The organism is Enterobacter cloacae complex sp. 2022EL-00788, from assembly GCF_026627565.1.
Lineage (GTDB): Bacteria > Pseudomonadota > Gammaproteobacteria > Enterobacterales > Enterobacteriaceae > Enterobacter > Enterobacter pasteurii.
The window spans coordinates 1-57,671 of the sequence record NZ_JAPNMC010000001.1; the positions used below are offsets into that span (position 1 = coordinate 1).

Annotated in this window: 48 protein-coding genes and 1 pseudogene (1 of these 49 running past the window's edge); 22 read left to right on the forward strand and 27 right to left on the reverse strand. The window is 58.1% G+C overall.

The features are described 5' to 3' along the window. Nucleotides 1–209 (forward strand): annotated as a pseudogene (locus tag OWK27_RS00005) (IS4 family transposase); the annotation flags it as partial. 193 nt (nucleotides 210–402) lie between these two features. On the opposite strand, the gene OWK27_RS00010 reads toward OWK27_RS00005, so the two are convergent. After that, complete coding sequence (locus OWK27_RS00010) at nucleotides 403–996, reverse strand: YhgN family NAAT transporter (RefSeq protein WP_119937578.1); 594 nt, start codon at nucleotides 994–996, stop codon at nucleotides 403–405. Nucleotides 997–1,175: 179 nt separating this feature from the next. Here OWK27_RS00010 and asd point away from each other — a divergent pair, with 179 nt between their 5' ends. The 6 genes from asd to glgP all read left to right on the forward strand — a co-directional run bounded on the left by asd (nucleotide 1,176) and on the right by glgP (nucleotide 11,888). Further along, entirely contained in the window at nucleotides 1,176–2,279 is a 1,104-nt protein-coding gene (gene asd / locus OWK27_RS00015; RefSeq protein WP_193356545.1) for an aspartate-semialdehyde dehydrogenase, read from the forward strand. Between the two features lie 240 nt (nucleotides 2,280–2,519). Then, nucleotides 2,520–4,706, forward strand: coding sequence for a 1,4-alpha-glucan branching enzyme (gene glgB / locus OWK27_RS00020; protein ID WP_148420568.1), 2,187 nt, complete (start codon nucleotides 2,520–2,522; stop codon nucleotides 4,704–4,706). Continuing rightward, nucleotides 4,703–6,676, forward strand: a complete 1,974-nt coding sequence (glgX, locus tag OWK27_RS00025; RefSeq protein WP_252005011.1) for a glycogen debranching protein GlgX — start codon at nucleotides 4,703–4,705, stop codon at nucleotides 6,674–6,676. The genes glgB and glgX overlap by 4 nt, the downstream gene beginning before the upstream one ends. A 17-nt stretch (nucleotides 6,677–6,693) precedes the next feature. Continuing rightward, nucleotides 6,694–7,989, forward strand: coding sequence for a glucose-1-phosphate adenylyltransferase (gene glgC, locus OWK27_RS00030; protein ID WP_148420570.1), 1,296 nt, complete (start codon nucleotides 6,694–6,696; stop codon nucleotides 7,987–7,989). Continuing rightward, the gene (gene glgA / locus OWK27_RS00035) at nucleotides 7,989–9,422 is read left to right on the forward strand and encodes a glycogen synthase GlgA (RefSeq protein WP_148420608.1); all 1,434 of its coding nucleotides are present in this window, start codon (nucleotides 7,989–7,991) and stop codon (nucleotides 9,420–9,422) included. The genes glgC and glgA overlap by 1 nt, the downstream gene beginning before the upstream one ends. Before the next feature lie 18 nt (nucleotides 9,423–9,440). Further along, a complete protein-coding gene (gene glgP, locus OWK27_RS00040) occupies nucleotides 9,441–11,888 on the forward strand; it encodes a glycogen phosphorylase (protein ID WP_148420571.1) in 2,448 nt (815 codons plus the stop codon). Between the two features lie 97 nt (nucleotides 11,889–11,985). Here the strand turns inward: glgP and glpD are convergent, their stop codons facing one another. Continuing rightward, a complete protein-coding gene (gene glpD, locus OWK27_RS00045; protein ID WP_148420572.1) occupies nucleotides 11,986–13,494 on the reverse strand; it encodes a glycerol-3-phosphate dehydrogenase in 1,509 nt (502 codons plus the stop codon). 250 nt (nucleotides 13,495–13,744) lie between these two features. Between glpD and glpE the strand changes: the two genes are divergently transcribed. Genes glpE through OWK27_RS00060 form a run of 3 tightly spaced genes read left to right on the forward strand, consistent with a single transcriptional unit; the run spans nucleotide 13,745 to nucleotide 15,730 of the window. Beyond that, the gene (gene glpE / locus OWK27_RS00050; protein WP_114979336.1) at nucleotides 13,745–14,077 is read left to right on the forward strand and encodes a thiosulfate sulfurtransferase GlpE; all 333 of its coding nucleotides are present in this window, start codon (nucleotides 13,745–13,747) and stop codon (nucleotides 14,075–14,077) included. A gap of 47 nt (nucleotides 14,078–14,124) precedes the next feature. Further along, the gene (gene glpG / locus OWK27_RS00055; protein WP_148420573.1) at nucleotides 14,125–14,955 is read left to right on the forward strand and encodes a rhomboid family intramembrane serine protease GlpG; all 831 of its coding nucleotides are present in this window, start codon (nucleotides 14,125–14,127) and stop codon (nucleotides 14,953–14,955) included. Between the two features lie 16 nt (nucleotides 14,956–14,971). Then, entirely contained in the window at nucleotides 14,972–15,730 is a 759-nt protein-coding gene (locus OWK27_RS00060; protein ID WP_148420574.1) for a DeoR/GlpR family transcriptional regulator, read from the forward strand. 46 nt (nucleotides 15,731–15,776) lie between these two features. Here the strand turns inward: OWK27_RS00060 and malT are convergent, their stop codons facing one another. Next, on the reverse strand, nucleotides 15,777–18,482 hold the full coding sequence (gene malT / locus OWK27_RS00065; RefSeq protein WP_267589474.1) for an HTH-type transcriptional regulator MalT: 2,706 nt from the start codon (nucleotides 18,480–18,482) through the stop codon (nucleotides 15,777–15,779). 574 nt (nucleotides 18,483–19,056) lie between these two features. Between malT and malP the strand changes: the two genes are divergently transcribed. Beyond that, complete coding sequence (gene malP, locus OWK27_RS00070; RefSeq protein WP_267589475.1) at nucleotides 19,057–21,450, forward strand: maltodextrin phosphorylase; 2,394 nt, start codon at nucleotides 19,057–19,059, stop codon at nucleotides 21,448–21,450. Between the two features lie 9 nt (nucleotides 21,451–21,459). Next, nucleotides 21,460–23,541, forward strand: a complete 2,082-nt coding sequence (gene malQ / locus OWK27_RS00075; protein WP_267589476.1) for a 4-alpha-glucanotransferase — start codon at nucleotides 21,460–21,462, stop codon at nucleotides 23,539–23,541. 52 nt (nucleotides 23,542–23,593) lie between these two features. Here the strand turns inward: malQ and OWK27_RS00080 are convergent, their stop codons facing one another. The 3 genes from OWK27_RS00080 to OWK27_RS00090 are packed head-to-tail and all read right to left on the reverse strand — an operon-like array spanning nucleotide 23,594 to nucleotide 26,745. Next, nucleotides 23,594–25,381: a phospholipase effector Tle1 domain-containing protein gene (locus OWK27_RS00080; protein ID WP_267589477.1), complete on the reverse strand. Its 1,788-nt coding sequence runs from the start codon at nucleotides 25,379–25,381 to the stop codon at nucleotides 23,594–23,596. Next, complete coding sequence (locus OWK27_RS00085) at nucleotides 25,381–25,902, reverse strand: DUF3304 domain-containing protein (RefSeq protein ID WP_267589478.1); 522 nt, start codon at nucleotides 25,900–25,902, stop codon at nucleotides 25,381–25,383. Before OWK27_RS00085 ends, OWK27_RS00080 begins: the two co-directional genes overlap by 1 nt. 3 nt (nucleotides 25,903–25,905) lie before the next feature. Continuing rightward, on the reverse strand, nucleotides 25,906–26,745 hold the full coding sequence (locus tag OWK27_RS00090) for a DUF4123 domain-containing protein (RefSeq protein WP_267589479.1): 840 nt from the start codon (nucleotides 26,743–26,745) through the stop codon (nucleotides 25,906–25,908). A gap of 57 nt (nucleotides 26,746–26,802) precedes the next feature. Between OWK27_RS00090 and OWK27_RS00095 the strand changes: the two genes are divergently transcribed. After that, entirely contained in the window at nucleotides 26,803–27,012 is a 210-nt protein-coding gene (locus OWK27_RS00095; RefSeq protein ID WP_267589480.1) for a hypothetical protein, read from the forward strand. A gap of 142 nt (nucleotides 27,013–27,154) precedes the next feature. On the opposite strand, the gene gntT is transcribed toward OWK27_RS00095, so the two are convergent. From gntT to gntX, 3 genes are all read right to left on the reverse strand, one after another. Then, a complete protein-coding gene (gene gntT, locus OWK27_RS00100; protein ID WP_148420578.1) occupies nucleotides 27,155–28,471 on the reverse strand; it encodes a gluconate transporter in 1,317 nt (438 codons plus the stop codon). A 307-nt stretch (nucleotides 28,472–28,778) separates the two neighbouring features. Next, on the reverse strand, nucleotides 28,779–29,354 hold the full coding sequence (nfuA, locus tag OWK27_RS00105) for a Fe-S biogenesis protein NfuA (RefSeq protein ID WP_003861601.1): 576 nt from the start codon (nucleotides 29,352–29,354) through the stop codon (nucleotides 28,779–28,781). 61 nt (nucleotides 29,355–29,415) lie between these two features. Beyond that, nucleotides 29,416–30,096 (reverse strand): DNA utilization protein GntX, encoded by a 681-nt coding sequence (gntX, locus tag OWK27_RS00110; protein WP_267589481.1) that lies wholly within the window; start codon nucleotides 30,094–30,096, stop codon nucleotides 29,416–29,418. A gap of 36 nt (nucleotides 30,097–30,132) precedes the next feature. Here gntX and bioH point away from each other — a divergent pair, with 36 nt between their 5' ends. Further along, a complete protein-coding gene (bioH, locus tag OWK27_RS00115; RefSeq protein WP_267589482.1) occupies nucleotides 30,133–30,915 on the forward strand; it encodes a pimeloyl-ACP methyl ester esterase BioH in 783 nt (260 codons plus the stop codon). Here bioH and feoC read toward each other — a convergent pair. From feoC to greB, 5 genes are all read right to left on the reverse strand, one after another. After that, complete coding sequence (gene feoC / locus OWK27_RS00120) at nucleotides 30,887–31,126, reverse strand: [Fe-S]-dependent transcriptional repressor FeoC (RefSeq protein WP_267589483.1); 240 nt, start codon at nucleotides 31,124–31,126, stop codon at nucleotides 30,887–30,889. The genes bioH and feoC overlap by 29 nt on opposite strands. A gap of 11 nt (nucleotides 31,127–31,137) precedes the next feature. After that, nucleotides 31,138–33,456 carry a Fe(2+) transporter permease subunit FeoB gene (feoB, locus tag OWK27_RS00125; protein WP_267589484.1) on the reverse strand — a complete coding sequence of 773 codons (2,319 nt, stop codon included), beginning with the start codon at nucleotides 33,454–33,456 and terminating at the stop codon, nucleotides 31,138–31,140. A gap of 30 nt (nucleotides 33,457–33,486) precedes the next feature. Beyond that, entirely contained in the window at nucleotides 33,487–33,714 is a 228-nt protein-coding gene (feoA, locus tag OWK27_RS00130; RefSeq protein ID WP_003861611.1) for a ferrous iron transporter A, read from the reverse strand. A gap of 331 nt (nucleotides 33,715–34,045) precedes the next feature. Beyond that, nucleotides 34,046–36,376 carry a Tex family protein gene (locus OWK27_RS00135; RefSeq protein ID WP_176611162.1) on the reverse strand — a complete coding sequence of 777 codons (2,331 nt, stop codon included), beginning with the start codon at nucleotides 36,374–36,376 and terminating at the stop codon, nucleotides 34,046–34,048. Between the two features lie 87 nt (nucleotides 36,377–36,463). Next, the gene (greB, locus tag OWK27_RS00140) at nucleotides 36,464–36,937 is read right to left on the reverse strand and encodes a transcription elongation factor GreB (RefSeq protein ID WP_148420583.1); all 474 of its coding nucleotides are present in this window, start codon (nucleotides 36,935–36,937) and stop codon (nucleotides 36,464–36,466) included. A 227-nt stretch (nucleotides 36,938–37,164) separates the two neighbouring features. On the opposite strand from greB, the gene ompR reads away from it, so the two are divergent. Then, on the forward strand, nucleotides 37,165–37,884 hold the full coding sequence (ompR, locus tag OWK27_RS00145) for a two-component system response regulator OmpR (protein ID WP_001157751.1): 720 nt from the start codon (nucleotides 37,165–37,167) through the stop codon (nucleotides 37,882–37,884). Further along, entirely contained in the window at nucleotides 37,881–39,227 is a 1,347-nt protein-coding gene (gene envZ, locus OWK27_RS00150; RefSeq protein WP_148420584.1) for a two-component system sensor histidine kinase EnvZ, read from the forward strand. The genes ompR and envZ overlap by 4 nt, the downstream gene beginning before the upstream one ends. A 161-nt stretch (nucleotides 39,228–39,388) precedes the next feature. Here the strand turns inward: envZ and OWK27_RS00155 are convergent, their stop codons facing one another. The 6 genes from OWK27_RS00155 to OWK27_RS00180 form a co-directional block, all read right to left on the reverse strand. Further along, nucleotides 39,389–40,531 carry an IS481 family transposase gene (locus tag OWK27_RS00155; RefSeq protein ID WP_420712923.1) on the reverse strand — a complete coding sequence of 381 codons (1,143 nt, stop codon included), beginning with the start codon at nucleotides 40,529–40,531 and terminating at the stop codon, nucleotides 39,389–39,391. Nucleotides 40,532–40,700: 169 nt separating this feature from the next. Then, the gene (locus OWK27_RS00160) at nucleotides 40,701–42,398 is read right to left on the reverse strand and encodes an NAD-dependent malic enzyme (protein WP_148419806.1); all 1,698 of its coding nucleotides are present in this window, start codon (nucleotides 42,396–42,398) and stop codon (nucleotides 40,701–40,703) included. A gap of 176 nt (nucleotides 42,399–42,574) precedes the next feature. After that, nucleotides 42,575–42,712: a stationary-phase-induced ribosome-associated protein gene (gene sra / locus OWK27_RS00165; protein ID WP_148419807.1), complete on the reverse strand. Its 138-nt coding sequence runs from the start codon at nucleotides 42,710–42,712 to the stop codon at nucleotides 42,575–42,577. 95 nt (nucleotides 42,713–42,807) lie between these two features. Further along, complete coding sequence (gene bdm / locus OWK27_RS00170; protein ID WP_148419808.1) at nucleotides 42,808–43,023, reverse strand: biofilm-dependent modulation protein; 216 nt, start codon at nucleotides 43,021–43,023, stop codon at nucleotides 42,808–42,810. 141 nt (nucleotides 43,024–43,164) lie between these two features. Continuing rightward, nucleotides 43,165–43,686 (reverse strand): VOC family protein, encoded by a 522-nt coding sequence (locus OWK27_RS00175; RefSeq protein WP_267589485.1) that lies wholly within the window; start codon nucleotides 43,684–43,686, stop codon nucleotides 43,165–43,167. Between the two features lie 50 nt (nucleotides 43,687–43,736). Continuing rightward, nucleotides 43,737–44,588, reverse strand: coding sequence for a Vmh family MBL fold metallo-hydrolase (locus tag OWK27_RS00180; RefSeq protein WP_176610280.1), 852 nt, complete (start codon nucleotides 44,586–44,588; stop codon nucleotides 43,737–43,739). A gap of 111 nt (nucleotides 44,589–44,699) precedes the next feature. Between OWK27_RS00180 and OWK27_RS00185 the strand changes: the two genes are divergently transcribed. Beyond that, entirely contained in the window at nucleotides 44,700–45,587 is an 888-nt protein-coding gene (locus OWK27_RS00185) for a LysR family transcriptional regulator (protein ID WP_242172704.1), read from the forward strand. 69 nt (nucleotides 45,588–45,656) lie between these two features. After that, nucleotides 45,657–46,085: an OsmC family protein gene (locus OWK27_RS00190; protein ID WP_063866672.1), complete on the forward strand. Its 429-nt coding sequence runs from the start codon at nucleotides 45,657–45,659 to the stop codon at nucleotides 46,083–46,085. A gap of 28 nt (nucleotides 46,086–46,113) precedes the next feature. On the opposite strand, the gene OWK27_RS00195 is transcribed toward OWK27_RS00190, so the two are convergent. Genes OWK27_RS00195 through OWK27_RS00225 form a run of 7 tightly spaced genes read right to left on the reverse strand, consistent with a single transcriptional unit; the run spans nucleotide 46,114 to nucleotide 52,942 of the window. Beyond that, entirely contained in the window at nucleotides 46,114–47,040 is a 927-nt protein-coding gene (locus OWK27_RS00195) for an oligopeptide/dipeptide ABC transporter ATP-binding protein (protein ID WP_267589486.1), read from the reverse strand. Beyond that, entirely contained in the window at nucleotides 47,033–48,019 is a 987-nt protein-coding gene (locus OWK27_RS00200) for an ABC transporter ATP-binding protein (protein WP_267589487.1), read from the reverse strand. The genes OWK27_RS00195 and OWK27_RS00200 overlap by 8 nt, the downstream gene beginning before the upstream one ends. Continuing rightward, on the reverse strand, nucleotides 48,016–48,912 hold the full coding sequence (gene ddpC / locus OWK27_RS00205) for a D,D-dipeptide ABC transporter permease (protein ID WP_267589488.1): 897 nt from the start codon (nucleotides 48,910–48,912) through the stop codon (nucleotides 48,016–48,018). The genes OWK27_RS00200 and ddpC overlap by 4 nt, the downstream gene beginning before the upstream one ends. Further along, nucleotides 48,909–49,931: an ABC transporter permease gene (locus tag OWK27_RS00210; protein ID WP_148419815.1), complete on the reverse strand. Its 1,023-nt coding sequence runs from the start codon at nucleotides 49,929–49,931 to the stop codon at nucleotides 48,909–48,911. The genes ddpC and OWK27_RS00210 overlap by 4 nt, the downstream gene beginning before the upstream one ends. Nucleotides 49,932–49,954: 23 nt before the next feature. Then, nucleotides 49,955–51,487 carry an ABC transporter substrate-binding protein gene (locus tag OWK27_RS00215; protein WP_267589489.1) on the reverse strand — a complete coding sequence of 511 codons (1,533 nt, stop codon included), beginning with the start codon at nucleotides 51,485–51,487 and terminating at the stop codon, nucleotides 49,955–49,957. 15 nt (nucleotides 51,488–51,502) lie between these two features. Then, entirely contained in the window at nucleotides 51,503–52,075 is a 573-nt protein-coding gene (ddpX, locus tag OWK27_RS00220; protein ID WP_148419817.1) for a D-alanyl-D-alanine dipeptidase, read from the reverse strand. A gap of 12 nt (nucleotides 52,076–52,087) precedes the next feature. Further along, complete coding sequence (locus OWK27_RS00225) at nucleotides 52,088–52,942, reverse strand: MurR/RpiR family transcriptional regulator (RefSeq protein ID WP_148419818.1); 855 nt, start codon at nucleotides 52,940–52,942, stop codon at nucleotides 52,088–52,090. A 267-nt stretch (nucleotides 52,943–53,209) separates the two neighbouring features. Here OWK27_RS00225 and OWK27_RS00230 point away from each other — a divergent pair, with 267 nt between their 5' ends. The 4 genes from OWK27_RS00230 to OWK27_RS00245 all read left to right on the forward strand — a co-directional run. Next, the gene (locus OWK27_RS00230) at nucleotides 53,210–54,682 is read left to right on the forward strand and encodes an alpha/beta hydrolase (RefSeq protein ID WP_267589490.1); all 1,473 of its coding nucleotides are present in this window, start codon (nucleotides 53,210–53,212) and stop codon (nucleotides 54,680–54,682) included. A 90-nt stretch (nucleotides 54,683–54,772) separates the two neighbouring features. Then, nucleotides 54,773–55,984, forward strand: coding sequence for a diguanylate phosphodiesterase (locus tag OWK27_RS00235; RefSeq protein WP_267589491.1), 1,212 nt, complete (start codon nucleotides 54,773–54,775; stop codon nucleotides 55,982–55,984). Between the two features lie 88 nt (nucleotides 55,985–56,072). Continuing rightward, nucleotides 56,073–56,969, forward strand: coding sequence for an aminoimidazole riboside kinase (locus OWK27_RS00240; RefSeq protein WP_267589492.1), 897 nt, complete (start codon nucleotides 56,073–56,075; stop codon nucleotides 56,967–56,969). Nucleotides 56,970–57,139: 170 nt separating this feature from the next. Further along, nucleotides 57,140–57,671, forward strand: partial view of a carbohydrate porin gene (locus OWK27_RS00245; protein ID WP_267589493.1) — the 5' portion only. The gene runs 986 nt beyond the window's last position; the window shows 532 of its 1,518 coding nt (coding positions 1–532); it begins with the start codon at nucleotides 57,140–57,142; its stop codon lies beyond the right edge, outside the window.

Sequence of the window (57,671 nt, forward strand, 5' to 3'; positions counted from 1 at the left end):
TGATGTGGCTGGCAGGTTACAGGGCAGAAAGGCAGTGTTTACACTGGCACTATCAGGCAAGCAGCATCAGGCACAGACGGGTTCTGTCATACCTGAGTCTGGCAGAAGAAGTCATCCGGCATGAGCCCGGGAAAGTAAGACGCCTGAATATAGTTAACGAGATGAAAAAGCTGGGAAAAGAGTACAGTAATATGGTCATGGTGGTATGACCATATTACTGGGGATCCCTCAGCCCTGTGGGAGAGGGGTGGGGGTGAGGGCAACAGGCCGCAGAGATCTTATTTTGTCGGGTGGCGGCTTCGCCTTACCCGACCTAAAAGTCACTCCGGTTTTCTCCCTCTCCCACGGGGAGAGGGAGCAACCACTAAAAACGGCAATCGAAGATTGCCGTTTTGCTTTTACCTAGCCCTTCATCCACGCCCGTATCCCGTCCAGGAACATCTGCGTCGCCATCATCACCAGAATCAGCCCCATCAGACGCTCCAGCGCGTTCACCCCTTTTTCGCCCAGCAGGCGCAGGAACAGCGACGACTGCAGCAGAATAATGAACGTTCCGCCCCAGGCGATCAGCAGGGCAATGACCAGGTGGCTCATCTGATTCGGGTACTGATGCGACAGCAGCATCAATGTGGCCAGAATCGTCGGCCCGGCAACCAGGGGAATCGCCAGCGGCACGATAAACGGCTCTTCACCCGCAGGCAGGCCGCTGCTGCTGCCTTCCGCGCTCGGGAAAATCATCTTAATGGCAATCAGGAACAGAATAATCCCGCCGGAAATCGAAACCGTTTCAGCGCGCAAGTTCAGGAACGCGAGGATTTTTTCACCGGCGAACAGGAAGATGAACATCACCACCAGGGCGATGAGCAGCTCGCGGATCATGATCGCCCGGCGGCGCTTCGGCTCGGTGTGTTTCAGCACCGACATGAAGATCGGCAGGTTTCCGAGTGGATCCATAATCAGGATCAATAAAACCGCGGCGGAAATGATTTCACTCATCTTTAAATTATCCCTGAGTCTTAGTAGTGTTATTCCGATGATTAGCACTTTTTCTGATAGCCGGGCAATCATCGATTAATTTCGCTTGCGACTTTGGCAGCATTTTGTAATGTGAAGCATATCCCAGTTCAATACTGGCTTGCACAATCAGCACACACCCCTTGCAGGAAAAAAATGCTATGAAAAACGTTGGTTTTATCGGCTGGCGCGGTATGGTCGGCTCTGTACTCATGCAACGCATGGTTGAAGAGCGCGATTTCGACGCCATCCGCCCGGTCTTCTTCTCTACTTCACAGCTCGGCCAGGCTGCACCGTCCTTTGGTGGTACCACAGGCACGTTGCAGGATGCTTACGATCTGGAAGCGCTGAAGGCACTCGACATTATTGTGACCTGCCAGGGCGGCGATTATACCAACGATATTTATCCGAAGCTGCGCGAAAGCGGCTGGCAGGGCTACTGGATTGACGCGGCCTCTTCGCTTCGCATGAAAGACGATGCCATCATCATTCTCGACCCGGTTAACCAGGACGTCATCACCGACGGCCTGAATAACGGCGTGAAAACCTTTGTCGGCGGTAACTGCACCGTCAGCCTGATGCTGATGTCCCTCGGCGGCCTGTTCGCCCAGGATCTGGTGGAGTGGGTTTCCGTGGCGACCTACCAGGCGGCATCCGGCGGCGGCGCGCGCCATATGCGCGAGCTGCTGACGCAGATGGGCCAGCTGCACCAGAGCGTCGCGACCGAGCTGGCCGACCCGGCTTCCGCGATTCTGGACATCGAGCGCAAAGTCACCCAGCTGACCCGCAGCGGCGAGCTGCCGGTCGATAACTTTGGCGTACCGCTGGCCGGCGGTCTGATCCCGTGGATCGACAAACAGCTGGATAACGGCCAGACCCGCGAAGAGTGGAAGGGCCAGGCTGAGACCAACAAAATCCTCGCTACCGCGAACACCATTCCGGTTGACGGCCTGTGCGTGCGTATCGGCGCGCTGCGCTGCCACAGCCAGGCCTTCACCATTAAACTGAAAAAAGATGTGTCTATTCCGACCGTGGAAGAGCTGCTCGCCGCACACAACCCGTGGGCGAAAGTGGTGCCAAACGATCGTGATATCACCATGCGCGAGCTGACTCCGGCAGCCGTCACCGGCACGCTGACCACGCCGGTTGGCCGTCTGCGTAAGCTGAACATGGGCCCGGAGTACCTCTCCGCGTTCACCGTTGGCGACCAGCTGCTGTGGGGTGCCGCCGAGCCGCTGCGCCGCATGCTGCGCCAGCTGGCGTAATACTTTGTTAAACATGGGGGGTGATTATCGCCCCCCTTTTTGTGCGTACTACATGGAGTAAAACGCAGATGTCTTATTTTTTATCAGGAGGAACCTCGTCGTTGGCTATGCTTTAAGGAAGATTTATTTCTCACCTGAGGGTAGGACGGAGCAGAGAGGATGAGCTGCACCGTTTAGGTCACATTAAAAGTCGTCCCGGAGCGAGTAAAAAGGGCGACATAAAAAAACAGGATGAATACCATGTCCGATCGTATTTCGAGAGACGTGATTAATGCGCTTATTGCGGGTCATTTTGCCGACCCCTTTTCTGTGCTAGGGATGCACCGTACAGAGGCCGGGCTGGAAGTTCGCGCGCTGTTACCGGATGCAACAGAAGTATGGGTTATCGAACCCAAAACCGGCCGCAAGGTGGGTAATCTGGAATGCCTCGACTCGCGTGGCTTCTTCTCAGGCGTCATGCCTCGTCGTAAAAACCCCTTTCGTTATCAGCTTGCCGTCATCTGGCACGGTCAGCAGAACCTGATTGACGACCCCTATAGCTTTGGTCCGCTCTTAAAAGAGATGGATGCCTGGCTGCTGTCCGAAGGCACCCATCTGCGGCCTTATGAAACGCTGGGTGCCCATGCGGATACCATGGATGGTATTACCGGCACGCGGTTTGCCGTATGGGCGCCAAACGCCCGGCGCGTCTCCGTCGTCGGGCAGTTCAACTACTGGGACGGCCGCCGCCACCCCATGCGCCTGCGCCGGGAAACCGGCATCTGGGAGCTGTTTATCCCCGGGGCGCATAACGGTCAGCTCTACAAGTTTGAGATGATCGATGCCAACGGCAAGCTGCGTATTAAATCTGACCCGTACGCCTTTGAAGCGGAGCTGCGCCCGAATACCGCCTCTCTTATTTGCGGCCTGCCGGAGAAGGTGGTCCAGACGGAGGAGCGCAAGCAGGCTAACCGCTTCGACGCGCCAATCTCCGTTTATGAGGTGCATCTCGGCTCCTGGCGCCGCCACACCGATGACAACTTCTGGCTGAGCTATCGCGAGCTGGCTGACCAGCTGGTACCGTACGCCAAATGGATGGGCTTTACCCATCTGGAGCTGCTGCCGATCAACGAACACCCCTTCGACGGGAGCTGGGGCTATCAGCCCACCGGAATGTACGCGCCTACCCGCCGCTTCGGCACGCGCGATGACTTCCGCTATTTCGTTGATGCCGCGCACGCCGCTGGCCTGAACGTCATTCTCGACTGGGTGCCGGGCCACTTCCCGTCGGATGATTTTGCGCTGGCCGAGTTCGACGGCACGAAGCTGTACGAGCACAGCGACCCGCGCGAAGGCTATCACCAGGACTGGAATACGCTGATCTACAACTACGGGCGGCGTGAGGTAGCGAACTACCTGGTCGGGAACGCGCTCTACTGGATCGAGCGCTTCGGCATTGATGCCCTGCGCGTGGATGCGGTGGCGTCGATGATCTATCGCGACTATAGCCGCAAAGAGGGCGAGTGGATCCCGAACGAGTATGGCGGTCGCGAGAACCTGGAAGCGATTGAGTTTCTGCGCAACACCAACCGCATTATCGGCGAGCAGGTCGACGGTGCCGTGACCATGGCGGAAGAGTCCACCGACTTCCCGGGCGTTTCGCGTCCGCCGTCAACGGGCGGCCTGGGCTTCTGGTACAAGTGGAACCTTGGCTGGATGCACGACACGCTCGACTACATGAAGCTCGACCCGGTTTATCGTCAGTATCATCACGACAAGCTCACCTTCGGGCTGCTCTACAACTACACCGAAAACTTCATGCTGCCGCTGTCGCACGATGAAGTGGTGCACGGCAAAAAATCCATTCTCGACCGCATGCCGGGCGACGCGTGGCAGAAGTTTGCCAACCTGCGCGCCTACTACGGCTGGATGTTTGCCTTCCCGGGCAAAAAGCTGCTGTTTATGGGCAACGAGTTTGCCCAGGGGCGCGAGTGGAACCACGACTCCAGCCTCGACTGGCATCTGCTGGAAGGCGCTGACAACTGGCACCACGGCGTGCAGCGTCTGGTCCGCGATCTGAACCTGACCTACCGGCATCACAAAGCGCTGCACGAGCTGGACTTCGATCCGTATGGCTTTGAGTGGCTGGTGGTGGACGACCACGCGCGCTCGGTGTTCGTCTTTGTGCGTCGTGACAAAGCGGGTAACGAGATCGTCGTTGCCAGCAACTTCACGCCGGTGCCGCGTGAGCACTACCGCTTCGGCATTAACCAGCCGGGCAAATGGCGCGAAATTCTCAATACCGACTCCATGCACTACCACGGCAGCAACGCCGGTAACGGTGGCCTGGTGCAGAGCGACGCCATCGAAAGCCACGGTCGTCCGAACTCCCTCAGCCTGACGCTGCCGCCGCTTAGCACCATCTGGCTGGTGCGGGAGGGAGAATGACGCAGCTTACGGCAGGTAAACCCGAACCGCTCGGGGCGAGTTTTGACGGAAAGGGGGTGAACTTCACGCTCTTTTCTGCTCACGCGGAGCGGGTGGAACTCTGTGTGTTTGACGGGGAAGGTAACGAGCATCGTTACGATTTACCGGCGCGCACGGGAGATACCTGGCATGGCTACCTGGCCGGAGGACGGCCGGGGATGCACTACGGTTTTCGCGTTCACGGCCCCTGGGCGCCTTCTCAGGGGCACTGGTTTAACCCGGCGAAGCTGCTGATTGACCCGTGTGCCCACCGCGTGGACGGCGAGTTTAAAGACGACCCGCTGTTCCACGTCGGCTACGGTGAACCCGACCACCGCGACAGCGCGTCCGTCGCGCCCAAAAGCGTGGTGGTGCACGATCTCTACGACTGGGAAGACGATGCCCCACCGCACACGCCGTGGGGCAATACCGTCATTTATGAAGCTCACGTCAAAGGGCTGACGTATCTGCACCCGTCGATCCCGAAAGAGATGCGCGGCACCTATAAGGCGCTTGGGCATCCGACGATGGTCGCCTACCTGAAGCAGCTGGGCATTACCGCGCTGGAGCTGCTGCCGGTGGCGCATTTCGCCAGCGAGCCGCGCCTTCAGCGTCTTGGGTTAAGCAACTACTGGGGCTACAACCCGCTGGCGATGTTCGCCCTTGACCCGCGCTACGCGGTGCATCCGGAGAAGGCGCGGGATGAGTTTCGCGACGCGGTGAAGGCGCTTCACGCGGCGGGAATTGAGGTCATTCTCGACGTGGTGTTAAACCACAGCGCGGAAAGCGATCTGGACGGCCCGACGCTCTCACAGCGCGGAATCGATAACCGTAGCTATTATTGGATCAGGGAAGACGGCGACTACGAGAACTGGACCGGCTGTGGTAACACCCTCAACCTTAGCCATCCGGCAGTCACGCATTACGCGTACGAGTGCCTGAAGTACTGGGTTGAGACGTTCCACGTGGACGGCTTTCGTTTTGACCTGGCGCCGGTGATGGGGCGAACTCCGGCATTCAGCCAGCAGGCGCCGCTGTTTGAGGCGATAAAAAACTGCCCGGTACTTTCACAGGTGAAGCTCATCGCGGAGCCGTGGGATATCGGCGAGGGCGGTTACCAGGTGGGGAACTTCCCGCCGCTGTTTGCCGAGTGGAACGACCACTTCCGCGACGCCGTCCGCCGCTTCTGGCTGGCGCGCGATCTGTCGCTGGGAGAGTTCGCCAGCCGCTTTGCCGGCTCCAGCGATCTCTTTAAGCGTGACGGAAAACGTCCGTCGGCCACCGTCAATCTGGTGACGGCGCACGACGGTTTCACGCTGCGCGACTGCGTTTGTTTCAATCAGAAACACAATGAGGCAAACGGCGAGGAGAATCGCGATGGCACTAACAATAACCATAGCTTCAATCATGGTATAGAAGGGTTAGGCGGAAGTCTGGACGTGATCGAGCGGCGACGCGCCAGCGTTCATGCGCTGCTGACGACGCTTTTGCTGTCGCAGGGCACGCCGATGCTGCTGGCGGGCGATGAGCACGGCCATAGCCAGCACGGCAACAACAACGCCTATTGCCAGGACAATACCCTGACCTGGCTCGACTGGGGAGAAGCGAACAGCGGGTTGATCCATTTCACCGCGGCGCTGATCCATCTTCGCCAGCACATTCCCGCGCTTACCGCCGATCGCTGGTGGGAAGAAGGCGACGGCAACGTTCGCTGGCTGAATCAAGACGCGCAACCGTTAAGCGCGCAAGAGTGGCAACACGGCGTACCGCGCCTGCAGATCCTGCTTTCGGATCGCTGGCTGGTCACGCTCAACGCGACGGATGACGTCGCAGAGATTGTTTTACCTGACGGGGAATGGCGAGCCGTTCCTCCCTTTGCCGGAGCGGATAATCCGGTAGTTATGGCTGTCTGGCACGGGCCTGCGCACGGAGTGTGCGTATTCCAAAGATGATAAAAAAGGAGTTAGTCATGGTTAGATTAGAGAAGAACGATCCGTTAATGTTGGCACGCCAGCTACCATTAAAAACAGTTGCCCTGATACTCGCGGGCGGGCGCGGTACCCGTCTGAAAGATTTGACCATCAAGCGCGCCAAGCCGGCGGTTCACTTTGGTGGTAAGTTTCGTATTATCGATTTTGCACTCTCCAACTGCCTGAACTCAGGCATTCGCCGCATTGGCGTCATTACGCAGTATCAGTCGCACACGCTGGTGCAACACATTCAGCGCGGCTGGTCATTCTTCAGCGAAGAGATGAACGAGTTTGTCGATCTGCTTCCCGCTCAGCAGCGCGTTCACGGGGAAAACTGGTACCGCGGCACGGCGGATGCCGTAACCCAAAACCTCGACATCATTCGCCGCTACAACGCGGAATACATCGTGATCCTCGCGGGTGACCACATCTACAAGCAGGATTACTCCCACATGCTGATCGACCATGTGGAAAAAGGGGCGCGATGCACCGTGGCGTGTTTGCCCGTGCCCGTTGCTGAAGCAACCGCCTTTGGCGTGATGCACGTGGATGCGGACGACAAGATTATCGACTTTGTCGAAAAGCCGTCGAACCCGCCAACCATGCCGGGGGACGACACCAAATCGCTCGCCAGCATGGGGATCTATGTCTTTGATGCAGATTATCTTTATGAGCTGCTGGAAGAAGACGACAAAGACGAAAACTCAAGCCACGATTTCGGCAAAGACATTATTCCGAAAATCACCAAAGCTGGCATGGCGTATGCACACCCTTTCCCGCTGTCCTGCGTGCAGTCCGATCCTAATGCGGAACCTTACTGGCGCGACGTGGGAACCCTGGAAGCGTACTGGAAAGCCAACCTCGATCTGGCGTCCGTAACGCCCGAGCTGGACATGTACGACCAGAACTGGCCGATTCGCACCCATATGGAATCGCTGCCGCCCGCGAAGTTCGTGCAGGACCGTTCCGGCAGCCACGGCATGACGCTGAACTCGCTGGTTTCTGGCGGGTGCATTATTTCCGGTTCGGTGGTGGTGCAGTCCGTGCTGTTCCCGCGCGTGCGTATAAACTCATTCTGTAATATCGATTCGGCCGTTCTGCTGCCGGATGTCTGGGTAGGGCGCTCGTGTCGTCTGCGTCGTTGCGTAATCGACCGTGCCTGCGTCATTCCTGAAGGGATGGTGATTGGCGAAAACGCGGAAGAAGATGCGCGTCGTTTCTACCGTTCGGAAGAGGGGATCGTGTTAGTAACACGGGAAATGTTGCGGAAGCTGCAAATCAAACAGGAGCGATGATGCAGGTTTTACACGTATGTTCTGAGATGTTCCCGTTGTTAAAAACGGGCGGACTGGCGGATGTTCTTGGGGCACTACCGGCGGCGCAAATTGCCGGAGGGGTAGATACCCGCGTGTTGTTGCCCGCTTTTCCGGATATCCGACGCGGTATTCCTGATGCAAAGGTTGTTAGCCGCCGTGAAACCTTCGCGGGACGTATCACCCTGCTGTTTGGACACTACAATGGCGTAGGGATTTACCTGATTGATGCGCCGCATTTATACAACCGACCGGGCAGCCCGTATCACGATACCAACCTGTTCGCCTATACCGACAACGTGCTGCGCTTTGCGCTGCTCGGCTGGGTGGGCGCAGAGATGGCGGTCGGGCTGGATCCGTTCTGGCGTCCTGACGTGGTACACGCGCACGACTGGCATGCCGGGCTTGCGCCCGCGTATCTGGCGGCGAAAGGCCATCCGGCCAGGTCGGTGTTTACGGTGCACAACCTGGCGTATCAGGGCATGTATTACGCCCATCATATGAATGACATCGATCTGCCATGGTCGTTCTTTAACATGCACGGGCTGGAGTTTAACGGGCAGATTTCGTTCCTGAAGGCGGGGCTGTACTACGCCGACCACATTACGGCGGTAAGCCCCACCTATGCGCGAGAAATCACCCAGCCGGAGTTTGGCTACGGCATGGAAGGCCTGCTGCAGCAGCGCCATCGTGAAGGTCGCCTGTCGGGGATCCTGAACGGCGTGGATGAGCAGATCTGGAATCCGGAAACCGATCTTCTGCTGGCGGCGCGCTACGGGCGCGACTCGGTGGAAGATAAAGCGGAAAACAAGCGTCAGCTACAGATTGCGATGGGGCTGAAGGTCAACGACAAGGTGCCGCTGTTTGCGGTGGTCAGCCGCCTGACCAGCCAGAAAGGGCTGGATCTGGTGCTGGAGGCGCTGCCGGGGCTACTTGAGCAGGGCGGCCAGCTGGCGCTGCTCGGCGCGGGCGACCCGGTGTTGCAGGAAGGCTTCCTGGCGGCCGCGGCGGAACATCCGGGGCAGGTGGGCGTACAGATTGGCTATCACGAAGCGTTTTCCCACCGCATCATGGGCGGCGCGGACGTCATTCTGGTACCGAGCCGATTCGAACCCTGCGGCCTGACGCAGCTCTATGGCCTGAAATACGGCACGCTGCCGCTGGTGCGGCGCACGGGCGGGCTGGCGGATACGGTGTCGGATAGTTCTCTGGAGAACCTGGCGGACGGTATCGCCAGCGGGTTCGTCTTTGAGGACAGTAATGCCTGGTCGCTGCTTCGCGCGATCCGGCGCGCTTTCGTCTTGTGGTCCCGTCCATCTCTCTGGCGTTACGTGCAGCGTCAGGCGATGTCCATGGACTTTGGCTGGCACGTTGCGGCGCAGTCCTACCGCGACCTTTATCAACGCTTGATGTAACGAGGCGAAGTTACTGATATGAATGCTCCATTTAGCTACTCTTCACCCACGCTCAGCGTTGAGGCGTTAAAGCACTCCATCGCCTATAAGCTGATGTTTACCATCGGAAAAGATCCCGTTATTGCCAACAAGCACGAATGGCTGAACGCCACGCTGTTTGCGGTGCGGGACCGTATGGTCGAACGCTGGCTGCGCTCCAACCGCGCCCAGCTGTCGCAGGAGACGCGACAGGTGTACTACCTGTCGATGGAATTTCTGATTGGCCGCACCCTCTCCAACGCGCTGCTGTCGCTCGGTATTTACGACGACGTTAAAAACGCGCTGGAAGAGATGGGGCTGGATTTAGAAGAGCTGATTGACGAAGAGAACGACCCGGGGCTGGGTAACGGCGGTCTCGGGCGTCTTGCCGCCTGCTTCCTTGATTCGCTGGCGACGCTGGCGCTGCCGGGACGCGGGTACGGTATTCGCTACGACTACGGCATGTTCAAGCAGAACATCGTTGATGGCCGTCAGAAAGAGTCGCCGGACTACTGGCTGGAATACGGTAACCCGTGGGAGTTCAAGCGCCACAATACGCGCTATAAGGTGCGTTTTGGCGGGCGCATACAGCAGGAAGGGAAAAAATCCCGCTGGGTGGAAACCGAAGAGATCCTCGCCGTTGCCTATGACCAGATCATCCCCGGCTACGACACCGACGCGACCAATACGCTGCGTCTGTGGAACGCGCAGGCCAGTAGCGAGATCAACCTGGGTAAATTTAACCAGGGCGATTACTTCGCGGCGGTGGAAGATAAAAACCACTCCGAGAACGTCTCCCGCGTGCTCTACCCGGATGACTCGACCTATTCGGGCCGCGAGCTGCGCCTGCGTCAGGAGTATTTCCTCGTCTCGGCAACGATTCAGGATATCCTCAGCCGTCACTATCAGCTGCACAAAACCTACGCGAATCTGGCAGAGAAAACCGCTATTCACCTCAACGACACCCATCCGGTGCTGTCGATCCCCGAGCTGATGCGCCTGCTGATTGACGAGCATAAGTTCAGCTGGGATGACGCGTTTGAAGTGACCTGTCAGGTGTTCTCGTACACCAACCACACGCTGATGAGCGAAGCGCTGGAGACGTGGCCGGTGGACATGCTCGGCAAAATTCTGCCGCGCCACCTGCAGATCATCTTCGAGATCAACGACTACTTCCTCAAGACCCTGCAGGAGCAGTATCCGAACGATACCGGCTTGCTGAGCCGCGCCTCGATCATTGATGAATCCAACGGCCGTCGCGTACGCATGGCCTGGCTGGCGGTGGTGATCAGCCACAAGGTGAACGGGGTGTCAGAGCTGCACTCGAACCTGATGGTGCAGTCGCTGTTCGCGGACTTCGCGAAGATCTTCCCGACGCGTTTCTGCAACGTGACCAACGGCGTTACGCCGCGCCGCTGGCTGGCGCTGGCGAACCAGCCGCTCTCCGACGTGCTGGATGAGAACATTGGCCGCACCTGGCGCACCGATTTGAGCCAGCTGAGCGAGCTTGAGCAGCACATTGATTTCCCGACGGTGAACAAAGCCGTGCGGGAAGCCAAGCTGCTGAACAAAAAGCGTCTGGCAGTCTGGCTGGCGATGCACCTCAACGTGGTCGCCAATCCGAAAGCGCTGTTCGACGTGCAGATCAAGCGTATCCACGAGTACAAGCGTCAGCTGATGAACGTGCTGCACGTTATTACCCACTACAACCGCATCAAGGCCGATCCGACGGCGGAGTGGGTGCCGCGCGTGAAAATCTTTGCCGGCAAGGCGGCGTCCGCCTACTACATGGCGAAGCACATCATTCACCTCATCAACGATGTGGCGAAGGTCGTCAACCACGATCCGGACATCGGCGACAGGCTGAAGGTGGTGTTTATCCCGAACTACAGCGTGAGTCTGGCGCAGCTGATTATTCCGGCGGCGGATCTCTCTGAGCAGATTTCCACGGCGGGAACGGAAGCGTCCGGCACCAGCAACATGAAGTTTGCCCTGAACGGCGCGCTGACCATCGGCACGCTGGACGGCGCCAACGTTGAGATGCTGGACCACGTGGGGGCGGAGAATATCTTTATCTTCGGCAATACGGCGGAAGAGGTGGAGGCGCTTCGCAAGAAGGGCTACTCGCCGCGCGAGTATTACGAAGAGGATGAGGAGTTACGCCAGGTGCTGACGCAAATCGCTACCGGGGTATTTAATCCTGAGGAGCCCGGCCGCTACCGTGACCTGGTGGATTCGCTGATTAACTTTGGCGACCACTATCAGGTGCTGGCGGATTACCGCAGCTACGTGGATTGTCAGGATAAGGTGGACGAGCTGTACCGTCATCAGGAGAAGTGGACCAGCGCCGCGATGCATAACATCGCCAACATGGGTTACTTCTCGTCGGACAGAACCATCAAGGAGTATGCCGAGAATATCTGGCATATCGATCCGGTGCGGCTATAAAAGCAAAGCGGCAACCCTGGTTGCCGATTTAAGCGTTTGTTACCTCTCCCCGAAGGGGAGAGGGTTAGGGTGAGGGGGACAGCCCGCACCGATCGCATCAAGACGCCAACGACAGCTCACGCTTTCCCGCATGCTGCGCCAGCCACTGCGCCACGCGAGACTGCTGCTCGGCGTTGAGCCACATCCCTTCTTTCGTACGGCGCCAGATGGCATCTTCCAGGCGGCGAACCCACTCGTGTTCAACCAGGTAGCGCAGCTCCGCTTCGTACAGCTCGTGGCCGAAATGCTCGCCCAGATCGGCAAGCGCTTTCGCGTCGCCCAGGAACAGCTCGGTATTGCTGCCGTAGGTGCGGGCATAGTGGCGCGCCATACCTTCGGTGATGAAAGGGTAGCGACGGCGCAGCTTCGCGGCGTAATCGTCGCGGTTTCCGCCGATATCACCGCCAGGCAGCACCGCCTCTTTGGTCCACGCCGGGCCAATGCCTTTATAGTACGGCGCCAGTTTTTCCAGCGCGTGCTCGGCCAGCTTGCGGTAAGTGGTAAGTTTGCCGCCAAAGACTGACAGCAGCGGCGCCTGACCGCCTTCGTCGTGGATATCGAGCGTGTAGTCGCGGGTGATCGCCTGCGGTGAATCAGACTCGTCATCGCACAGCGGACGCACGCCGGAGTAAGTCCAGACCACGTCATCGCGCGCAAGCTGCTTTTTAAAGTGCGCGTTATACACCTTCAGCAGGTAGCTGACCTCGCTCTCGTCGATCTCCACGTTTTTCGGATCGCCCTTGTACTCCACGTCGGTGGTGCCGATGATGGAGAACTCGTCCATCCACGGGATCACAAACACGATGCGCTTGTCTTCGTTTTGCAGAATGTAGGCCTGCTTCTGGGTATGCACGCGCGGCACCACGATGTGGCTGCCCTTAATCAGGCGGATGCCGTACGGTGAAGGCAGGTGCATGCCGTCGTCGAAGAACTGTTTCACCCACGGGCCGGTGGCGTTCACCAGGCCGCGCGCTTTCCAGCTGAACTTCTCGCCGGTATCCACGTCTTCCGCTTCCACGATCCACAGGCCGTTTTCACGACGCGCGGCGGTCGCGCGGGTGCGGGTTTTCACCTCGCCGCCTTTCTTCTCAACCATCTGCGCGTTAGCCAGAACCAGACGCGCATCGTCAACCCAGCAGTCGGAATATTCGAAACCGCGCACGATTTCAGGCTTAAGGACCGATTCTGAGCCAAAACGCAAACCGTTCGAACCCGGCAGGCTGGTGCGTTTGCCGAGATGATCGTACATAAACAGGCCAATGCGGATCATCCACGCCGGACGCAGGTGCGGGCGGTGGGGCAGGCGGAAGCGCATCGGGATTGCCAGATGCGGCGCCATCTTCAGCAGCACTTCGCGTTCGGCCAGCGCTTCGCTGACCAGGCGGAATTCGTAGTGTTCCAGGTAGCGCAGGCCACCGTGGATCAGCTTGGAGCTGGCGGACGACGTCGCGCAGGCGAGATCGTTAGCTTCCAGCATCAGCACGGATAAACCGCGTCCTGCGGCGTCGACCGCAATACCGGCACCGTTGATGCCACCGCCTATCACAATCAGATCTTTGGTTTCCATAACACCCTCATGCACTTTCGTTAAAGCTCAAAAATGTTCGATATCGCTCATAATAGCAAAGGAACGCGCTTTTGGTAACATCAAAAAAACAATTTAGAGTGATATGGATAACATAATGGCGTTTACCCGCCGCCAGGACGTACACTACGGGGTAAAATAGTGCGACTAACTTTTCTCCCTCTCCCCGTGGGAGAGGGCTGGGGTGAGGGCATCAGAGCGCACCCAACCTGAACAACAGAAAGAGAACACCATGGATCAGTTTGAATGTATTAACGTAGAAGAAGCCCATCAGAAGATGCATCAGGGAACAGCGGTGCTGGTGGATATCCGCGATCCGCAGAGCTTTGCGATGGGCCACACCCCGGGCGCGTTCCATCTGACCAACGACACGCTGGGGGCGTTTATGCGCGATAACGACTTCGAAACCCCGGTGATGGTCATGTGCTACCACGGCAACAGCAGTAAAGGCGCGGCCCAGTATCTGATCCAGCAGGGCTACGATGCGGTATACAGCGTCGACGGCGGCTTCGACGCCTGGCATCGTCATTTCCCGGCAGAAGTTGAATACGCGTTCGAGCGCTGATCCCGCTATACTGTCCCCTTTTGTGTGGAAATAAGCGACCGCTGCCCATGTTGATGATCACCTCTTTTAGCAACCCGCGCGTCGCCCAGGCGTTTGTCGACTATATGGCGACGCAGGGCATTATCCTGACTATTCAGCAGCATACGCAAACGGACGTCTGGCTGGCGGATGAAAGCCAGGCCGATCGCGTTAACGCCGAGCTGGCGCGCTTCCTGGAAAATCCTGGCGACCCTCGCTATCTGGCGGCAAGCTGGCAGTCCGGCCATACCGGCAGCGGACTGCATTATCAGCGTTTTCCGTTCCTTGCCACGATCCGCGAGCGCGCAGGCCCGTTTACCCTGCTGCTGATGGCGGCCTGTATCCTCGTTTTCATTATTATGAACGTGGTGGGCGACCAGAGCGTGATGCTGGCCCTGGCGTGGCCGTACGATCCCTCCCTCGAGTTTGACGTCTGGCGCTACGTCTCCCATGCGCTGATGCACTTCTCGGTAATGCATATTCTCTTTAACCTGCTGTGGTGGTGGTATCTCGGCGGCGCGGTGGAGAAGCGGCTCGGCAGCGGCAAGCTGATTGTAATCACCATCATTAGCGCCCTGCTGAGCGGCTACGTGCAGCACAAATTCAGCGGCCCGTGGTTTGGCGGGTTATCCGGCGTGGTGTACGCCCTGATGGGTTACGCCTGGCTCAGAGGCGAGCGCGACCCGGATAGCGGCATCTATTTACAACGCGGCTTAATAACCTTTGCGTTAATATGGCTTATTGCCGGATGGTTCGATCTGTTTGGTATGTCTATCGCCAACGGTGCGCACGTTACCGGGCTGGCGGTCGGGCTGGCGATGGCGCTTGCCGACACGCTCCATGCGCGAAAACGAACATAATTCCCAGGGATATTTCATGAAACAAACACAACGTCATGACGCCATTATCGAACTGGTAAAAAAACAGGGATACGTCAGTACCGAAGAGCTGGTGGAGCAGTTTGCCGTCAGCCCGCAAACCATCCGTCGTGACCTGAACGACCTTGCCGATCAGAACCGTATCCTGCGACACCACGGCGGCGCCGCGCTGCCGTCCAGCTCGGTGAATACCTCGTGGCACGACCGTAAGGCCACGCAAACGGCAGAGAAAGAGCGTATCGCCCGCAAAGTGGCGAGCCAGATCCCGAACGGCGCAACGCTGTTTATTGATATTGGCACCACGCCGGAAGCGGTCGCCCACGCGCTGCTCAGTCACGAGAACCTGCGCGTGGTCACCAACAACCTGAACGTGGCCAACACCCTGATGCAGAAAGATGATTTCCGCATCATTCTCGCGGGGGGCGAACTGCGCAGCCGCGACGGTGGCATTATCGGCGAGGCGACCCTCGATTTTATTTCTCAGTTTCGTCTCGATTTCGGTATTCTGGGGATCAGCGGCATCGACACCGACGGCTCGCTGCTGGAGTTCGATTATCACGAGGTGCGCACCAAGCGCGCGATTATAGAAAACTCGCGCCACGTGATGCTGGTGGTGGACCATTCCAAGTTTGGCCGTAACGCGATGGTGAACATGGGCAGCATCAGCATGGTCAACGCGGTTTACACCGACGTGATGCCGCCGGCGGGGGTGCTGCAGGTGATTAAGGATAATAATGTGCAGTTAGAGTTATGTTGAGAAGCCATTCTCCCTCTCCCTGTGGGAGAGGGCCGGGGTGAGGGCATCAGACCCCGTACCCCATCATCTTCAGCAGCTGCTGCGCATGCTGCACGGCGTCCTGACGGTGCGCCACGCCCAGCTTCTGATACAGATTGCGAATGTGCGTTTTGATGGTGGTCGCCGCCACCGCCAGCTCGCCGGCAATCTGCTCGTTGCTGTAGCCGGAATAGATTAGCCCCAGCACCTGCCATTCACGCTGGGTGAGCGGGCTGGTGCGGATAAGCTCCGGCACTTCCGGATGTTTCAGCAGTCGTTCAACAAAGTTCTCATCGAAATGCGCAAACTTGTGGCGGTGGTGCTGGTTGATCTCGCGCAGAATGCGCTGGGCGCGATGCTGGTCGAGTTCCGGCAGCGTGTTGAGCTGAATCAGCTGGCGCAGCTGCTGCGCCATCACTTCACCCTCAATCACAAAGTGGCTGATAAACCCGGTGCGGTTCGCCAGCTGCAACGCTTCCAGCAGCACGCGCTGGGCGTCGCTTTTACGTCCCGCCTGCCAGTAAAGCTGGTTTAACAGCAGCAGGTTACGGTTCAAATCGCTCATCAGGCGCAGGCTGCGGGCGTTTTCGTTTAACTCTTCCAGCACGATCTCGGCAGGCTCGAAGTCGCCCAGCAGGATCTGCACGCGGGCGATATTGCGCCACTGGCTTTGCAGGAAGTGGTTATTGGCAAACGCCGGTTTTGGCGTCTGACGCAGCCAGTTGGCGGCGGATTTTTTATCGCCGGTCATCTGCCAGTAAATCACCCGGACCTTATCGGCGTTGGATACCCAATCGCTATGGTACTGACCGTTGCCGAGCAGGTTTTCAAGGCGGTTAAGATGGTTACGGGCATTATCCAGATCGCCGCGCGCCAGCGAGCACTGCACCAGCAGGGCCAGGCACTGCAATTGCTGCTGCGGCTGGAAGCTGGAAAGCACGTTCACACCCTGACGGGCGCAGCTTTCTGCTTCATCCAGCCGCGACCACGCCCACAGCAGCTGGGCGCGAATGCGCAGCAGGAACTCATGCATCGGCAGCTGCTCAAGATGCTGGTCGCGGATTAGCTGGAACGCTTTTTCCTGGTTTTCCCAGGCGGCCTGCAGGAACCCCTGAGCAAACAAAATCTCGCTCTGCTGGATCAGGCTCCACAGCGCGTAGTGCCAGACATCGTGGCGGCGCGCCATCTGTTCGGTTTGCTGCATCAGTGAAAGCGAACGCGTGAGGTCGCCTTTGCAGTGCAGGACTTCGCCGTGCACCGAGGTGGCCACAATGCGGCTGTAGAAGTTCGCCAGCGGCAGCTCATCCAGGGCGACCATGGCCAGCCGTTCAGCTTCGTCCGGATCGCCGTCATTAATCGCCACCTGCGCACGCAGGGCGTTAAATTCGCCGTGCAGGGTGGCATCCATCTCGCTTTCCATCTCCTGCTCGGCGCGCGCCAGCAGGGTGTTCACTTCGCTGTAGCGATGCTGGCTCTGCATCAGCCAGGCCTGGAGCAGCACCAGGCGCGGGTTTTCCAGCAGGCTCTCCCACGGCAGCGCTTTTAGCGACTCTTCCAGCAGCGTCAGCTCGCTGTGGTTGAACAGCCCCCACGCGTGGTTGAGCAGAATATCGCGCAGCATACCGGCATCACCGGCGGCCAGCGCGTGGTGGATAGCCTCGCTCGGAAAACCTTGCGCCATCCAGCTTTCGGCGGCGGCGCGGTGTATTTCAGGCAGCTCAGCGGCCAGCTCCCACTGGCAGCGCTGGCGCAGGAAGCTGCCAAACAGCGGGTGGTAGCTAAACCATTCGCCGGGATCGTCCATCCGCGTCAGGAACAGGCCCTGACGTTCAATCTCTTCAAGCTGAAGCTGACCGTTTTCAATGCCGGTGACGCGCACAATCAGCGCATCGTTCATGGAGCGCAGCAGGGAGCTTTTCAGGAGGAAGTGGCGGGTAGTGAGATCGACGCTGTCGAGTACCTCGTCAACCAGATAATCCGACAGGTGGCTGGCGTTGATTCCCGCCAGGCGACGCGCGGACTGGTGCGTCGGGCTGTTGTTTTGCCGCGCGGACAGGGCAATCAGCTGAAGCGCCGTGGCCCAGCCAGCAACATCATCACACAGGCGGCTGCTTTCAGACGCTTCAATCGGAGAGGTCAGACGGCAGTCAAAGAACTGCTTCGCTTCCTGATGGGTAAAAGCCAGCTGCTGGCTGCCGATTTCGAGCAGCTGATCGCGCACGCGCAGGTTGGCAATGCCCAGCTGCGGCAGGTTACGCGACAGCACGACCAGCGTCAGATTTTCCGGCTGGTGGCGCAGGAAGAAACGCATCGACTCGTGAATAACCGGGTTAGTGATCAGATGGTAATCATCAATCACCACGTACAGCGGACGGTGCCATTCGGCCAGCTCGATAAACAGCTGCGAGAAAAGGGAGGACAGGCTGGCGTACTGGCGCTTTTGCACCATCACTTCGCTGGTGACGCAGTGTCCGTTGGTTGCCTGCTGAATAGCGGCAATTAAATAGCTGGCAAAACGCTCCTGCTGGTTATCCCCCTCGTCAAGGGAGTACCAGCCGAGATCGCTCTTGCCTGCCGCCCATTGTGAAATGAGCGTTGTCTTTCCATAACCTGCAGGACTCGTAACCAGCGCCAGTCGGAAATTATGCGCGCCGGAAAGTTTAGCCAGCAGGCGCTCGCGGACCACAGTATGGTCAAGACGAACCGGGCGACTTAATTTGGACGGAATCAACATAGTTTTCACTTCACTGTGGGGAACGAGAGAAATTATTTTTTTTGCGCTTCGTAATTAATGCCTATAAGTTCGGCCAATAAAGGAACTATTGCAAGTTATGTCTGGGTTTTGTACCCGTGAATTTGCACTGTGTCACAAAACATTATCCGGAATGTTGGAACTTTCTCATTCAGGGCTGGATGCCGCGCCGCTGCTGGTTTGAATGCGTGGAGAAAGGCTTCGCTGAAACTGGTTTCAGAAAGAGATAATGACGGAAAAGTTAATAAAGTGAGGGTAACGTTTCAGGGACTTCATCGCGGTACTTAATTATCCTCCGCGTCCGAAAATATTATTCCAGGTAAGTAATCATTTCAGGGAGGATTAATTTCCCCCGAAACCGCATTTCATTTTTTTGACACGCTTCCGGGATATCTTTTTTCCCGCAAAGCACACTCACAGAGTGGCCTCGATCACACTTTTATGCTCATCCCCGCTACTCCTCCCTGCCTAATCCCCGACAGGAGGAGGAAGAGGCGCAATGAGCCAGGCACACTAGCGCCAAATGTGTTTTCTCTCTACAGGATGCCGATTCCCTATGTCACAGCCTACTTTCAACAAAGCTCAATTTCAGGCTGCCCTGACGCGTCAGTGGCAGCGTTTTGGCCTTCAAGCTGCAAGCGAGATGACGCCGCACCAGTGGTGGCAGGCGGTGAGCGGGGCGCTCGCAGAGCAGCTGGATGCTCAGCCCGTGGCGAAGCCCGTTAAAGGCCAGCGCCACGTCAACTACATCTCGATGGAGTTCCTGATTGGTCGCCTGACGGGCAATAACCTGCTGAACCTTGGCTGGTATCAGGACGTCGGCGATGTGCTGAAAGAACACGACATTAATTTGACCGATCTGCTCGAAGAAGAGACTGACCCGGCGCTGGGCAACGGTGGTCTGGGACGTCTGGCAGCCTGTTTCCTGGACTCCATGGCTACGGTAGGCCAGTCCGCCATTGGCTATGGCCTGAACTATCAGTACGGCCTGTTCCGCCAGTCGTTTGCCGACGGTCACCAGATGGAAGCGCCGGACGACTGGCACCGCAATACCTATCCGTGGTTCCGCCACAACGCGCAGCTGGACGTGCAGGTAGGGATTGGCGGTAAAGTCACGAAGCAGGGCCTCTGGGAGCCGGCGTTCACCCTCACCGGCGAAGCCTGGGATCTGCCGGTGCTCGGCTACCGTAACGGCGTGGCGCAGCCGCTGCGCCTGTGGCAGGCGAAGCACGCGCATCCGTTCAACCTGACCAAATTCAACGACGGTGATTTCCTGCGCGCCGAGCAGCAGGGTATCGACGCCGAGAAGCTGACCAAAGTGCTCTACCCGAACGACAACCATCTGGCGGGCAAAAAGCTGCGTCTGATGCAGCAGTACTTCCAGTGCGCCTGCTCCGTGGCGGACATTCTGCGTCGCCACCACCTGGCGGGCCGCACGCTGGCGCAGCTGCCTGACTTCGAGGTCATCCAGCTGAACGACACCCACCCAACCATCGCCATTCCGGAACTGCTGCGCGTGCTGATCGACGAGCATCAGCTGAGCTGGGACGACGCCTGGGCAATCACCAGCCGCACCTTCGCCTACACCAACCACACCCTGATGCCGGAAGCGCTGGAGTGCTGGGATGAGAAGCTGGTGAAAACGCTGCTGCCGCGCCATATGCAGATCATCAATAAGATTAACGATCGGTTCAAAACGCTGGTGGAGAAAACCTGGCCGGGCGATAAGGCCGTCTGGGCGAAGCTGGCCGTGGTGCACGACAAGCAGGTACGCATGGCGAACATGTGCGTGGTGAGCGGGTTTGCGGTGAACGGCGTGGCCGCGCTGCACTCGGATCTGGTGGTGAAGGATCTGTTCCCTGAATATCACCAGCTGTGGCCGACCAAATTCCACAACGTGACCAACGGCATTACGCCGCGTCGCTGGATCAAGCAGTGCAACCCGCTGCTGGCCGGTCTGCTGGATAAAACCCTCAAAAAAGAGTGGGCCAACGATCTGGACCAGCTGATTAACCTGGAAAAATACGCTGACGACGCAGCGTTCCGCGAGGAGTACCGCGCCATCAAGCGGGAGAACAAGGTTCGCCTCGCGGAGTTTGTGAAAATGCGTACCGGGACTGTCATCAACCCGAATGCGATTTTCGACATCCAGATCAAGCGCCTGCACGAGTACAAACGCCAGCACCTGAACCTGCTGCACATCCTCGCGCTGTACAAAGAGATCCGTGAGAACCCGCAGGCCGACCGCGTGCCGCGCGTGTTCCTGTTCGGTGCGAAAGCGGCGCCGGGCTATTACCTGGCGAAAAACATTATCCTCGCCATTAATAAAGTGGCGGCGGCGATCAACAACGACCCGAAGGTGGGCGACAAGCTGAAGGTGGTGTTCCTGCCGGACTACTGCGTCTCGGCGGCTGAGATGCTGATCCCGGCGGCGGATATCTCTGAGCAGATCTCTACCGCCGGTAAAGAAGCGTCCGGTACCGGCAACATGAAGCTGGCGCTGAACGGCGCCCTGACCGTCGGCACGCTGGACGGCGCGAACGTTGAAATCGCGGAGAAGGTCGGTGAAGAGAACATCTTTATCTTCGGCCATACTGTTGAAGAAGTGAAAGCCATCAAAGCCAAAGGTTACGACCCGGTGAAATGGCGTAAAAAAGACAAAGTGCTGGATGCGGTGCTGAAAGAGCTGGAAAGCGGTAAGTACAGCGACGGCGACAGGCACGCGTTTGACCAGATGCTGCACAGCATGGACAAACAGGGCGGCGACCCGTACCTGGTCATGGCTGACTTCACGGCTTACCTTGAAGCGCAGAAGCAGGTCGACGTGCTCTATCGCGACCAGGACGCGTGGACCCGCGCGTGCATCCTGAACACCGCGCGCTGCGGCATGTTCAGCTCTGACCGCTCAATCCGTGATTATCAGGCCCGTATCTGGCAGGCAAAACGCTAAGGAAGCGCGATGGAGAGTAAACGTCTGGACAGTGCCGCGCAGGCGGCGGGAATTAGCCTCAGTTACATCAACGCGCACGGCAAACCGCAGTCAATTGGTGCGGATACCAAACGACGTTTGCTGGATGCCATGCACAAAACCGACGCGAAAGCGTCGGCTGCGCCGGTGCCGAACGTGAAGGTATTTACCGCAGGCAAAAAGATGCCGCTGGCGGTGGAAGGGCGCGGCGAGTTCAGCTGGCTGCTCACTACCGAAGAGGGGCATCAGCACAAAGGCCAGGCCACCGGCGGCAAAACGCTTAACCTTCCGGCGAAGCTGCCGGAGGGCTACCACACCTTAACGCTCACCCGGGACGACCAGCGTTTTCACTGCCGGGTGATCGTGGCGCCAAAGCGCTGCTATGAGCCGCAGGCGCTGCTCGAAGGCAAAAAGCTGTGGGGTGCCTGCGTGCAGCTCTACACCCTGCGCTCGGAGAGCAACTGGGGCATCGGCGATTTCGGCGATCTGAAAAAGATGCTGGTGGACGTTGGCGAGCGCGGCGGGGCATTTATCGGCCTTAACCCGATCCACGCGCTCTATCCGGCCAACCCGGAAAGCGCCAGCCCGTACAGCCCCTCTTCCCGTCGCTGGCTGAACGTCATTTACATCGACGTTAACGCGTTAGAGGATTTTAAAAACAGCAAAGAGGCGCAGGCCTGGTGGAAGCTTGAGACCACGCAGCACGTGCTGAAACAGGCTCGCGACGCGGACTGGGTTGATTACGCCACCGTTACCGCCCTGAAAATGGCGGCCCTGCGTCTGGCGTGGAAGGGCTTTGCGAAGCGTGACGACGAGCAGATGGCAGCCTTCCGCCAGTTTGTGATGCAGGAAGGCGAGAGCCTTTACTGGCAGGCGGCGTTTGATGCGCTGCACGCTTATCAAGTGCAGGAGGACGAGATGCGCTGGGGCTGGCCGGTATGGCCGAAAGCGTATCAGTCCGTTGATACCCCGGAAGTGAAGGCGTTCTGTGAAACGCACGCCGACGAGGTGGATTTCTATCTCTGGCTGCAGTGGCTGGCGTACAGCCAGTTTGCCGCCTGCTGGCAGGTGAGCCAGGGCTATAAGATGCCGATCGGGCTGTATCGCGATCTGGCCGTGGGCGTGGCGGAAGGCGGCGCGGAAACCTGGTGCGATCGTGAGCTTTACTGCCTGAAGGCCTCCGTCGGTGCGCCGCCGGATATCCTTGGCCCGCTCGGTCAGAACTGGGGCCTGCCGCCGATGGATCCGCACGTCATGGCGGCACGCGCCTACGAGCCGTTTATCGACCTGCTGCGCGCTAACATGCAGAACTGCGGCGCGCTGCGTATCGACCACGTGATGTCCGTGCTGCGTCTGTGGTGGATCCCGTACGGTGAAACGGCAGACCACGGGGCGTACGTGCAGTATCCGGTTGACGATCTCCTGTCGATCCTCGCGCTGGAGAGCAAACGTCACCAGTGCATGGTGATCGGTGAAGATCTCGGTACCGTGCCGGTGGAGATTGTCAGCAAGCTCCGCGACAGCGGCGTCTACTCCTACAAAGTGCTCTATTTTGAAAACGACCATGAGAAAACCTTCCGCGCGCCGAAAGCGTACCCTGAGCAGTCAATGGCAGTCGCGACGACGCATGACCTTCCTACGCTTCGTGGCTATTGGGAAAGCGGTGACCTGACCCTTGGCAAAACGCTGGGCCTTTATCCTGATGAAGAGGTCCTTCGCGGCCTGTATCAGGATCGTGAGCTGGCGAAGCAGGGGCTGCTGGACGCGCTGCACAAGCATGGCTGTCTGCCGAAGCGCGCCGGGCATAAGGCGTCGCTGATGTCGATGACCCCAACGCTTAACCGTGGCTTACAGCGCTACATTGCCGACAGCAACAGCGCCTTACTCGGCCTGCAGCCGGAAGACTGGATTGATATGGCGGAGCCGGTGAACATTCCGGGAACCAGCTATCAGTACAAGAACTGGCGCCGCAAGCTGTCCACAACGCTTGAGAAGATGTTTGCCGATGACGGGGTAAACAGGCTGATTAAGGATCTGGATAAGCGCAGAAGGGCGGTGGGCAAGAAGCGGTGAATCCTTTTTGACGAGCACCACAGCGCCGTTAACCGGCCCTGTGGTGCAGGGATTAGGCTTCAGGATTTTCCATAGAACGAATAACCAGGAAGTCCTGCGATATTCCCCCGCATTTCTCCATACTTTGCCGATCGTGAATAAACCAGGCATACATCTCTGGCGGGGCTGTATCCAGTGGTAATGGTAGTGGCAAGCTACGCCAGGCAGCCTGCGCATAGTCGAGAAATCTTTTTGCTCTTCTTAAAACTGGACCGTATACCGCAGGCACAATCTGGAGGCGCTTGTCTGACGGATTGCTTTCCATGCTGTTTTTCATTCTTATTGCGGCGGCATGGACATCTTCCAGCCAGCCCCAGTTTTTCTTTAATACATCAATTTCATCTTGAAACTGGCTCGCCGTTCCATTGGCCTGTGGTGATATTCCCAGCATACCGGCAGATGCACCGGTGGACGTTAAAATATCCCCGCGCTGCTTTTCATATTTCATACATTCGCTGCGGTATTGATAATATTGCCGTCCCAGCCACTCGATATAACTGTCCAGATGTTGGTTTTGCGCACCAGTACTGACGGTTTTAAAAGGTACGGCTCGCTGGTAAATCTTTGTCCACTGTGCGACGGATTTATTCTTAACGTTATCCTGCATGACGAAGTAGGTGGCAACATCGGTATCTGTTTGATCAAGTGTCTGTAAATCCAGGAAAGGAACGCCTGCCATCGTCGCCGTACGATACATTTTGTGAAGCGCTACCCGGCAAAGTTCTGCACTCGGTTTTTGCTCATTTGGTTTCAGGCCACCCCCCACATCTTCTGCGCAGCCGGGTAACAGCTCTTCCTGATGATTATTATTGTTCCCGCCCAGGCAATAGAGGCTACGCCATGGTCGGTTTTCATGAGCCGCCACCAGATGTAGCGCGTTTTTAACCGTATCAGGCAATGCCGACTGCTGATCAATAGATTTATCGCCCAGCAGAACGCTCACGCCTTTTACGGGGCCACCCAATGCAGAAACAAACCAGTCCACGCCATTATTATTACTGGCGGGTGTATGGCGTGCGCAATCAAATAAGCCGGTAAAAATAATATCTACGGGGATCCCCTGATAGGTATATTTATCATCCTGTTTCTGGCAAATATCGCTAAGTAGCATATCAATAAATTTACGGGCGAGCGTCGCACCAAGATCGAAGCCAAATAGCGAAATAGAGATCAGTTTGACGGGAATCGGGCTATTTCTTTTCTTTTGTTCAAAGAAACGTTCAAAACGTAATTTAGCCGAATTTATTCGGGTATCGACGCCCGTGACTAACATATCTGCAATAGTGGGGTTATCACGTAGCAAGGGCGTTGCCTCGATACTGACTTTTTTTGCTGTGCTTTTCGCGGTATCAACCGCCAGTTTTTTCCACTCACTGGGGTTTATCAGTTTTTTCCCTGAGTCTTCTAGAATTTCCCACCAGTCGCCACCTTTCAATAGATCAAGACCCGCATCTTTCGCCATCTCTTTCGGTTGTTCTTTCAAATCACCCTGCACAGAGGTTTGTGCGCTATCCATTATGGTATGAAGTTTCTCAGCTAATTCCTCATTAAATGGTGTGCCGAGACCCGAAATATAATACTTAGAATAACTAGCTAGGGAGGTCTCTTGTTTTTGATCAGGAAAGGACCTGAATAAACGAGCCACATTACTAAGGCGGTGCTCTGGTGCATCCTGATCAATATTGCGATGAATGCCATCAAAAAAGAAACCCACATGCCAGATGCGGGAGCAATTCCCCAACCCGGCATCATCTGCCTGTTGTGCGCGGCTGGCGGCAGCAATAATAGTTTCGATATCCATCAGTTATGCTCCTGCGTTGCGGTCTTACCAGATATATCAGGACGTTTTTCATAAGGTGACCAGGCGTTATCACTCCAGCCCAGTAATACTTTATCACCAGGTAAAAAATGGACATGCAAGTCATTCTCTCCCCACTTCCTTTCCGGCAATGGCATCACAACACGACGTTTTTCTTTACGAAGACCTGCATCGTACTGATCGCGGGTTGTGCTTAATGTCCATATAACTTCCGCCGTTTTCCCGCTGATATTGCCGCAACAGGTAGCACCACCACCACCATGGGCAAACGCGTTCGAACCCCCCACACCATTCACGCTAAACCCCAGAATGGGTCTGTCGATTTCGCTGTGAATAATTAACGTCACGCCTCCGGTCGGCGGTCCCCAGATAGATGCCCAGATTAACCAGCCACCATATGCCAGCACGACTGCCAGCAGCGTTCCCCAAATCCATTTTCCCCAGCGGGCATAGCCTCGGTTTACGGCCTTATCAATATTTTCGAAAGTTTTAAAAATTCCCATTTTTTATTTTCCTTCAGTACCATCTTCAGGCGGTAAATTAGCCAGTACTTGTTTAAGCGATATTTTTCCATCACTCACGTTACGTAATGAAACCTGCATCTCTTCTGATTCAAGGACTTTTTTTCCGCCATTAAGGTAATAAAGTGCGTAAATTTTGCATTCTGCCCCCTCGGTTAAACCGGCTTCCTTCGCTTTTCCAAGTGCCTTAATCACCATGTCACGCTGAACGCAGGGAGGAAAATACTGGACTGAAGGCATTTTTTGCCATTGTGCTAATACGCTGCTGACTTCCGGTTTATCCGCTATCTGTTGCCAGGACTTCTTATCCAGGCGAACAATATTATCCTTGGGGTTTAAAGCAACAGAGGCAGGAATGGTGAGTGGTTTCCATGCCTCTTTCCCTGGTATCCACCACTGTCTGATATCCTGAAATAAAAACGCATGCCACTCGCTATCTGCTGATAAAGCCAGAATGCTGAGAACATGCTGTGCATAAAAACGCAACAGTGAAGTGTGATTATCCGGCTTCACAACAGTGCAGCCTCTGGAAAGCTGAATCGCGATGGAAGAGAGGTGCCGGTGAGCAACAATAATGCCCACAATGCCCGGAAGTACATCCAGATAACCGGACAAATGAGTTCGATCATCCACCTCCAGCAGCCATGGGCCGTATTCCTGGAGTTCTTTCAGTTGTGGGTGGAGATACAGAGAATACATTGAAGCAGCATGTTCCGAGCGAAATATCTGAAACTCGTCAAGTGGCTGCACCTCTGCTTCAAACAGCAAATAAATATGCACATTCTTATCATCGGGCAATGCCTGAAATATTGCAGTCGTATCCATAGTTAAGCTCCTTGCACGATAGCATCATTGGTTTTGATAGTATTGAGGAGGTACTCAATGCAGAACGTTTCGTTAAGCGGTGGATACTTACCGGGAAGTAATGGAATGGGTAATGGCATGTTGACCGGAGCCGCCGCCATTGTCCGCTTCGTTTGTCGCAGGGTGGCGTATTTCATCAGCACGTCGGGCATGAGGAGGGAATTGTTTATAGCGAGTCTGTCCGTCGAAAAGCGTCAGCCGGTTATCCATAACAAAAACCTGATTTAAAATGTGGTTAAATCAGGATGGTTGCATGAAGTGACGGTGCTGTAAATGGCTGAAACAGGAGTCAAATTCTGAAAAAGCATTGGTAAAGATAATGACTAAAAATCAAGCCGGGTAAGCGTCAGCGCCACCCGGCTTTTTCACATCAGACCACCATATTCAGCAGCAGCACCCCGACCAGACCACACACCGAAATAATGGTTTCCAGCGCGGACCAGGACTTGATGGTTTCACCGATAGTCAGGTTGAAGTACTCCTTGAACAGCCAGAAGCCCGGATCGTTCACGTGGGAGAAAATCACGCTACCGGAACCTACCGCGATAACCATCAGCTCAGGGCTGACGCCCGTTGTAGCGATCAGCGGCGCAACGATACCGCCTGCGGTGATTGCCGCAACGGTTGCAGAGCCCAGCGCGATACGCAGAACCGCGGCGATAGACCAGGCCATCAGGAGCGGCGACACGTTGGTTTCATGCATCATGGCCGCGATGTATTTATCCACGCCGCTGTCGACCAGCACCTGCTTGAACGCACCGCCACCGCCGATAATCAGCAGCATCATGGCAATGATTTTGATGGATGAGGTCAGCGTGTCGTTGATCTGATCCATGGAGCGACCGCGGTTAAGCCCGAAGGTGAACATGGCGATCAGCACCGCAATCAGCGTTGCCATCACCGGGTCGCCCAGGAACTCGGCAACGGCCAGGAACGCGTGGCCTTTTGGCAGAACCATCTCCGCTACGGCACGCATCGCCATCAGGATCACCGGCACCAGCGAGGTCCAGACGCTGACGCCAAAGCCAGGCATCTCTTCTTCGGTGAAGGTTTTGGCGCTGTACAGCCCTTCCGGGATTGGCTTATCAATGCCTTTCAGGAAGCGGGCATAAACGGGGCCTGCCAGGATAACCGTTGGGATCGCCAGAATCGTACCGAACAGCAGGGTTTTACCCATATCGGCATGGAAAATGGTGGCGATAGCGGTTGGGCCTGGGTGCGGCGGCAGGAAGCCGTGGGTCACGGACAGCGCTGCTGCCATTGGTACACCCACGAACAGCAGCGGGATGTTGGCGGCGGCGGCGATGGTAAATACCAGCGGCAGCATCAGCACGAAGCCCACCTCATAGAACAGCGCGAAGCCGACGGTAAAGCCGGTTAACACCACCGCCCACTGAATGTGCTGCTTACCAAATTTCTCAATCAGCGTGGTGGCGATACGCTGCGCGCCCCCGCAGTCCGCCAGCATTTTACCGAGCATGGCGCCGAAGCCCATTATCAGCGCCAGGCTGCCGAGCGTACCGCCGACGCCGGCTTTGATGGAGCTGATAACCTTAACCAGCGGCATTCCCTGCATCAGACCGACTGCAAGTGCCACCAGAACCAGAGCGATAAATCCGTTCATTTTGAAGCGGATCATCAAGAGCAGTAATAACACAACACCGATAGCGACGATGACTAATGGCATGATTGACCTGGCCTTTGAATTGTTATGGGTAACGTCATTGTTTCAACGACAAATTCCGGTTGTCCCAACTGGGAACAGAGCGATAACGGCACTCATACTGATGCCTGCGAAACCGTTAAGTTTAGTCGGCTGTTATAAGGGTGTTGAGTGCCCATGGGAATGATACGGGTAACATAGAGCGGTTGAGAATCACCCAGGATGGCAAAATTTAAATTATGCGACGCAGGTCAACATATAGAGGCAGGAGGCAGGAGGAGGGTCGGCCCGGTAAGCGTTGCGCCACCGGGCAATACGGACGGGCACGGAATCAGTAGTAAGAGTGCTCGCCGCGCTGGTGTTCGGTCAGATCGCGTACGCCCTTAAGCTCAGGGAATTCGTTCAGCAGCTGCTTCTCGATCCCTTCTTTCAGGGTGACATCGACCATGGAGCAGCCGTTACAGCCGCCGCCGAACTGCAGGATAGCCAGACCGTCTTCGGTGATTTCCATCAGGGAAACGCGACCGCCGTGGCCCGCCAGCTGCGGGTTAATCTGGGACTGCAGCAGATACTCCACGCGCTCCATTAGCGGCGCATCGTCAGACACTTTACGCATTTTCGCGTTCGGTGCCTTCAGGGTCAGCTGAGAACCCAGCTGGTCGGTGACAAAGTCGATTTCCGCATCTTCGAGATACGGCGCGCTCAGTTCATCGACGTAAGCGGTGAGCTGCTCAAATTTAAGGGCAGTGTCGGTTGCTTCCACAGCGTCCGGAGGACAATACGAGACACCACATTCTGCATTCGGAGTGCCTGGATTGATCACAAACACGCGGATCTGCGTCCCTTCTTCCTGATTTGCCAGCAGTTTGGCAAAGTGCGCTTGTGCAGAATCGGAAATACGGATCATAGCTTTGGCCTAATAGTTGACTAAATTACCTGGGTATAATCATACGCCCATTGAAGAAGGGCTACAAGGTACGGCACAGACACCATACCTGAACTGACGCGGCGCCGCTTTGCAAAAGCAGTCGGGAAAGTTCAGCAACGGTACTGCCCGTCGTGACGACATCATCCACAATCGCGATATGGAGGCCGCTGACCGGCAATTCAAGGCGAAAGGCGTTTTTCAGGTTCCTTTTGCGCGACCGGGCGTTGAGCCGGTGCTGAAGGGCGGTGGCGTGGACGCGCGTCAGCGCAGAGGCTGGGTAGCGGCATCCCAGCCAGCGGGCGAGCGGACGGCACAGCAGGTCGCTCTGATTGTAGCCGCGCCGCCAGTGGCGACGCTGAAAGAGCGGCACGTTCACGATCGCGTCGACCTGCGGCAGCCCGCGCGTTCGCCGCGCCTGAAGCACCGCCAGTAACAGGAGGCGTGCCAGCGGCTGCGCCAGCGCGCTCTGGCTGGAAAACTTGAACTGATGAATCAGACGGCTCAGCGGTAAAACGTAATCATCCACCGCCACCAGCACGCTCCACGGCGGCGCTTTTTTAAGGCATCGTCCACAGGGGAGCGTCTGGCTGACGGCAGGCAAGCCGCACTGCGGGCAGCCCTTCAGGCAGCCCACAGCTCGCGTGCAGACGGAACAAATGCCCCACGCGCTTAGCGCAAGCGGCATTCGGCATAGCCAGCACAAGCCGGGCACTGTTAGCATACGTAACCTCCATGTGAAAAAAGAGAACGTTAACTGATGAAGACGCTGTGGTGGCAGACCGTAGGGACGGGAAATTGTCATCTTGTGCTGCTGCACGGATGGGGACTGAACGCCGAAGTATGGCGTTGCATAAGTGAGGAACTGGCCTCGCAGTTTACGGTACATCTGGTCGATCTGCCGGGGTATGGCCGCAGCCACGGCTACGGCGCGATGACGCTCGACGAGATGGCGGAGCAGGTTCTGGATGCCGCGCCGCAAAAAGCCGTCTGGCTCGGCTGGAGCCTGGGCGGGCTGGTGGCAAGCCAGATTGCGCTGAACCATCCTGAGCGGGTTCAGGCGCTGGTGACGGTGGCCTCATCACCTTGCTTCAGCGCCCGCGAGGCGTGGCCGGGCATCAAGCCTGAGGTGCTGGCCGGATTCCAGCACCAGTTGAGCGAAGATTTCCAGCGGACGGTGGAGCGTTTTCTGGCGCTACAAACTATGGGGACGGAGACCGCCCGACAGGACGCGCGGACGCTGAAACAGACGGTGCTTTCCCTGCCGATGCCGGAAGTTGACGTGCTGAACGGTGGGCTGGAGATCCTGAAGACGGCCGATCTGCGCGAGCCGCTGGCGTCGCTGGCGGTACCGCATCTGCGTATTTATGGCTATCTGGATGGGCTGGTGCCGCGCAAGGTGGTTCCGCTGCTGGACGCGCTGTGGCCGGAGACCCTGTCGCTGGTGGTTGCCAAAGCGGCACACGCGCCGTTCATCTCTCATCCTGCTGAGTTTTGTTCGGCGCTGTCCGCCTTTACTGGCGAAGCGTCCACCACTCCCTGAGGCAGGCTTTACCTTCCGGACAACTTTTACAACTGCCGGACAGACAACCGTCCGGCTCTTCCTGAATGCGCACGGCTTTTCCCATCGCCTCCAGCCTTTCCAGCATGGCATCGATCATCGGCTGCGGCGTACGCAGGCTGAGGCTGAGCTGCTTCGCCTCCATTCGTCCCTGTAGCGCCAGCAGATCACGTACCTGAATCAACGTTGCCATCCGTTTGCCCCTTAGTGACAGTCGCCCGCAGGGCTGCTGCAGCAGGTGGTTGGGGTTTTGCGCGTCGCCAGCAGGTTGACGTCAACGCGGCTACGCGCCCGGCGCAGCAGGCCAATCACCATCACGTTAAACAGGATCACCGCCAGGATACAGATCAGGCTGTAGCGCGGATGCTGCCCGTAGTTAACGGCCTGGTAAAACACGGTCGCCAGCGAGTAGGCAATGTTCAGCCCCCACAGAATGGAGAAGCCCATCCAGCCGCGGCTGGACTCACGGGCGATGGCCCCCATCACCGAGATGCACGGAATATAGAGCAGGACGAAGATCAGGTAGCTGTAGGCCGCCGACGCGCTGCCGAATTTCTGGCCCATCACGCCCATTGCCCCGGTCGCCATTTCGCCGTCGCCCTTGCTGGCTTCAATCGGGTTCGCCAGCACGCTCAGGCTGAAGGTGTCTTTCAGGCTCTGCCAGGTCTCTTCCACCGCGCCGAGCAGTTCATCACCGAGGTGGAACGCTGCCGGATTAAACTCCTCGTCCTGAATATTCTCAGCGGTGTAGAGCGTGTTCAGGGTGCCGACCACCACTTCTTTTGCCATCGCGCCGGTGAACAGGCCCACGGTTGCCTGCCAGTTGTCTTCCTGAACGCCAATCGGTTTGAAGATCGGAGTGATAATCCGGCTGACGGAGGCAAGCGCAGAATCATTAATGTTATCTGCCGCCTGGCCGCTCAGGGTGAAGCTGTTAAGGGCGCTCAGGAAAATGCTGACCACCACAATCACCTTACCGGCGCGCAGCACAAAGCCTTTCAGGCGCTGCCATGTCTGAATTACCAGGCTCTTCAGATGCGGAACGTGGTAAACCGGCAGCTCCATCACGAACGGCGACGCTTCGCCGCGCATGATGGTGTGCTTCAGCATCAGGCCGGTGAGGATAGCCATCACGATACCCAGCACATACAGGGAGAAGACGGCCAGCGCCCCTTCCTGACCAAAGAACGCCGCGGCAAAGACCGCGAAGATCGCCAGACGCGCGCCGCAGGACATGAACGGTGCCATCATGATGGTCATCAGGCGTTCACGCGGTGCATCCAGCGTACGGGCGCCCATTACCGACGGCACGTTACAGCCAAAGCCGACAATCAGCGGCACGAAGGATTTGCCCGGCAGCCCCAGCGCCTGCATCAGGCGATCCATTACGAAGGCCGCGCGCGCCATGTAGCCGGAATCCTCAAGGAAGGAGAGGAACAGGTACATCATGCCGATTTGCGGCACCAGCGGCAGGACGGTGTTGATACCGCCGCCGATCCCCTGGGCAAGGAAAATGGTCAGCCATTCCGGGAAGTGGAGGGTGTAGCCCAGCCACTGAATGCCGTGCACGAAAATAGCAACAGAGCCGCCATCAAAGATCGGCTGCAGTGCACCGCCGATGTTAATGGCGAGCAGGAACATCACGTACATCACCAGTAAAAAGACCGGCAAACCGAGGAACCGGTTGAGCACGATTTTATCTACTGCGGCGGTAAAGCGGCTGGGCTCCGCGGTTAACGCGTTGCTGACCACGTCGCAGATCGCGGCGATGGCCTGATAGCGGGCATCCGCAATATGCAGAGCGGGATCGTCCAGCTCGTCGCTCAGGCGAGCCAGCGCAACGTCCAGCTTGTCCGCCGCATCGCCTGCGTAGGCGCGGCTGTAGATATCCCCTTCCAGCATTTGCAGGCCAAGCCACAGTCGCTGTCTGGCAGGCATGGCGTTGTCCATCGCCTGCGCCAGCTGGCCGGCTTCGCGCAGCAGCGGCTGCGCGTAGTGCACCAGCTCAACGTCGGCGTTGCCCGTGTGGCGGTCAATTGCCAGCTTCAGGGCGTCAATGCCGCGCGCGCGGGTAGAAACCAGCGGAACCACCGGGCAGCCCAGACGGGCGGAGAGGGCATCGACGTCGATGCGCAGCTTTTGCTTCTCTGCGATGTCGAGCATGTTAAGCGCCACGATGCAGGGAATGCCCAGTTCCAGCAGCTGTAGCGTGAGATAGAGATTTCGCTCGAGATTGGAGGCATCTACCACGTTGATTAACAGATCCGCGTCGCCGCTCAGAATATAGTGGCAGGCGATCTGCTCATCGAGAGAGGTCTGGGAGGAAATCGTGGTGAGTGAATAGGTCCCCGGTAAATCAACCAGCGTGACCTGATTGTCTGTCGTCGTGAACTGGCCTTCTTTACGTTCAACCGTTACGCCTGCCCAGTTTCCCACTCGCTGGCGCGCGCCGGTTAATTGATTGAATAATGTTGTCTTGCCGGAATTAGGATTGCCAATTAAGCCAATAGTTAATTTTTTCATTGTATTAGACCCACCAAAACCGCTGGCTTGTTAACGGGATAGAGATTCAACTTCAATTAATGCGAGGTCTTTTTTACGTAGAACCAGATTTACGCGTCGGGTTTCGATATGAACAGGATCGCCCAACGGCGCCACGCGCACCACCTGGAACGATGAGCCGGGCAGCATGCCCAGCGACAGCAGCTTCTGCCGGTAGGCCGGGCTTATCTCACGGGTAAAACCGATAATTTTCCACGCACTGTCTGGAGTGAATTGCATAGCGCCTGATTCCACGATAGGTTAAATAATCTACACTGCGATGATAATGAGAATAGTTTTTATCAGCAATAATAAAAATGTGACGGGATGTTGTTAAACGTATTAATTTGCGGTCAGATTGACCTTGCTCAATATTTACGGAATTACGCGGAAGGGGATAATAAATTTATTTGTTAACGGAGTGATAAGTAGTGGTTTAAATATGGATATGCAATCGGTTTCATATATTACGAGATGATTTATTCCCCTCACCCTAACCCTCTCCCCAGAGGGGAGAGGGGACTTTAACACCCTCTCCCCTCTGGGGAGAGGGCCGGGGTGAGGGGAGAGGTCAGCGTTTCTTACCCATTGCCGCCGCCAGCGCATCCATCATGGCGCTGTTGCCGGCCGGCTGTGCGTCACGTCCACGCGGCTTCGCGGCCTTCGCTGCCGGACGCTGCTGTTCGCGGCCACCGCCGTTACCGCCTCGGCGCGCGTTGGTTTCACCCGGCTGCTCGTCCAGACGCATGGTCAGGGCGATACGCTTGCGCTGGAGATCCACTTCCAGCACCTTCACCTTCACGATGTCGCCCGCTTTGACCACGGTATGTGGATCTTCCACGAACCTGTCGGCGAGGGATGAGATATGCACCAGACCATCCTGATGCACGCCGATATCCACAAACGCGCCAAAGTTGGTGACGTTCGTAACTGCGCCTTCCAGCACCATGCCCGGCAGCAGGTCGTTCATGGTTTCCACGCCGTCAGCAAAGGTCGCGGTTTTAAACTCGGGACGCGGATCGCGGCCCGGCTTTTCCAGCTCTTTGATGATGTCGGTGACCGTCGGCACGCCGAACTGTTCGTCGGTGAAATCCACGGCTTTCAGGTTACGCAGCGCGCTGCTGTCGCCCATCAGATCTTTCAGCGCCTGCTGGGTGGCGGCCAGAATACGCTCCACAACCGGGTACGCTTCCGGGTGAACGGTAGAGGCATCCAGCGGGTTATCGCCGTGGTTAATGCGCAGGAAGCCCGCGCACTGCTCAAACGCTTTTGGCCCCAGGCGGCTAACCTTCAGTAACTGCTGGCGGTTCTGGAACTGACCGTTTTCATCACGCCAGGCGACGATGTTCTGCGCCATCATGCGGGTCAGGCCTGCCACGCGGGTCAGGAGGGGTACGGAAGCGGTGTTCAGATCCACGCCGACGGCGTTTACGCAATCTTCCACCACCGCGTCCAGCTTACGCGCAAGCTGCGTCTGGCTCACGTCGTGCTGATACTGGCCCACGCCGATGGATTTCGGGTCGATCTTCACCAGCTCCGCCAGCGGATCCTGCAAACGACGGGCGATAGAGACCGCACCGCGCAGGGAAACGTCCAGATCCGGGAACTCCTGTGCCGCCAGCTCGGAGGCGGAATAGACCGACGCTCCCGCTTCGCTGACGATCACTTTCTGCGCCGTTACCTTCGGGAACTGCTTCTGCACGTCGAGGTAGAAACGTTCGGTTTCGCGGGAGGCCGTACCGTTACCGATGGCGACCAGCTCAACGTTATATTTTTCACACAGCGCAGCCACGACCGTCGCCGCCTTCGCTGCCTGGCCGGTGTGCGGGTAAATGGTGTCGGTGGCAACCAGCTTGCCGGTACCGTCAACCACGGCCACCTTCACGCCGGTACGCAGACCCGGATCGAGACCCATGGTGGCGCGCAGGCCAGCGGGGGCGGCCATCAGCAGGTCATGCAGATTACGGGCGAAGACGTTAATCGCTTCGTCTTCGGCGCGCTCGCGCACGGTGCCCATCAGCTCGGTTTCGAGATGCATCAGCACCTTGATGCGCCAGGTCCAGCTCACCACGCCTTTGCGCCAGCTGTCCGCCGGAGCGTTGTTCAGGCGCAGGCCGAGGTGATCGATAATGATCTGCTCGCAGTGGCTCTCTTTTGGCGGCTCGTCAAACTGCGGATCGGCATTCAGGGAGAGTTGCAGTACGCCTTCGTTACGGCCGCGGAACATCGCCAGCGCGCGGTGAGACGGTACGGTTGAAATGGGTTCGTGATGATCGAAGTAATCGCGGAATTTCGCGCCTTCTTCCTCTTTGCCGGCCACCACGGTGGCGACGATATGCGCGTTCTTCCACAGGTAGTCACGCACTTTGGCCAGCAGCGCGGCGTCTTCGGCGAAGCGCTCCATCAGGATGTAACGTGCACCGTCCAGCGCGGCTTTGGTGTCCGCCACGCCTTTGTCGGCATCGATAAATCTGGCGGCTTCGGTTTCCGGGTCGTGAGACGGATCGTTCCACAGCAGGTCGGCCAGCGGCTCAAGGCCTGCTTCAATCGCAATCTGCCCGCGCGTGCGGCGCTTCGGTTTGTACGGCAGATAGAGATCTTCGAGTTCGGTTTTGCTCAGGGTACCGTTAATGGCTTGTTCCAGTTCACTGGTCAGCTTGCCCTGCTCGCCGATAGATTTGAGGATCGCCTGACGTCGGTCTTCCAGTTCGCGGAGATAGCCCAGACGCGTCTCCAGGTTACGCAGCTGCGTGTCATCCAGACCGCCGGTGACTTCCTTACGATAACGTGCAATAAACGGCACGGTGTTCCCTTCATCAAGCAGGCGAACGGCAGCTTCTACCTGTTCGGCTCTGGCCTGAATATCACCCGCAATAATGCGGCAGAGCGACTCTTTCATCATGGTCAGTTCATCTTGTGGATCGAAAATCAGGGGGATAGTTATACGGGCTGACACCGAAAAATGCCAGCCGGGTAGGGCGCTCTCGGACTATTTAACATACTCGATTTCGTTGACGTACCAGCTTGCTTCACCCGCGGGCGTCTGGACGATGGCTAAATCACCCACCTCTTTTTTCAGCAGGGCGCGGGCCATCGGCGAATCGATAGAAATGTAATCCTTACGACCAAAAATTTCATCGTAACCGACGATGCGAAAACGCAGGGTATTGCCGTCATCATTTTCGATCTCCACCCAGGCACCGAAGAACACTTTGCCTTCCTGCTGCGGGGAGTAATCGACGATTTTGAGATTTTCGAGGCATTTGGTCAGGTAGCGCACCCGGCGATCGATTTCGCGTAGGCGCTTTTTATTGTACTGGTAGTCCGCGTTCTCGCTGCGATCGCCCAGGCTTGCCGCCCAGGTGACTTTTTTGGTCACTTCAGGACGCTCTTCGCGCCACAGGTAATCCATCTCTTTTTTGAGTTTCTCATACCCTTCACGGGTGATCAGGGGCGTTTTCATGGTGCAGCCTTAATGCCGGTTAACTGTCTTTGCGCACAATACGTAGCGCACAGTGTAACAGACAAGATTAATAATGATTTATGTGATGAAATGAACAGATAAGCTGCTGTTAAATATGCTTTGTAACAATTTCGTCTAGAATTTATACCAGAATTTGCTGGTCGAACACGTGCACTTTTTTAGAATACGCTGTTCCAGGCCTATCCGAACCTTTGGGAGTACACACAATGCAAGAGAACTACAAAATTCTGGTCGTAGATGACGACATGCGCCTGCGTGCGCTGCTGGAACGTTATCTGACAGAGCAGGGCTTCCAGGTTCGTAGCGTCGCGAACGCGGAACAGATGGATCGTCTGCTGACGCGTGAATCCTTCCACCTGATGGTGTTAGATCTCATGCTGCCGGGCGAAGACGGGCTCTCTATCTGCCGCCGCCTGCGCAGCCAGAGTAACCCGATGCCGATCATCATGGTGACGGCGAAGGGTGAAGAAGTTGACCGCATTGTCGGCCTTGAAATCGGCGCTGACGATTACATTCCAAAACCGTTTAACCCGCGTGAGCTGCTGGCGCGTATTCGCGCCGTGCTGCGTCGTCAGGCGAACGAGCTGCCTGGCGCGCCGTCTCAGGAAGAGGCGGTGATTGCATTCGGTAAGTTCAAGCTGAACCTCGGCACCCGTGAGATGTTCCGTGAAGATGAGCCAATGCCGCTCACCAGCGGCGAGTTCGCGGTACTGAAAGCGCTGGTCAGCCACCCGCGCGAACCGCTCTCCCGTGACAAGCTGATGAACCTCGCGCGCGGTCGTGAATATTCCGCGATGGAGCGCTCTATCGACGTACAGATTTCCCGTCTGCGCCGCATGGTGGAAGAAGATCCGGCGCACCCTCGCTATATTCAGACCGTATGGGGTCTGGGCTACGTGTTCGTCCCGGACGGCTCTAAAGCATGAGGCGAATGCGCTTCTCGCCGCGAAGCTCGTTTGCCCGCACGCTGTTACTGATCGTCACCCTGCTGTTCGTCAGCCTGGTGACGACCTACCTGGTGGTGCTGAACTTTGCGATCCTGCCGAGCCTTCAGCAGTTTAATAAGGTGCTGGCATACGAAGTGCGTATGCTGATGACCGATAAGCTGCAGCTGGAGGACGGCACGCAGCTGGTCGTTCCCCCGGCGTTCCGTCGGGAAATCTACCGCGAGCTGGGCATTTCACTGTATTCGAACGAAGCGGCGGAAGACGCGGGCCTGCGCTGGGCGCAGCACTATGAATTTCTCAGCCAGCAGATGGCACAGCAGCTTGGCGGTCCGACGGAAGTACGCGTTGAGGTCAACAAAAGCTCGCCGGTTGTCTGGCTGAAAACCTGGCTGTCACCCAACATCTGGGTGCGCGTTCCGCTGACGGAAATCCATCAGGGCGACTTCTCGCCGCTGTTCCGCTACACCCTGGCGATCATGCTACTGGCCATCGGCGGCGCGTGGCTGTTTATCCGTATCCAGAACCGACCGCTGGTCGACCTGGAGCATGCGGCCCTACAGGTCGGTAAAGGCATTATTCCTCCGCCGCTGCGTGAATACGGCGCGTCGGAAGTGCGCTCGGTAACGCGTGCGTTTAACCATATGGCCGCAGGCGTCAAACAGCTGGCGGACGATCGTACGCTGCTGATGGCGGGCGTCAGCCATGATTTGCGCACGCCGCTGACGCGTATCCGCCTGGCGACGGAGATGATGGGCGAGCAGGATGGCTATCTTGCCGAGTCCATCAACAAGGATATCGAAGAGTGTAACGCCATCATTGAGCAGTTTATCGACTACCTGCGCACCGGGCAGGAGATGCCAATGGAGATGGCGGATCTGAACGCGGTGCTGGGGGAAGTGGTCGCCGCCGAAAGCGGCTACGAACGTGAAATTGCCACCGACCTCCAGGCGGGCGAGATTCAGGTACGTATGCACCCGCTCTCCATCAAACGTGCGGTCGCGAATATGGTGGTCAACGCGGCGCGCTACGGCAACGGCTGGATTAAAGTCAGCAGCGGTACGGAACTTAACCGCGCGTGGTTCCAGGTGGAAGACGATGGTCCGGGCATCAAGCCCGAACAGCGTAAGCACCTGTTCCAGCCGTTCGTGCGCGGCGACAGCGCGCGCAGCACCAGCGGCACCGGCTTAGGCCTGGCGATTGTGCAGCGTATTGTTGATAACCATAACGGACTGCTGGAAATTGGCACCAGCGAGCGGGGTGGTTTGAGTATTCGCGCGTGGTTACCGGTGCCGGTGATGCGGGGTCAGGTTAAAGAGGGTTAAAAAAGGGTGGCTTTAGCCACCCTTTTTCGTAGGTCGGGTAAGGCGAAGCCGCCACCCGACAAGGTACGTTCTCTGCGGCCTGATGCCCTCACCCCAACCCTCTCCCACTGTACGGTCCGGGGACATGGTAGACAGGTGTTCGGGGACATGGTGAACACTTTTTAACATCCTTTACCCATGGTGATCGACTTTTTCTTCAGGTCGATCACCCCCACTTTCGTGCTGTACCACCACACCTCGTAGCGGCCGTCTTCCTGCATCTCCTTCAGCCCGACCCGTTCTCCCCTGAACGCCTTGCCTGCGCTCAGACTTACCCCTTTCACGCTCAGCTTTCCGCTGATATCCACTTTCCTGACCATCACGCCCTCGTCGTATTCCGGGGGCGGTGTGTTGCCGCTGTACTGCCGTGCAGACGGCTTATACCGCGAGCCCGGTACCGCCATGTCCAGCGCCTCATGCGGGCGTTCAAGGTTATAGACCGTCCGCCAGTGGTCGAAGGCGCGCTGTAGTTCACCCCCGCTCGCGAACCACTTCCCCTGCAGCACCTCTGCCTTCAGGCTGCGGTGAAAACGCTCCAGCTTACCCTGCGTCTGCGGATGATACGGCCGGGAGTGCCCCACCCGGATACCATGGCGCATCAGCCACAGCTCCAGCGCCGTCCAGGTGCCGGTGGTATCTCCCCACGGGGCGCCGTTGTCCATTGTCATCCGGTCCGGCAGGCCGTAACGCTCAAACACGCTGACCAGCTGCTGCTGCACGGTCTCGCGCTGTTCATCGGTACAGTGCGCCAGGCACAGGGAAAAACGGGAGTGGTCGTCCAGCAGGGTGAGCGGATGGCAGCGGCCCCCGCCAAAGGAAAAGTGGCCCTTAAAATCCATCTGCCAGAGGCGGTTCGGCGCGTCATGTTCGAACCGCCCCGTGACGGGAATGCCCGGTGAAGTGCCCGGCAGCAGACCATGGCGGGCCATAAGGTTATGGACGGTGCTGAAGGCGGGCATAGTGTGCCCCTGGTCTTCCAGCCAGTGCTTTATCTTACGCGCGCCCCAGCGTTGATGGCGGCCATGGGCCATACGCAGCAGGGCAGTGATGTCGTCAGATGAGCGGTTCGGGGAATGGTGCGGTATGCGCGGGCGGTCCTGAAGGCCCGCGGCCCCTTCCTCCGCCCAGCGGTGAAGCCACTTATAGCCGGTGGCAGGTGAAATGCCGAAGCGACGGCAGAGGGAACGGATGTTCGCCCCGTCCTGCGAGGCGAACAAAACAAACTCGGTACGTAATGACATGGTATCTCTCGCATCCCAGGGCATAAGCGACTCCATAAACGGGTTCTTATGCCTTAGTTGTAAGTGTCTACCATGTCCCCGAACAAGTGTTCACTATGTCCCCGGACCGTACACCCCGAAGGGGCGAGGGGACTGTCCGGTGCGGTTTTCACCCTCTCCCCTTTGGGGAGAGGGCTGGGGTGAGGGACAATAGTTAAATCGAAGTACGACGATAGCTGCGGTATTCCGGCATCCAGAAGTTATCGTCGATGGCCTGCTGCAGCGCGTCGGCCGAGGTTTTCACCGCAACTCCCTGCTGCTGCGCCATTTTGCCCACCGCGAACGCGATGGCGCGGGACACCTTGTGAATGTCCTTAAGCTCAGGCAGCACCAGTCCTTCACCGTTGTTCACCAGCGGAGAGTGGCCAGCCAGCGTTTCGCTTGCTGACATCAGCATTTCGTCGGTGATGCGGGACGCGCCGGAAGCGATCACCCCCAGACCAATTCCCGGGAAGATGTAGGAGTTGTTGCACTGGGCGATAGGGTACAGCTTGTCCTTCCACACTACCGGATCAAACGGACTGCCGGTGGCGACCAGCGCGTTGCCTTCGGTCCAGGCGATGATGTCCTGCGGCGTGGCTTCCACGCGTGACGTCGGGTTCGACAGCGGCATCACGATTGGTCGCTCGCAGTGCTTGTGCATCTCGCGAATGATCTCTTCCGTGAAGAGGCCGGTCTGCCCGGACACGCCGATCAGAATATCCGGCTTCACGTTGCGCACCACGTCCAGCAGAGAGAGCACTTCGTTATCGGTATCCCAGTTCTTCAGGTTCTCGCGCTTCTGCACCAGCTTGGTCTGGAACGGCAGCAGGTTCGGCATACCGTCGGTCAGCAGGCCGAAACGGTCAACCATAAAGACGCGGGAGCGGGCCAGCTCTTCACTCAGCCCTTCGCGCTGGGTCTGGGCAATAATTTGTTCGGCGATGCCGCATCCGGCGGAGCCTGCGCCAAGGAAGACAATTTTCTGATAGCTGAGCTGGCTGCCCGCCGCGCGGCTCGCGGCGATCAGCGTACCGACGGTTACCGCCGCGGTGCCCTGAATATCGTCGTTGAACGAGCAAATCTCATCGCGGTAGCGGTTCAACAGCGGCATGGCGTTTTTCTGCGCGAAGTCTTCAAACTGGAGCAGCACGTCCGGCCAGCGGTGCTTCACGGCCTGAATGAAATCATCAACAAACTGATAGTACTCGTCGTCGGTAACGCGCGGATGGCGCCAGCCCATGTACAGCGGATCGTTCAGCAGCTGCTGGTTGTTGGTTCCCACGTCCAGCACCACCGGCAGGGTGTAGGCCGGGCTGATGCCGCCGCAGGCGGTGTAGAGCGAGAGCTTACCGATAGGAATACCCATCCCGCCAATGCCCTGGTCGCCGAGGCCCAGAATACGTTCGCCATCGGTCACCACGATCACCTTGATGTTGTGGTTAGGCACGTTTTGCAGGATGTCGTCCATGTTGTGACGGTTCTGGTAGGAGATGAACACGCCGCGGGAGCGGCGGTAGATTTCAGAGAAACGTTCACACGCCGCGCCGACCGTTGGGGTGTAGATGACGGGCATCATCTCTTCGAGATGGTTCTGCACCAGGCGGTAGAAGAGGGTTTCGTTGGTGTCCTGGATATTGCGCAGGTAGATGTGCTTATCAATTTCGGTTTTGAAGCCCTGATACTGGATCCAGGCACGTTCTGCCTGTTCTTCAATGGTTTCAACCACTTCTGGCAGCAGGCCCAGCAGGTTAAAGCTGCTGCGCTCTTCCATGCTGAAGGCGCTGCCTTTGTTCAGAAGTGGAAACTCCAGTAGAACCGGACCGGCGTAAGGAATATAAAGGGAACGATGTTTTTTCAGTTTGTTGTCCATGTCACTCACTCTTTTTAAGAAGAACCGTCCCTGACACTGCTGTTTGTCATCTTTCTGGCGTGCGCTGCGGGCTGCGGTCGGGGGGTATTATAAAGGAGCTAAATGTTAATTACCGCAACACATAAACAAAAACACCACCGGGATTACCGATGGTGTCGTGAATGTCGTGCCGGAACTTACTTGCCGGTCTGGCGTTTCCTGCCGGTGGCGTGGGTCACCTGCGTTTCGCTACCCCCTTCAATAACCACCTTACGCTGGTTAGAGAGTTTGTAGTTCAGTCCCAGAAGATGGCGTGCCTGACGGTTCGATTTCATGTTAACTCCTCAATCCTGTTGATAGTTTTAAGGACAAGTTTGCTTCCGCAAACGAAATGTAACCCCTTAGGTTGCAGATCCAGCTTAGCAGGTTTTTACAAAGGTGCCCTTTGCCCGCTGACGACGTAGTTAATGGTTTGCTGGTAGATGTCACTGAGGATGTCATTGTCCGTGGCTTCCACCCACCTGGTCAGTTCCATCAAAATGTCATCTTCAGTTACAACACCGTGCTCGGCGTGAAGACCCTGTGCAATCGCGTTAACGAGTTCAGGTTGTGCTGCTGTGGTATGTGCCGGGTAATAAGTAAACATGCTGCCTCCGTGTCGTTCTCTGTTTAATGTTACGGCGTGCAAAATCTTAATTCACATTCAGAGTGACAAATATTTTTGCCGTTGTGGCTCAGATTCGTCCTGGAAATAAAAATATCACATCCCGTAGCACAGAAATAAAATTTAGGGTTTCCAGCGGCGTAAATTAGTTGTTTTTTCATAAGGCATTGGGGAAGGCCATGAGATCAATTCCACAATGCTGCCCCATGGCGTTTGACCATAGCAGAAAGCATTCCCTTCACCCTGTTCATCCGGAAAAGAAAGCGGCTTCGGCTTAGTAAACATCTCACCACCGGCAGCGGTAAATGCCGCTATGGCGTGTTCAAAATCATCAACATAAACAGCAAAATGCTGCAAGCCGAAGTCGCTGGCACGGGCGGGCATGCCCTGTTCTGGGCCGTGCATTTCAAAGAGTTCTATACCGGGCCCGTGGGGCATGGCGAGCATGCGGATGGCGCGGATTTTTGTGCCGGGGAAGAGCCTTAAGGTGTGTTGCTGGGCAGACTGGTCAATATTATCGGTTTCAGCATCGACAGAGTGATATAAAACCCGCGCGCCGAAAGCCTGTTCAAAAAATAAGGTGGCTTTTTCAATGTCGGGCACCGTAATACCAATATGGTCGATGCCCCTTACTGACGACTTCATATATATCTCCTGCTATAAAAAAGTAAATATAGCAGGAGATAATCAGGTTATTACCACTTCATTTCGCCGGTGTTTACTTTGGCGCTCAGCTCCAGCGAGCTCGCTTCAGCCAGCTCCGGCCACTGTTTTTTCATCGTGCTGATTACGCCAGCTGAATCCTTATGTGAGGTGAGGGCCTGTTCAAACTGCTGAAGATAGCGGCGGGTAAAGTCGATAGCGCCCGTTCCCGCAGGCGGTGTTCCCAGGTAGTGGCCCGGGATCACGCGCTCTGGCTTAAGCGCCGCCATGTTATCCAGCGTCTGCTGCCACTGCTGGCGGCTCGCTTTGGTCTGGGTGTCTGCCGTCCAGACGTGAATGCCCCACGAAACGCCGGTACCGCCGAGGATAGTTTTCGCGGACGGGATCCAGACGTACGCCGCGTAGCTTTCAGGCTCTTCAATGTTGACCCGCTCACCGTCAATCATGAAGGTGGTGGACGCAATCACCTGCGGCACGACAAGCCGGGTCGGCGCGCCGTCTTTCATCTGCGGTCCCCAGAAGGCGAGCTTGGCGTCCTTAGTGGCCCTGATGTGGTCCACCACCTGCTGCGTGGCCACCACTTTGGCGTTCGGGAAGGCTTTCACCAGCGGCTGCAGGCCGAAGTAGAAATCAGGATCGCCGGAAGTGATGACGATCTTATTCAGCGTTTTTCCGCTGCGGCGAATTTTCTCCACCAGCGCCTCGCCGTCCTTTACGCTGAACTGCGCGTCAAACAGTACCGCCTCTTTCGGGCCGGAAACGAGCGTGGAGGAGACGGCAAAAATGCCCTTTTCCTGCGGGTTATAGGTATCGATGGTTAACGGCGCGGCAAACGCAGCCGGAGCGAAAAGCGTACACAGCATAGCAAGGCGGGCGATCTTCATAGTCTTATGTCTGTTCTTCAGGAAAGTCTCTATTGTACGGATCTTTGCATTTGCCAGAATTCCTGAAACAGGAGATGCTTAGTTTCATAAATCGAGCAAATGGAGGTCAGAATGGATCGCGTCATTGCCGCCCAGGTGTACAACCGCATCTGCGAGCTGGGAAGTTTGAGCGCGGCGGCACGGGCTTTGGGGATCTCCCGCCCGATGGTAAGCCGCTACCTTGAACAGATGGAAAAGTGGGCCGGCGCGCGGCTGGTAAACCGCTCCACCCGCAAGCTGACGCTGACGGCGGCGGGGGAAAAGGTGCTCCAGAAAACGCGCACGCTCTCGCAAATTTCCCAGGAAATTGAAGGTCAGTCGGTGAAGGATTCGCCTTCCGGCACGCTGCGTGTCGCCTGCGCGCACTTCACCGCCACCCAGCTTATCGCCCCGATACTGCCTGACCTGCTGCAGCGCTACCCGCAGCTGCGCGTTGAGCTGGACGTGAATAACCATCCCGTGAGCCTGGTGGGGGAGCGGATCGACGTGGCGATCCGCATCACCGATAGCCCCGAGCCGGGCATGATTGCCCGCAGGCTGGGGGAGTGTCGGTCCGTGCTGTGCGCCTCGCCGCGCTACCTTGCAGCCCGGGGCGTCCCCGGGCGGCTGGAGGATCTGGCGCAGCACAACTGCCTGCACTACAGCTTCTTTGCCGGGCAGTCGTGGCGTTTTATTTCGCCTGAAGGCGAGACGATTTCGACGGCCGTCAGCGGCAACCTCAGCGCCAGCATCTCGTCCCTGCTGATGGAGGCGGCGATAAACCACTGCGGCATCGCTATGCTGCCCGAACGTGAGGCCGACGCGGCGCTACGGCAGGGCAGCCTGGTGCCGGTGCTTAACGCCTATACGCCAAAACCGATCGCTATTTTTGGCATTTATCAGTCGCGTGACTACCAGCCTGCGGCGCAGCGCGTGTTTCTTGACGCGCTGGCGAACGGCCTTGCGTCGCGATCGGACTAGTCTGTCTTCCCTGCAAAACGGATTAGGCGTCCTATACTTAACCCTTTGTAAGCCAAAAGGAGAGCAATAATGACGATTCATAAGCACGGTTCAGCACACTGGTCTGGCGACATTAAGCGCGGGAAAGGCACGGTATCGACGGAAAGCGGCGTCCTTAACCAGCAACCTTACGGCTTTAACACCCGTTTTGAGGGCGAAAAAGGGACAAACCCGGAAGAGCTGATTGGCGCAGCGCACGCGGCCTGTTTCTCAATGGCGCTATCGCTGATGCTGGGCGAAGCGGGCTATACCGCAGACTCCATTGATACCACGGCGGATGTCTCTCTGGATAAAACCGACGGCGGTTTTGCCATCAGCAAGGTCGCGCTGCAAAGCAAGGTGACTGTACCGGGTATCGATCCGCAGCAGTTTGACGGCATCATCCAGAAAGCGAAGGCGGGCTGTCCGGTTTCGCAGCTGCTCAAGGCCGAAATCACCCTGGACTATAAGCTCAACTGATCGCAGCCGGGCATCCGCCCGGCTCATTTTAACCGTTACGCCAGCAGCGCACCCGCGTGCTCCCCGATGGGGCCAGCAGCGCCTGCGGCTGCTCACATCCCTTCGCCGCCAGCGGGCAGCGGTCCCGGAAATAGCACCCTACGGGCAGATTTCGATTGCCGGGCAGATCGGTCTTTCTGAGCGCCAGCGCTTCATCGAGCGGTTCACCGGTGCGGGGAACGGAGTCAAGCAGCAGTTGCGTATAGGGATGGCGGGGATGGTTCAGCACCCGATCCGTCGTACCCAGCTCCACGATTTGCCCCAGATACATCACCGCCACGCGGTCGCTCATGTGCCGGACCACCGAAACGTTATGCGAGATCAGCACAAACGTCAGGTTTCGCTCCCGTTGCAGGGTGACCAGCAAGTTGAGGATCTGCGCCTGAACGGAAATATCCAGCGCGCTGGTGGGTTCATCCAGCACGATAATGTCCGGGTTTGAAGAGAGGGCTCGGGCAATGGCGATGCGCTGGCGCTGTCCGCCGGAAAAGGCGTGCGGGAGGCGGTCAAGGTATTCCGGTCGGATCCCCACCTGCTGCGCCAGCTCCGCGGCCAGCTGGCGACGTTCCCGCTCGCTGCGTCGCTGCTGGATCCACACCGGTTCGGTGATGATGCGCCAGACGGGCAGCCGCGGATCGAGAGACGAAAGCGGATCCTGAAACACCATCTGCATGCCGCCCGCCCCGTTCGCGCGCTGGCAGGCACCGGCGCTCGGTTTGAGCATGCCCATCAGCAGCTGTGCCATGGTGCTCTTGCCGCAGCCAGATTCCCCCACAATGCCCAGCGTTTCGCCGCGATGGATCTGCAAATCGAGGCCGTTGAGGGCGTGCACCCGTTCCGTCACGCGCCCCAGCCAGTTTTTACGCGCCGGAAAGTTCACGTGCACGTCATCCAGTTCAAGCAGTATTTCAGACATGGCGCGACTCCTGTTGTGGATACCAGCAGGCGGCCTGCTGGCCCTCCGCGCCCGTCGACAGCAGGGGCGGCGTTTCGCCGCACTTCGCACCGGCCGCAAAGCAGCGCTCGCGGAAGGCACATCCTCGCGGCAGGTGGCTGAGGTTCGGCACCGTGCCGGGAATGGCCGGAAGTATTTCACGCGGCTCGCCGTTTTCCGGGGCGCAGCGCAGCAGGCCAATCGAGTAAGGGTGAACCGGACGCTGAATCAGGGCCCGGGTGCTGCCGCTTTCGATAACGCTGCCCGCGTACATGACGTACATACGGTCGCATAGCTGAGACACCACCGCCATGTCGTGGCTGATAAACAGCACCGACGTCCCGCTGGCGCGGGCCTTATGCTTCAGCAGGCGCAGCACCTGGAGCTGCACGGTGACGTCCAGCGCGGTGGTCGGTTCATCGGCGATGATAAGCTCCGGCTCGCAGGAGAAGGCGAGGGCGATCATCACCCGCTGGCGCATGCCGCCGGATAGCTCAAACGGATAGCGCTCCATCACCTGCGCCGCATCCGGGATTTGCATCTCGCCCAGCAGGGAGATTGCCTTCTGCTGTGCCTCGCGGCGGGAAAGCGGCTGATGCTGGCGAATAACCTCCACCATCTGCTTCCCGATTCGCCGCGTGGGATTGAGCGCCGTCATCGGCTCCTGGAATATCATCGCCACCTTTGCGCCGCGCCACTGGCGGAGCTGTTTTTCCGACGCGTTCAGCACGTCTTCACCGAGAAGCGTGATGCGTCCGTGGTGTACGCGATAGCTGCCTTCCGGCAGCAGACGCATCGCCAGCATCGCGGTGACCGATTTCCCCGAGCCGGATTCGCCCACCACGCCGACAATTTCGCCCCGGCCAATCTCCAGCGAGACGTGGTTAAGCGCGTGAACCTCACCGCGAAAAATGGGGAAGCTCAGGTGCAAATCTTCAATCGATAATACGGCATCACTCATGACTGCCTCCCTCCTGATTTAGGATCCAGCAGGTCGCGCAGACCGTCGCCGAACAGATTAAACCCGACCGCCGTGATCAGGATTGCCGCCCCCGGAAACGCGCAATACCACCACTGGTCGAGCACGTAGTTACGGCCCACGGCCACCATCGCCCCCCATTCGGCGGTAGGCTGCTGCGCGCCCAGCCCAATAAAGCCCAGCGTGGCGGCCATCAGGATCGCGCTGCCGATATCCAGCGAGGCCTGCACGACCAGCGGCGGCAGGGCGTTACGCAGGATATGCCAGGCGATCAGGTGCCAGCGCGATGCGCCAAAGGTGCGTGCGGCCTGCACGTAGGTAAACTGGCGCACCACCAGCGTCTGCCCGCGCGCCAGCCGCACGTAAAACGGAATGCGCACGATCGCAATCGCCAGCATGGCGTTAAACAGGCTTGGGCCGAGCGCGGCGGCCAGCGCCATCGTCAGCACCAGCGAGGGGATTGAGAGCATAACGTCCATGATGCGCATGATAACGGCGTCGCCGCGCCCGCCGAGCACGCCGGACAGGCAGCCGAGCAGGGAGCCAATACCGCCCGCTATCGCCACCACCGCCAGACCCGCCGTGATGGACTGCTGGCTGCCCACCAGCACGCGGCTGAACAGATCCCGGCCCACCTCATCGGTGCCAAACCAGTGCTGTGCCGACGGGGCCTGCAGGCGCGCGGTCAGATCCAGCGCGTTCGGATCGTGCGGCACAATCCAGGGCGAGACGACCATCAGCAGCAGCATCAGGATCATAATTACGCCGCCGGCCAGCGTGAGCGGGCTTTTTCGCAACGTCCAGAACAGTTTTGCCCAGCTGACGCGCCGTTTTGCGGTGCTGACGGGCACGGGCGTTTCCTGAGTTAACATCATTCGGCACCTCCGCGCCCGATTCGCGGGTCGATCCACAGGTACAGCAGATCCACCACCAGATTAACGAAGACATACGCCAGCGATACCACGACCGCGAAGCCCATGACGGCGGGGAAGTCCAGCGCCTGAATGGAGGTCACCACCCAGGCACCCATTCCCGGCCAGGCAAACACGGTTTCGGTAAGCACCGCCCCGTACAGCAGATCGCCCAGCGCCAGGCCAAGCACGGTTATGGAGGGGATCATGGCGTTGGGTAAGGCATAGCGCAGCACGATGTACCAGCCCGGCAGCCCGCTGGCGCGGGCGGTACGAATGTAATCCTCGCTCAGCTGCTCCAGCATCGCGGAGCGCACCTGACGCGCCACAATCCCCAGGTGCACGAAAGCCAGGGTCAGGGAGGGCAAAATCAGGTGCTGAAGGGCATTGAAAAACACCTCGCCGTTGCCTTCCAGCAGGGCGTCCAGCAGATAAAAGCCGGTGACGTGGGCGGGCGGGTCGAGCCAGTCGTCCAGCCTGCCGCCGCCGGGCAGGATCTGCAGCTGGCCGTAGAACAGGACGATAACCCCCAGCCCCAGCCAGAAGGCGGGGGTTGAGATGCCGGTCATCGCCATCAGCCGCACCAGATGATCCAGCCAGCGGTTACGGTATACCGCCGATAAAATGCCCAGCGGCACGCCGGCCATCAGCGCCAGCAGGAGGGAGCAGAAGGCCAGCTCCAGCGTGGCGGGAAAGAAGGCCTTCAAATCTTCCGCAACGGGGCGTCCGGTGCGTATGGACGTGCCTAAATCGCCGTGTGCCAGCGCCTCAACATAGCGACCAAACTGGATATAGAGCGGCCTGTCCAGCCCCAGCTGCTGGCGGATGCCCTGCACGATGTCGTCGCTGGCGCGATCGCCGGCCAGCAGGCGGGCCGGATCGCCGGGGATCAGGTGTGAAATAATAAAGGTAATAATGCAGACACCGGCCACCACCAGGATTAATCCCCAGCAGCGCTGGCGCACGATGCTCCAGAACGTCATACGCTTCCCCCCGGCGTGGGCCGTTACTTACTCATGGTGGCGATGTTAAAGACCTGCTCAAGCATCGGATTAAAGGTGAAGCCTTTGACCTCTTTGTTCATCGCCAGCTGGTAGTTCTTCTGGAACAGATAAACGTAAGCCGCCTCGTCAATGACCACCTTTTGCGCCTGCTGGTAGCTGCGGGCGCGCTCCGCCTGGTCCGTGGTTTTCAGCGCTGCCTGCAGTAGCGCGTCAACTTCCTTGTTCTCATAGAACGAGCGGTTGCCCGGCAGCCCCTTTTTGTCCGACTCGAACCAGTAGTTCATAAACATGTACGGGTCGGCGAAGTCCGGGCTCCAGTTGCCGATGGCAATGTCATAGTCGCCTTTGCCCACGCGGTCGCGCATGGTGGCGTTGGCCAGTTTCTCCAGCCTGACGTTAATGCCCAGCTTGCCGAGGCTCGCCTGGGTGGAGAGGGCGATGGGCTCCCAGTTCGGGTCGTTATCCGAGTAAAGGAACGTCAGGCTGGCCGGTTTGTCTTTCACCTTTTCCAGCGCCGCCCTGGCCTTGGCTTCGTCAAAGCTGTACTGCATGGCGTTCGCATCGAAGCCCCACATGCCGTCCGGGATCGGGCCGCGCATCTGTTTGCCGTTCCCGCTGAGAATGCCTTTCACCATCCCCTGATAATCGGTCGCCCAGGAGACCGCGCGGCGCAATTCCACCTGATTCATCGGGGCCTTACCGTTGTTAAGATAGAGATAGGTCACGCGCAGGGACGGATACTCCGCCACGGCCACTTTGCCTTCCTGCTTCAGGGCGGCAAGCTGATCCACCGGCAGCGCGTCGGCTATGTCCAGATCGCCACGGGAAAGCTGAAGGCGACGCGACGCGCTTTCGCCAATAATTTTCACCGCTACGCGCTTAAAGTGCGGCTTTTCGCCCGGCCAGTGCGGGTTAGGCACCATTACCAGCTGCTGACCCTTGCGCCAGCTTTTCAGCATAAACGGGCCGGAACCGGCGGTGTTTTGCGCCAGGAAACCGCGAGCATCGTCGGCGGCATTGGCCTTCAGCACCGCCGGGTTGACGATCGACGCGCCGTCGTTGGCCAGCGTATACAGGAACGGGGCAAACGGCTGGCTGAGGGTGAACTTCACGGTGTGCTCATCCACCGCTTCCACCTTTAAATCTTTCGGAAACGCCTCGGACGGCCCCTGGCCGATTTTCAGCAGGCGCTCAAACGACAGCTTGACCGCTTCGGCGGTTACCGGCGTGCCGTCGGAAAACCTTGCGTTATCCGCCAGGGTGAACGTCCACGCCTTCCGATCCTCCGAGGCGTTCCAGCCCGTCGCCAGATCGCCTTCCACCTCCGTGGTGCCCGGCTTGTATTTCACCAGCCTCTGGTAGGAGGGATAGGTCACCGTCCAGTCGTTATTGTCGATAGTTACCGCCGGATCGAGCGTTTGCGGGTCGGCGGCCTTGCCAATCACCAGCATATCTTTTGGCACAGCCGCCAGCGCGAGCGGGGCGCTCAGGGCGAGCGTAGCGGCAATCAGGGTCGTAAGCAGCGTTGTTTTCATGGCCGGGCTCCAGAATTAGAGTGAGTGTGTGGTCGTAAAACAGGCGAACTGGTCATCCAGCAGCGGATAGCCTGCGGCGTTCGGCAGTTCGAAATGCCACCACTCGCTGCTGATGCCCACAAAACCGCCGCCGGACATCACGGCGTTAAGAAGCAGCCGGTTGCGCTGCGCCTCGGGCGGTACGGAAGGGTGCCAGGCGTGGGAACGCTCGTGCATGTCGTCAAAGCCGGCCCCCATATCCAGCACGTTGTCGTGTTCGTCCATGAGCGTGACGTCAACGGCGGTGCCCCGGCTGTGGTTAGATCCAACCGCCACGTCCACCACGTATTCCGGATTCGGGCAGGCATCCCAGAGCTGCGCCTGCGCCTGCTGGGGGCGGTAGGCGTCGTAGACCACCAGCTTCAGTCCGGCCAGCGCGGCGATGCTGATGGCCTTTGCCAGCGCGGTGGCGGCATCCGTATGCAGCAGACACGTGGCCTGCTGGTAGATCGGGCGGCCGGTGATGTTGTCGGCGGTCGCGTATTTCAGATCGATATGCAGCGTGGGAAAGGTTTTCGCCACGTCAATCAGCTGATTCTCTTCGGGCATAGCTCCGCTCCTTTAGCGTTCGAATTGACCAAACTCTTGTTGTAACTGTCGGTTGATTGCCAGACGCTCCGGCAGCGCATCCCCCAGCGCCTCCACCACGCCCGACAGCAGCAGGTTGAACAGGCAGCTCACGGGCGCCAGCGAATCCCAGAAATGGCCGGTATCGGTCTTCACCTGGAGTAAATCAATCGGGTAATCACGCGCCCACGGGCACCAGATATCGGTGATCAGCGCCATCGGCAGCCCTTTTTCGCTCGCCACGCGGCAGTACTGACGGGCAATGGCGGAGTAGGCCCGGGTATCCGTCAGCACGATATACGGGTGCGCAAAGCCGGAGTTAAGCGACTCCACCCAGCTGCCGGAGAGCCCTTCGGAATAGCTCACGCGCGGGCGCAGATATTCAAGATGGCTGAAGAACGCGTTGGCGATCCCGCGCGTGGACTGGATCCCCAGCACGAAGACGGCGTCAGCATGGGTAAGCCGCTGAACGACCTGTCTGAACGTCTCGCTTTGCGCCAGCTGATAAACGTGGGCAATGGCATCCACCTCCAGCGAGAGGGAGTGCTGAACGCGATCCGACAGCGGCTGCTGCTGCTTCCAGGAGTCGAGGCGCTCGTTAATGCCCCAGGGCTGGCGGGGATCGCGCAGGCTTTTTTTGGCATCGTCCAGGTTGCGGTAGCCCAGCTTGCGCAGAAAGCGTCCGACGGTGATGCCGCTGGTAGCGGTTGCCAGCGCCACGCTCTCTGCCGTTTCAAACGGGATCTGCCCGGCGTGCGCCAGCATCCAGCTCGCCACCCGCTTTTCGCTCGGGGTGAGCTGGCTGAACGTCGCCTCGATACGGCCCAGCACCTCAGGTTTTGTCGTCATACCGCCTCGCTGTTAACCGGCTGTCAAAGTCCCGATGTTTGTTACCTGATTAACAATGCAGGATGCGTGCCATACTCACACTGCGGCGAAAGCGCGCTGTGCTGCAAAGTTAATGCAATATTTAATTAACGAATGAACAACATTTGTGCAGCGTAGTTCACTTTTGGTGCAGCGCAGGATCTGACGGCTATCTATTTAGTGAATACGTCAGTCTCTTCACATTTTTTGGTAAGATGGCGGCACTATGCACAAGAGAGGGAGCCTCACATGGCGAATTTGCCCTGGCGGGTCAGCGTGCGCCTGATGGCTCTCGCAAAAAAACTGGCGATCGTCGTCGGGATCGTTCTGATCGTGCTGCTTGCGGTGCGCGTATATCTTTCACAGCAGGGGCCGGCGCTGCATTCGTGGCACACCTGGCGGGCAGACGAGATGTCCGTGAGCGAGATGGACAACGCAAGCTTTGCGCAGTACCTCACGCGTGAAAATGCCATCTTCAGCGATCTCGATAGCGAGGTGACGGCGAAAGCAACGGCGGAGGAGCGCACGCCGCTTAACCGCTACTACCGCCAGAGCCTGGTGTGGCCCGGCCAGTTTTCCCCGGATGCCAACCGATCCTTTGTCCTGAAGCCTGACGGAAAACCGCGCGGGGCGGTGGTGCTGCTGCACGGGCTGACGGATTCTCCCTACAGCGTCAGGCATCTGGCCCTGCATTATCAAACCCGCGGCTTCGTGGCCGTGGTCCCTCGCTTGCCCGGTCACGGCACCGCGCCCGGCGCGCTGACGGACGTTGACTGGGAGGCGTGGCTGGCGGCAACGCGTCTGGCGGTGCGCGAGGCGACGCGCCTGGCGGGTAACGATGTTCCCCTGCACCTGGTGGGCTACTCCAACGGCGGGGCGCTGGCGATGAAATATGCCCTCGACTCGCTTGATGCGCCTGAACTGCGCAAGCCTCAGCAGATCGTTTTGCTCTCGCCGATGATTGGCGTCACGGCATTTGCCCGCTTTGCCGGGTTCGCCGGGCTGCCGGCCATGCTGCCGGCGTTTGCCAAAGCCGCGTGGCTCAACGTTTCGCCCGAATACAATCCTTACAAATACAACTCGTTTCCGGTGAACGCGGCGCGCCAGTCGTGGCTGTTGACCCAGGCGCTGCATGAGCAGATCGGCCGCGCCGCCCGGGAACACCGGCTGGCGCAGCTGCCGCCGGTTCTCGCGTTCCAGTCGATCATGGATTCAACGGTCAGTACCCGCGCGGTGGTCACCGGGCTGTTTGACCAGCTCCCGGCTAACGGCAGCGAGCTGGTGGTTATTGACATCAACCAGGCCGGGAGCTTTCGCCCGCTGTTTAAGCCCGCCTCCTGGACCGCGCTGGCCGACCTGCTGCCCGATGCTCGCAGGCGTTACAGTGTCACCGTTATCACCAACGCCAGCGCCGACAGTTATCAGACGGTCGCGAAAACGACGCCCGCGGGAAGCACGCGGGAGACGGCGATCCCGCTGCCGGTTACCTATCCGCGCGAGGTCTACTCTCTGTCGCACGTTGCCATTCCGTTCCCTCCCGATGACGATCTTTATGGCCGCCAGCCTGCGATAAAAAATCACTATGGTATTAGCCTCGGGACCATTGCCCTGTGGGGGGAGACCTCGGTGCTGAGCGTCGGCAAAGATGCGCTGATGCGCGTGACGTCAAACCCGTTCTACGACTATATGCAGGCGCGTATCGACAGCCGTATCGGGGATTAGTAGTTCCGGCGCGGAATAGATTAGGTCACGCCGTGGAACTGTGTTAAACAGTACGGTTCAGGCGTATACCTCATATCGGACCCCGTTTCTGTGCTGACAACTCTCATTTATCGAAGCCAGCTGAGCTTAACCTGCACCGTTGCAGAGTTAAGCGCGCTGGTTGAACAGGCCAGGATCCGCAACACGGAGCAGGGCATCTCCGGCATTCTTCTCTCCAGCGGCCGGGACGTTTTGCAAATTCTCGAAGGGACAGAAGAGAACGTGGTCGCGCTTTTTAAGACCATTCGCGAAGACAGCCGCCATCACGGCGTGGTCGAGCTGATGCGCGATTACGGTCCGCGCAGGCGTTTCGACAATGTTGGAATGCTGCTGTTTGACATTCAGGCCCGAACCCGGAAGGCGGTTCTGGAGTCGGTACTGCACTACAGCAAGCTGGAAAGCTATCTTACGTCTGACGATCGGGTGTTTAAATTCATCCAGACGTTTATCGTCGGCAAATCCTCTCCTCAACCGACGGCACAGTATGAACCCGAAAAATGGACGCTCTCGCGGGAAGGTACGCCGTTCGGCAACGGGTTAGGCCTGTTGGCGGGTCAGACCTGCCAGTTTGCGCTGCAGCCGATTATCGAGCCGTCCGAGGGCAAAATTAGCTCTCTTGAGGCCCTCATTCGCGGCAACGATGGCGGCAGCCCGGAGCAGTTCTTCTGTACGCTCGACCCCTCGCGGATCTACGAAACCGACCTGCAAACCAAGGCCTGGACCTTCGCGCTGGCAGAAAAGCTGGGCATTGGCAGCCACAAGCTGGCCGTCAACCTGCTGCCGATGTCGCTGGTTAACGTTCCCGGTGCGGTAGCGTTTCTGGTGGCGCAGATAAAAAAGCACGGCCTTCAGCCCGAGCAGGTGGTCATCGAAGTGACCGAAAGCGAAATGATTTCCGGGTTCAACCAGTTTAACAGCGCCATTAAGCAGCTCCGCGCGGAGGGGGTCGGGCTGGCCATAGATGATTTCGGTTCCGGCTATGCCGGGCTGTCGCTGCTTACCCGGTTCCAGCCGGACAAGCTCAAAATCGACAGGGAGATCGTCAGCGATATCCACCTGAGCGGGCCAAAGCAGGCGATTGTTAAGTCGATAGTCAGCTGCTGTACCGATCTGGAAATTACCCTGGTGGCGGAAGGCATCGAGAAGATTGAAGAGTGGTGCTGGCTTGAATCCGCCGGCATTCGCCGCTTTCAGGGCTTTTTGTTCTCACGTCCGCAGCTGAATGGCGTGGGCGACATTTACTGGCCTCACCTGAAGCGATAAGCAAAATTTCCCCACGCTTATTTCCCGGACCTGTCACCTGTGCTTAAATAGCTAAACCGGTTTAACAAAATTTAGCTAAGAAGGTGATATGGATACAATCTGGGTACTTGGCGATGCGGTAGTGGATCTTCTGCCGGACGGCGAGGGTAGACTGCTGCAGTGTCCTGGCGGGGCGCCGGCCAACGTCGCGGTGGGCGTCGCCCGTCTGGGCGGGAAGAGCGCATTTATCGGCCGGGTGGGCGACGATCCCTTCGGACGCTTTATGCAGAAGACGCTGGCGGATGAGAAGGTTAATACGCAATGGATGCGTCTCGATCCGCAGCATCGCACCTCCACGGTGGTGGTTGACCTCGACGACCGCGGCGAGCGCTCCTTTACCTTTATGGTTCGCCCGAGCGCTGATTTATTCCTAGAATCCGCCGATCTCCCCGCCTTTCGCGCCGGGGAGTGGCTACACGTCTGCTCCATCGCGCTCAGCGCGGAACCCAGCCGTTCTGCCGCGTTTCAGGCGATGGCTGCCATCAGACAGGCCGGCGGGTTTGTCAGCTTCGATCCCAACATTCGCGCCGATCTGTGGCACGATGAAGTAGACCTGCGCGCGTGCCTTGAGCGGGCACTGGCCTGTGCCGACGTGGTGAAGCTCTCGGTTGAAGAACTGGCGTTTTTAACCGGAAACGCGCAGGTGGACGAGGGGCTGGCGGCGCTGATGCGCGGCTGTCGGGCACGGCTGGTGCTGGTGACGCAGGGAAAAGAGGGGGTTACCGCCTGGCAGAAAGGCGCGTTGAGGCACTATCCCGCTACCTCCGTTGAATGCGTTGATGCCACCGGCGCGGGGGATGCCTTCGTGGCCGGGCTGCTGTTCGGGCTGGCGCGCGAGGGAGACGCCGACCTCCCGGCCGTTATCGCGATCGCGCAGCGCTGCGGCGCGCTGGCGACCACCGCAAAGGGGGCAATGACCGCACTGCCGTACCTCCACGAGCTGTAATTTTCTCTCCTGGCCGCCGCCCGGCGGCCTGAACTGTCGCCTCGATCACACTTACTAAATCGGTTTAGCAAAAAACATTGCCGATCCAAAATTGCGCGGTTTAGTATCATCATCCTAAACCGGTTTAGCAATTTAGCACTTTCACCGACCTTTTCCAGGAATGCGACAAAATGTATAAAAAACGCACGCTTGCCGTGATGATAGGCATGCTGGCCGGCAGTACCTCTGTCTTTGCCCAGACGAATATGAACAGTATCGAAGCCCGCCTTGCAGCGCTGGAGCAGCGCTTGCAGGAGGCGGAAACCCGCGCGCAGGTTGCTGAAAAGCGCGCCACGGCGGCGGAACAAAAAACGCAGCAACTGGTGGCGGCCCAGCAGAAAACGCAAACCACCACCCGGGAGGTGGCGCAACGTACCGCGGCACTGGAGAAAAAAGCCGACCGCAGCAGCGGCTTTGAGTTTCACGGCTACGCCCGCTCCGGCCTGCTGATGAACGACGCGGCCTCCGGCAGCAAAAGCGGCCCGTACCTGACTCCCGCCGGGGAAACGGGCGGGGCCATCGGCCGCCTGGGGAACGAAGCGGACACCTACGTTGAGCTGAACGTTGAGCACAACCAGACGCTGGAAAATGGCGCCACGACGCGCTTTAAGGCGATGCTGGCCGACGGTCAGAAAACCTATAACGACTGGTCGGCCGACAGCA

Excerpts from the sequence above, each read along its gene's own strand:
- OWK27_RS00085 (WP_267589478.1), bottom strand. The coding sequence starts at position 25,902 with ATGGGAATTTTTAAAACTTTCGAAAATATTGATAAGGCCGTAAACCGA.
- glgC (WP_148420570.1), top strand. The coding sequence starts at position 6,694 with ATGGTTAGATTAGAGAAGAACGATCCGTTAATGTTGGCACGCCAGCTA.
- OWK27_RS00175 (WP_267589485.1), bottom strand. The coding sequence starts at position 43,686 with ATGAAGTCGTCAGTAAGGGGCATCGACCATATTGGTATTACGGTGCCC.
- bioH (WP_267589482.1), top strand. The coding sequence starts at position 30,133 with ATGAAGACGCTGTGGTGGCAGACCGTAGGGACGGGAAATTGTCATCTT.
- bdm (WP_148419808.1), bottom strand. The coding sequence starts at position 43,023 with ATGTTTACTTATTACCCGGCACATACCACAGCAGCACAACCTGAACTC.
- OWK27_RS00010 (WP_119937578.1), bottom strand. The coding sequence starts at position 996 with ATGAGTGAAATCATTTCCGCCGCGGTTTTATTGATCCTGATTATGGAT.
- ompR (WP_001157751.1), top strand. The coding sequence starts at position 37,165 with ATGCAAGAGAACTACAAAATTCTGGTCGTAGATGACGACATGCGCCTG.
- OWK27_RS00160 (WP_148419806.1), bottom strand. The coding sequence starts at position 42,398 with ATGGACAACAAACTGAAAAAACATCGTTCCCTTTATATTCCTTACGCC.
- OWK27_RS00180 (WP_176610280.1), bottom strand. The coding sequence starts at position 44,588 with ATGAAGATCGCCCGCCTTGCTATGCTGTGTACGCTTTTCGCTCCGGCT.
- OWK27_RS00240 (WP_267589492.1), top strand. The coding sequence starts at position 56,073 with ATGGATACAATCTGGGTACTTGGCGATGCGGTAGTGGATCTTCTGCCG.
- malQ (WP_267589476.1), top strand. The coding sequence starts at position 21,460 with ATGGAGAGTAAACGTCTGGACAGTGCCGCGCAGGCGGCGGGAATTAGC.
- feoB (WP_267589484.1), bottom strand. The coding sequence starts at position 33,456 with ATGAAAAAATTAACTATTGGCTTAATTGGCAATCCTAATTCCGGCAAG.
- feoC (WP_267589483.1), bottom strand. The coding sequence starts at position 31,126 with ATGGCAACGTTGATTCAGGTACGTGATCTGCTGGCGCTACAGGGACGA.
- glpE (WP_114979336.1), top strand. The coding sequence starts at position 13,745 with ATGGATCAGTTTGAATGTATTAACGTAGAAGAAGCCCATCAGAAGATG.
- greB (WP_148420583.1), bottom strand. The coding sequence starts at position 36,937 with ATGAAAACGCCCCTGATCACCCGTGAAGGGTATGAGAAACTCAAAAAA.
- glgX (WP_252005011.1), top strand. The coding sequence starts at position 4,703 with ATGACGCAGCTTACGGCAGGTAAACCCGAACCGCTCGGGGCGAGTTTT.
- glpG (WP_148420573.1), top strand. The coding sequence starts at position 14,125 with ATGTTGATGATCACCTCTTTTAGCAACCCGCGCGTCGCCCAGGCGTTT.
- gntX (WP_267589481.1), bottom strand. The coding sequence starts at position 30,096 with ATGCTAACAGTGCCCGGCTTGTGCTGGCTATGCCGAATGCCGCTTGCG.
- ddpX (WP_148419817.1), bottom strand. The coding sequence starts at position 52,075 with ATGCCCGAAGAGAATCAGCTGATTGACGTGGCGAAAACCTTTCCCACG.
- ddpC (WP_267589488.1), bottom strand. The coding sequence starts at position 48,912 with ATGATGTTAACTCAGGAAACGCCCGTGCCCGTCAGCACCGCAAAACGG.
- OWK27_RS00200 (WP_267589487.1), bottom strand. The coding sequence starts at position 48,019 with ATGAGTGATGCCGTATTATCGATTGAAGATTTGCACCTGAGCTTCCCC.
- malP (WP_267589475.1), top strand. The coding sequence starts at position 19,057 with ATGTCACAGCCTACTTTCAACAAAGCTCAATTTCAGGCTGCCCTGACG.
- OWK27_RS00215 (WP_267589489.1), bottom strand. The coding sequence starts at position 51,487 with ATGAAAACAACGCTGCTTACGACCCTGATTGCCGCTACGCTCGCCCTG.
- glpD (WP_148420572.1), bottom strand. The coding sequence starts at position 13,494 with ATGGAAACCAAAGATCTGATTGTGATAGGCGGTGGCATCAACGGTGCC.
- OWK27_RS00210 (WP_148419815.1), bottom strand. The coding sequence starts at position 49,931 with ATGACGTTCTGGAGCATCGTGCGCCAGCGCTGCTGGGGATTAATCCTG.
- sra (WP_148419807.1), bottom strand. The coding sequence starts at position 42,712 with ATGAAATCGAACCGTCAGGCACGCCATCTTCTGGGACTGAACTACAAA.
- OWK27_RS00095 (WP_267589480.1), top strand. The coding sequence starts at position 26,803 with ATGCAGAACGTTTCGTTAAGCGGTGGATACTTACCGGGAAGTAATGGA.
- OWK27_RS00090 (WP_267589479.1), bottom strand. The coding sequence starts at position 26,745 with ATGGATACGACTGCAATATTTCAGGCATTGCCCGATGATAAGAATGTG.
- OWK27_RS00080 (WP_267589477.1), bottom strand. The coding sequence starts at position 25,381 with ATGGATATCGAAACTATTATTGCTGCCGCCAGCCGCGCACAACAGGCA.
- nfuA (WP_003861601.1), bottom strand. The coding sequence starts at position 29,354 with ATGATCCGTATTTCCGATTCTGCACAAGCGCACTTTGCCAAACTGCTG.
- OWK27_RS00155 (WP_420712923.1), bottom strand. The coding sequence starts at position 40,531 with ATGCCCTGGGATGCGAGAGATACCATGTCATTACGTACCGAGTTTGTT.
- OWK27_RS00230 (WP_267589490.1), top strand. The coding sequence starts at position 53,210 with ATGGCGAATTTGCCCTGGCGGGTCAGCGTGCGCCTGATGGCTCTCGCA.
- OWK27_RS00060 (WP_148420574.1), top strand. The coding sequence starts at position 14,972 with ATGAAACAAACACAACGTCATGACGCCATTATCGAACTGGTAAAAAAA.
- OWK27_RS00185 (WP_242172704.1), top strand. The coding sequence starts at position 44,700 with ATGGATCGCGTCATTGCCGCCCAGGTGTACAACCGCATCTGCGAGCTG.
- glgP (WP_148420571.1), top strand. The coding sequence starts at position 9,441 with ATGAATGCTCCATTTAGCTACTCTTCACCCACGCTCAGCGTTGAGGCG.
- gntT (WP_148420578.1), bottom strand. The coding sequence starts at position 28,471 with ATGCCATTAGTCATCGTCGCTATCGGTGTTGTGTTATTACTGCTCTTG.
- OWK27_RS00135 (WP_176611162.1), bottom strand. The coding sequence starts at position 36,376 with ATGATGAAAGAGTCGCTCTGCCGCATTATTGCGGGTGATATTCAGGCC.
- malT (WP_267589474.1), bottom strand. The coding sequence starts at position 18,482 with ATGTTGATTCCGTCCAAATTAAGTCGCCCGGTTCGTCTTGACCATACT.
- OWK27_RS00195 (WP_267589486.1), bottom strand. The coding sequence starts at position 47,040 with ATGTCTGAAATACTGCTTGAACTGGATGACGTGCACGTGAACTTTCCG.
- feoA (WP_003861611.1), bottom strand. The coding sequence starts at position 33,714 with ATGCAATTCACTCCAGACAGTGCGTGGAAAATTATCGGTTTTACCCGT.
- OWK27_RS00190 (WP_063866672.1), top strand. The coding sequence starts at position 45,657 with ATGACGATTCATAAGCACGGTTCAGCACACTGGTCTGGCGACATTAAG.
- envZ (WP_148420584.1), top strand. The coding sequence starts at position 37,881 with ATGAGGCGAATGCGCTTCTCGCCGCGAAGCTCGTTTGCCCGCACGCTG.
- glgB (WP_148420568.1), top strand. The coding sequence starts at position 2,520 with ATGTCCGATCGTATTTCGAGAGACGTGATTAATGCGCTTATTGCGGGT.
- glgA (WP_148420608.1), top strand. The coding sequence starts at position 7,989 with ATGCAGGTTTTACACGTATGTTCTGAGATGTTCCCGTTGTTAAAAACG.
- OWK27_RS00225 (WP_148419818.1), bottom strand. The coding sequence starts at position 52,942 with ATGACGACAAAACCTGAGGTGCTGGGCCGTATCGAGGCGACGTTCAGC.
- asd (WP_193356545.1), top strand. The coding sequence starts at position 1,176 with ATGAAAAACGTTGGTTTTATCGGCTGGCGCGGTATGGTCGGCTCTGTA.